The organism is Campylobacter sp. CCUG 57310 (genome assembly GCF_013201975.1).
Lineage (GTDB): Bacteria > Campylobacterota > Campylobacteria > Campylobacterales > Campylobacteraceae > Campylobacter_A > Campylobacter_A canis.
In genome coordinates, this window is the sequence record NZ_CP053845.1 from 1 (window position 1) to 54171 (window position 54171).

Consider the following 54171-nt stretch of genomic DNA (forward strand, 5'->3'; position numbering starts at 1 on the left):
TTGCTTGCAAACGAGGTTTTAGAGCTACTTGGACACGAAATTTTAAAATCCGAATACGAGTGTTATATAAAGCAGCTTAAATTTAACGAAAAAGCTTCAAACTCCGAAGTTATGGTATTTAACGCTCCAAATGAACTAATAGCTAAATTTATCCAGACAAAATACTCAGACAAAATAGCTCATCTTTTTGAAGTAAAAACAGGTGCAAAACCGCATATAAACATCACTTCTCAAAAGAGTAAAACCCAAAGCAGAGTTGCTAAAGTAGATGTAAATCAGATAAAAGCTCAAAGCAGTCTGTTAAATCCAAGCTATACATTTGAAAATTTCGTCGTGGGCGACTCAAATCAATACGCCTACATCACGTCAAAAACCGCAGCCGAGCAACTTGGAAAAGCTTATAATCCGCTATTTATCTACGGTCCGACAGGTCTTGGTAAAACACACCTGCTTCAATCTGTAGGAAATTTTTGTTTAAATAACGGAAAAGTGGTGATTTGTATCACAAGTGAGCAGTTTATCACGGATTTTACATACCATATCAACAACCACTCAATGCAAAGATTTCGTGAAAAATACCGAAACTGCGATGTTTTACTTATCGATGATGTGCAGTTTTTAGGTAAAACGGATAAAATTCAAGAAGAGTTTTTTCACACTTTTAACGAACTTCACTCAAAAAACGGTCAGATCGTCATGACTTCAGACCGCCAGCCAAAACACCTAAAAGGCTTTGAAGATAGACTTAGAACCCGCTTTGAATGGGGAATAATAGCCGATATCACTCCGCCTGAACTTGATACTAAGATAGCCATTATTAAGAAAAAATGCGAATTTGATAAAATTTATCTGACTAAAGACGTGATCGAATATATCGCAACAAATATGGGCGATAATATTCGTGAAATCGAAAGTGCAATCATAAATTTAAACGCTTATGCCACACTTATGAGACAGGAAATAAGCCTTGAATTTGCTAAAAATATCTTAAGAGATCAGATAAAAGAGAAGCGTGAAAATATAAATTTAGAAAGCATAATCGAAATAGTAAGCAAAGAGCTAAATATAAAACCAAGCGAGATAAAGAGTAAATCACGAGTTAAAAACATCGTTGAAGCAAGGCGAATCGTAATATATCTAGCTAAAAATTTAACTCCAAATTCGATGCCTCAAATAGCAAGTTATTTTAACATGAAAGATCACTCGGCAGTTAGTCACAATATCAAAAAGATAAATGAAATGATAAATGAAGATGAGTATTTTAAGATAAAAGTTGAAGAGATTAAAAACAAAATTTTGACAAAGGGATAAAAATTTAAGATGAATTATGTGAATAAATGTGAAAAATCAAATTTAGTTTTTAACTATCTAAAAGCTGAAATTTCAAGATTTAAAAACGTTTTTCACATATTCATGATACCTACTACTGATACTAAAAGAAATTTAAAAAATAAAGGAAGAAAACTATGAAGGCGATAATTAACAAAAATGCTCTTGAAAGCATAGTTACAAACACAAATCCTTACTTGGAAAAAAAGGATTTAAGTGCTATAACATCTCACATATATATCTGCGCTAAAGATGGTATTTTAAACATCAAAGCAACAGATCACGAGATAGGACTTGCATACAAACTTACAAATGTTAAAATTTTAGATGAAGGAAATGCTACCGCAAACGGAAAAAAACTGCTTGACATAATAAGAAGCCTAAAAGACGAAGAAGTAACTCTTGAAACGGTAAATAACTACCTTTATATAAAACAAAAAAACTCAAAATACAAACTTCCTATGTATAAATTTGAAGATTTTCCTAAATTCCCAACTATAGATGGTAAAAATAGATTTGATATAGACGCTATAATGCTTGGAAGAAGCCTTAAAAAGATATTTCCTAGTATAGATACGAATAATCCGAAATTCGAGCTAAACGGAGCTCTTATAGACATTAAGCAAAACTACATAAATATCGTAGGAACAGATACTAAAAGACTAAGTGTATTTAAATTTGAAACTCCGACTCAAAGTGAATTTTCGCTTATAATTCCAAAAAAAGCAATAAGCGAAATTCAAAAACTTTTTTACGATAAGATAGAGATTTATTACGATGAAAACATTTTGATAGCTCAAAGTGCAAATTTTGAGTTTTTCACAAAACTTATAAACGGAAAATTCCCTGATTACGATAGGGTAATTCCAAAAGAAATTAAAAAAAGACTAAAACTAAGCAGAGATAAGATGATAGAGGGGATTAAAACTATATCAATTTTATCAGATAGTATGAAGATAATTTTCGCTCCTCAAACTATAACTTTTGAAAGTATTATCGAAGATAATTCAGAGGCTAGAACTGTGATTGATTTTCAAACAGGACTTGACGAGGAATTTTTCGTAGGCGTTAGAAATAGATACCTGATAGACTTTTTAACAAATATCGAAGAAGATAGCTTTGAGCTTGGTTTTAACGACTCAAATTTGGCATTTACTGTTAGTTCAAATGAGCTAAAAACGATAATAATGCCAATAAATTTATAATTAAGGTTATTTTATGGAAAAAAATTACGGCGCAGAAAATATTAAAGTTTTAAAGGGTTTAGAAGCCGTTAGAAAACGCCCGGGAATGTATATCGGAGATACTCATATAAACGGACTTCATCATATGATTTATGAAGTTGTGGATAACTCTATCGATGAGGCGATGGCAGGGTATTGTGATACGATAAATATTGAAATTACAAACGAAGGCTCGGCTATAATTAGCGATAACGGTCGTGGAATTCCTGTAGATATGCACCCTACCGAGAAAATTTCGGCTGCGACTGTTGTACTAACCGTGCTTCACGCAGGTGGTAAATTTGATAAAGACACTTATAAAGTTTCAGGCGGTCTTCACGGTGTCGGTGTATCTGTAGTAAATGCGCTTTCAAAAAAATTGGTTGTAAATATTAAGCGTGACGGAAATCTTCATAGACAAGAATTTGCAAAAGGAATTCCAACAAGCGAAATGGAGATCATAAAAACTACAAATAGAACCGGAACTATGGTTGAATTTTGGCCTGATGACAGTATATTTGAAGTAACGGAATTTGACGATGAAATTTTGACTAAGAGATTTCGCGAACTTGCATACTTAAATCCAAAAATAACTATAAATTTTAAAGATCAACGAACCGGAAGAAGCGAAAGCTATCACTTTGAAGGCGGACTTGAAAGCTTCGTAACCGATATGAACAGATCAAATCCGGTTAGCAAAGCCGTATCATTTAGCGGTGGTGAAGAGGATGTGATAGTTGATTTTGCTTTGATGTATAACGAAACATATAGCGAAAATTTACTAAGTTTCGTAAATAATATCAAAACTCCTGACGGCGGAACTCACGAAGCCGGTTTTCGTGCGGGTCTAACTAGAGCGATAACAAACTACATCGCAGCAAACGCTTCCGTGCGTGAAAAAGATACAAAAATAACGGGCGATGACATCAGAGAAGGACTTATCGCAGTTGTAAGCGTTAAAGTTCCTGAGCCGCAATTTGAGGGTCAAACTAAGGGAAAACTTGGTTCAAACTATGTAAAACCTATCGTTCAAAAGATGACTTTTGAAGTTTTGGTTAAGTATTTTGAAGAAAATCCTATCGAAGCAAAAGCCATAATGAATAAGGCTTTAATGGCGGCTCGAGGAAGAGAGGCCGCAAAAAAAGCAAGAGATTTAACTCGTAAAAAAGAAGGACTTAGCGTAGGAACTTTGCCGGGAAAATTGTCTGACTGTCAAAGTAAGGATGCAAGTATAAGTGAGCTTTACTTAGTTGAGGGCGACTCTGCGGGAGGCTCTGCAAAACAGGGTCGCGATAGAGTTTTTCAGGCGATTTTACCTCTTAAAGGTAAAATTTTAAACGTTGAAAAATCAAGACTTGATAAAATTTTAAAATCAGACGAAATTAAAAATATGATAACGGCTTTGGGATGCGGTATCGGAGATGAATTTGATGCCGAAAAACTTCGCTATCATAAGATAATCATAATGACTGATGCCGATGTTGACGGAAGCCATATCCAAACTCTACTTTTAACATTTTTCTTTAGATTTTTAAATCCTGTAGTTGAAAACGGCTACATCTATTTGGCTCAACCACCACTTTACCGATATAAAAAAGGTAAAAAGGAAATTTATCTTAAAGATGAAAAGGCTTTGAATGAATTTTTGATCGAAACGGGAATTGAAGGGGTGGAATTTGAAGGAATCGGAAATAAGGATTTGATTGATTTTCTTAAAATAGTAGCCGCTTATAGAAGCGTGTTAAAAGAGCTTGAGAAGCGATTTAACGTGTTAAGTGCGATTAGATATATGATAGAAAATCCTGATATAGTTTCTAAAAATTACAATGAAATTTTTGAAATTTTAAAAATATACCTTGAAAATGAAGGATACAATATCCTAAATTCATACATAAATGAAGATGAAATTCGCATCTATGTCCAGACTGAAAGCGGTCTTGAAGAGCTTGTCGTAAATGAAAATTTATTTACAAATCCACTTTACGAAGAGGCACTTTATATAAATCAAAAGATAAAAGATCGCGAATTCAGCTTTAGTAAAGATGTGATTGAAATTCTTGATGAAGTCGAGAAAAACGCTAAAAAAGGTGCTTATATACAGCGTTATAAAGGTCTTGGTGAGATGAATCCCGATCAGCTTTGGGAGACTACGATGAATCCTGAAAATCGCCGCTTGTTACAAATAAACATAAATGATGCGATGAGTGCCAGCGATACATTTAATCTCTTTATGGGCGATGAGGTAGAGCCAAGAAGAAATTATATACAAGAGCACGCAAAAGACGTTAAACACCTGGATGTGTGATGTTAAGATCTGAACTTAGTGAGAGATCAAGGCGGTTTTCATTAGCTCTTGAGATCTCATTTCCTTTTATTATTACTACCGGTGTTTTTTTATTTATTTTTATAAGAAATGACAATATTAAATTAGACAATGATGAGATAATTCTGCTTGCAATTTTAAGCTTGTGTTTGGTTTATTATACGGTTTATATGATATATAAAAGCTTTAAAGTAAGCGTGCTTGATAGCGTTACGGGCTCTTTTAACAGGGCTGAAATTTTAAATTTGCTTTCAAAAAAAATGAGTAAATTTAAACACAGACAAGACGGTAATATCGTAATGCTTAAAATTAGGAATTTAGATGATCTAAATGAAAGATATAGTTTTGAAAGTAGTGATTTGTTGCTTAAAAAACTGATTAAAAAGCTTGAAATTTTTTTAGAAAAAAACATATCCAAAGAGATTTTAATAGGTAGATACTCAAATGATAGCTTTTTGATATTTTGCATCGCTAGAAGCTCGCAATTGCTTCATTTTTTAAACGTTTTTGAAAAGAGCATCTTAGCTGACGGAATCGATGATATAGAGTTAAAAATCAAATTTGAGCTTGTTAATATAAATTATTCTAAAAGTTTAGATAAGTCAATTTCGGTTTTAACCGAAAAATTAAGCTCCGAAGAAAATGCTAAATTTGCCATAACAGATGAATTTGAAAGCTCGGTTTGTAAATCTATATTAGATAGGAATTTTACCTTTCAAACTCAGCTTGTAAAAGATTTAAAAGATAGTAAAAATTTAAAGAGTCTTTTGGTTAAAATTTATACCGAGGAATTTGCCCTTATATCAAAGCAAAAAGCCCAAAATATAGCAAATAAAAACGGTTATGAAGTTTTATTTGATATAAATTCTATTAAGAAATTTAGCGAGATAAAAGTAACGGATGAAGATGCCTGTATCATCGAAGTTTCGGTAGTTTCGCTTAGAAATTTACAATTTAATAAATTTATAAAAGATTTTATAGATCAAGGAAAGATAGATCCTAAAAATATCATATTTGAATTTAGCGAAAAGCTTGTTTATGATGAGATAAACAGATTTAAAGAGATCATAAACGAGTATAAAAACCTCGGCTTTAGATTTGCTTTAAATAAATTTGGCGGTAACAACGCAGGTTTTGAATACCTAAAATATCTTCCGATTGATTTTATAATCTATGACATCGAATTTAATAAAAATTTAGATGATGATAAATTTAAAAATATCTTTAGAAATTTAAACGCTACGGTGGAGGATTTAGGTATCAAATCAATTATTAGATTTGTGGATAAGGCTGAATTTTTAGACATTGTTAAGCTTTATGATACAGATTATGCGCAGGGTTTTTATATAGAAAAACCGAAAGAAATTTAAAGGAAAAGTATGCAAGAAGTTAATGAAGTTAATTTGCAAGAGCAGATGAAATACGGTGAGAAAATTTTAAAGGAATTTGATGTCGAGCGTGATCTTGAAATTTGGGAAAATAAACAAAACAGAGATTATAAGATTAAGATTACTTTACCTGAGTTTTGTTGTCTTTGCCCAAGGAGCGGTTATCCTGATTTTGCGACGATTTATCTTGAGTATATTCCGGGAAAATTTGTTGTCGAATTAAAGGCGATCAAGCTTTATATAAATAGCTTTATGAACAGAAATATAAGCCACGAAGACAGCATAAATGAAATTTATTCCGTTCTTGAAAGAAAGCTTGAGCCAAAATGGATGAAGATTATAGGCGACTTTAACCCTCGCGGCAACGTTCATACCGTTATTGAAATTTGCTCCGAAAGTGTTTTAAAAGAGGCTATACCTGAGCCTGTAAAGACTGCCGAAGTTGCTTTTGAAAGAGAAAAAAGATCTGATTTTAAGGATTTTTCTAAACGAGATAGCAAAAGAGACGGTAGTCGCGATAGAAACAAAGATGATAAAAGCTCAAGAGCTAAAAGCGCTTCAAGAAGTAGCGATAAGCGAGGAGCTAAAAAAGAAGGTTTTAAAAAGCCTGAATTTCTAGGCGAAAAACGTGCAAGAGTGGTTAAAAAAGATAAATGATGATAAATGCAAATTTGATCGAGCATATCTTTAAAGCCGCCTCCATATCGCGCTGGAACGACTATCCGAAGATGACGAATTTAGTTGAGCTTGATAAGCAGGCTCATAAATTCATAATCGCTTATTTCATAGCAAAACTAGAACGTGACGTCGATATGAACTATACCATTGAAGCGGGAATTTTCGAGTTTTTTGCGCGAGTAGTGGTTACCGATATCCGCCCTGACGTATTTCATCAGATACAAAAGCAAAAGAGCGAACAGATAAACGGCTGGGTTCTAAATATACTTGAAAATTTGGTTCGCGACATCGACGGAGGCAAATTTTTAGAACGCCTTAGAAATTATCTGCTTAAAAAAGATAAAAAGCATGCCAAAGAGCGCCTTATCTTAAAGGCGGCAAGCTATCTTGCAACTCGCTGGGAATTTTCTATCGTATATCAAACAAGTCAGTTTTTAAGCGATATAGAAGAGCTAAAAAGCAAGGTCGAAGAGGAGCTTGAGGACTATTACGAGCTAATCGGAGTGCGAAAAATAGTGATGAATCAAAAGCTAGCCAAGCTTGTGGATCTAAGCGGAAGGCTTCGCTTTCAAAAGCGCTGGGCTCAAACTCCGCGAATTCCCGAAACCGCCGTACTTGGGCATATGCTTGTGGTTGCGATTTTGAGTTATTTTTATTCTCTTGAAGTTAAAGCTTGTGCAAAAAGGCTTGAAAATAACTTCTTTTGCGCTCTTTTTCACGACCTTCCCGAAAGCCTTACAAGGGACATCATAAGCCCCGTGAAATACGGAGTTGAAGGACTAAATGAGATTATAACGGAGTATGAGATGAGGCTCATTGACGAGCGAATTTTGCCTTTCGTGCCTGATAGCTTTAGAGATGAGTTTAGCTACATTTTAGGTATTAGAGAGCAAAACGGAAAATTCGTAAAAAACGAGTTTGAGAATAGAATTTGCGAGAAAAAGCCAGCCTATCACGAAGGTACGATGGACAATGTAAATGAGGATAAATTTAACGCAATCGACGGTAAGGCGCTTAAGCACTGCGATAAGCTTGCGGCATTTATCGAGGCGGGGATTTCTATAAGCTACGGCGTGAAGTCAAAAGAGCTGATTGACGGCTTTAACAATATGGATAGTTTTTTTAAGAATAAGCCAAGCGTGGATGGTGTGAATTTCGCTAAAATTTGCGAGGAATTTAAAGAGCATTTTTCTCTTTTGCAAGTAAAAATTTAAAAATTTGTGCGATAATCTGAGGAGTGGAATTTTAAAACCCCTTCTCAGATGACTGCGGCACACACCAAATTCAAGTGCTCTGCTGTGTTCCCACCCTGAAGCGGTGCTCAAAAGAGGCATTGCACAGGTCTAAGAAGAGGCGAGTGCAATTTTACTAAAGTATAACTTAAAACTAATTGAGGCATTTTATGGGAGTTGGGATAAAATCTAAATTTTTGTCGTTTTTTAGAGAATTTTTTGTATATCATCATAGATCTTTAGAATTTCGTGCGAAAATTTTTGCCGCTATTATAGGTGCTAGACTTGATCCTGATGAAGACGATTTTGCGATTTTATATGAAATTTCAGGTGAAATTTACTGCGATGACGAAAATCGCCGAGCAGTTTTAATCCAAACTACCAAAGAGTACGTAGCCAAGGTCAAACGCAAAGATCATATGACGCTTGATGCGCTGCTTTTAAGCATAGATCAAGCCATTAAAACGCATAAAAGGTATGCTTCAAAGATAGATTTTGAGCACTTAAGACGGCTTATGACGGGAAATGAGGAAGAGACTTTGATACAGCAAAGAGTTTATGATTTCTTGCTTTACGAGGTTAAAAACTACTCGGTGAGTAAATAATAAAGAGGACATATGAAAAATTTAATTTTATCTTTTATGATCGCGGTATCTGTTTTGGCAAATGAAGTTGATGTTAAAGACCCAAAAAACGGCATTTATGAAGTAGTTGATATGTCGATGATAGGAAATTTTTTTGAAACTAAATTAACCGTAAGCGAGGAGAAATTTTATAGATTTGGCTTTGTGTATGCCCAAGACCGCGATATACAGGCAAAAGAGCATAAAGACGGCGAAGCTAATTTCCCCGGATATACAAGCGATAAATTTGATCAGTGGCTTTGCACAAAATACTCTATAGACAAGCTTGCGGGCATGTACGCAAGAAATATTGACGATAACTCTTATGTAGCAACCGGAAAAACAGATGAAGACAAAAAAGTTTGCACCGGCGCTAAAATAATGCTAAAGCTAGTTATAACGCCTATTAAAAAGCCTGCTAAAAATAGCGATACCGAGTGGGAGTATGCAAGAGGAGATGATGTGAATTTTGCAAATTATATCATCCAAAAAGCAAGCGATATAAATGAGGATTTTGATCTTTCTACTTATGGTAACGACTCGACTTTTCAGGCTCCAAACGGAAGTATGGCAAGAAGCAAAAGACTTATAACGATAAAACTTGCAAAAGGCGAATACAACGTCAAAATAGAAGCTTTGAACGACACACCCGAGCTTAAGGATATCATAACTTATCTTGAGATAAGAGAGCATATCGGCGGCAAATAAATCTTTTGGCGGAAATTTGCATATTTATCCATAGAGTTTATTTTATCAAGCGAAATTTCTAAGCTCTATCTTTATGTCTGAATCTATTTTTTTGATATCAAAATCATTTTTTGAAGCGGTTAAATTTCCGAAATTTTCACCTGTATTTAGAAATTTTTGCAGATAATAAACTCCATTGTATCCGTGATTATGCAGTGTTTTGCTCATATTTGTAATGTCATCTTCACAAAGCAAATCCGCATGCACGGTCGTGCGAACTTCGAATTTAAAATTTATCAGAATTAAAAAATCAAGCGTTTGGATGAAATTCTCATATAAATTTGACTTTGTAACCTCTTGAAATTTATCTCTAGGAGCTTTAAAATCAAGTGCGATATAATCGATCAAATTTTCGCTTAAAGCCACTTTTAAAGCTTTTAAATTCGAGCCGTTAGTATCAACTTTAAGTAAAAACCCGCGCTTTTTAACTTCTCTTGCAAGAGGCAAAAAGCTACCGTTTATAGTGCATTCTCCGCCGCTAAACACAACTCCGCTTAGTTTGCCGATGCGTTTATCTAAGAAATGCAAAAATTCATCTTCTCCGACAAACCCTTCGCCAAGCACTACGGTTGTATTGTAGCAGTAAGCACAGCGCATATTGCATCCTGTAAACCACGCTATGCAAGCGGTTTTGTCGGGAAAGTCAAGAGTAGTAAATGGGGTAATGGAGTGAAGCGGCTTACTCTGCACGCTCACAAAATTTCACTCGCTCTTTGTGTTCGCCTTTTTTGCCAAGATTAAAGCTCTCAACCGGTCTGTGATATCCCATAACGCGAGTATAAACCACGCATTTAGTGCGCTTTTCTTGCAGTTTTTCTAAGATCTCTTTTTCGCTCATATTTACTCCTTGTTTATTTATAATTGTAGCCGTTTGGGGTTAATTGTTTGTAAAAATATAGTAATATTTGCGTTATATTTCAGTTCAAAAGGATAAAAATGGCAAAAGTAAATTTCAAAGGTTCGCCTGTAAATTTAAGAGGTGATGAGGTATTTGTAGGACAAAGCGCTCCTGAAGTTACGCTTACGGGAAATGATTTAAGCGAGTTTAAAGTGGGAGGCAATAGCGGTAAAATCGAAATTTTAGTTACCGTTCCTTCGCTTGATACGGGAGTTTGCGCAACCGAAACTCGCAAATTTAACGAAAAAATGGCAGGCAAAAACGCTATAAAACTAAGCGTTATCTCACTTGACCTTCCGTTTGCTATGGGTAGATTTTGCTCTACTGAGGGCATAGAGAATTTACGCGTGGGAAGCGACTTTAGAGCTAAGGAATTTGGCGAAAAATACGGTGTTTTGATAGATGAAGGAGCGCTTAAAGGCTTGCTTGCTCGCGCGGTTTTTGTCGTGAAAGACGGAGTTATCATTCACAAGCAAATCGTACCTGAAATAGCAGATGAACCAAACTATGACGCTGTTTTTGAAGCTATCAAATCAAGCGGCGGTTGTGGCTGCGGTTGTGGACATTAATCCCGCTTAGGCTAAACAAATTTTGGCTTTGGGATAAAATTTCAAAGCCAAAATTCCCCTCTTTTAAATTTTAAGAAATTTTAGCTACACTTCTTAAAATTTCAAAAGGCAAAATTTGCAAATTATCGATTTAAGTCCTATTTTAAGCTCCAAAACTCAAATTTATCCGGGCGACGCTGCGTTTTTGGTAGAGCAAATTTTAGACAGCGGATTTTGCACAGGAAATTTGTCTATGTCTCTTCATACAGGCTCGCATACCGATTTTGCCATGCATTGCGGTATCAAAGGAGTAAAGAGCGAGCAAGCTTCTCTTGAGTGTTTTGTCGGCGAAGCCGTTTGCGTTGGAGTAAGGGCAAATTTAAACGAAGCTATCAAATTTAAAATACCGCCAAATCCGCATAACGCTAAAATTTTACTTTTAAACGTGCATTGTGAGTTTAAAAATGAGCAAGATTTTTTCATAAATTCGCCGTTTTTGGACGATGATTTTTTAAATTTAGCTCAACAAAACGGCTTTAAAACCGTTGCTACAAATTTATCCACAATCGATGCTCATGGAGCAAATTTAAGGCACAAAGAGGCTTTTGAAAGAGAAATTCAGATCATCGAATGCCTAATAAATTTACAAATTTTAGAAAACAAGAGTTTCTTCTTCTCTGCCGCTCCTTTAAAGATAGCAAATGCCGATGCGGCTCCTCTTAGAGCCTACGCGATTTTAAAAAGATAAATTCTGTTTTTTAATAAAATTTCATTGATTAAATTTTAAAAGCCGCAGGTAAATTCTCTTTAGCCGTTTTATAATCATTCATTAAAATCAGCTTTTTGGTTATAATCTCGCCATGGATAAAAATAGTCAAAATTTCGGCATAGCTTTAACTCTTCTTGGCGGGATTTTCTGGGGATTTTCAGGGGCTTGCGGACAGTATCTTTTCGAGCGAAAAGGCATAAGCGCAGAGTATCTTACATCACTTCGTTTGCTGCTTTCAGGCGTGATAATGCTTGTGATTTTATATGCAAAAAGCGGTAAATTTGTATTTAGTATTTTTAAGCAAAGGCGAAATATAACCGATCTGCTGTTTTACGCTCTATTTGGCATTATGGCGTGTCAATACACATATTTTGTTACTATCGAACTTTCAAATGCTGCAATTGCTACTATTTTGCAGTATCTTGCGCCTGTTTTGGTGTTATTTGTACTTTGTATGGAAGAAAAGAGATTTCCTTATAAAAAGGAAAGTATAAGCGTATTGTGTGCGATTTTCGGAGTGTTTTTGCTTGCCACTCATGGAAATTTTACAAGCCTCGTTATCCCGGTAAAGACACTTATCATAGGGATAATATCAGCTTGCACTATCGTCATCTACACTCTCTCGTCTCGGCGACTGATGAGAAGCTATCCTGTTACGCTTATACTCGCGTGGGCGATGGTTATAGGCGGCATTGTTTTAAGCTTATACGCTAAACCTTGGCAGCTTAAGGGCATAAACGACTTTAGCGGATTTTTGGCTCTTTGCGGTGTCGTGGTTTTTGGCACTATCTTTGCCTTTAGTCTTTATATGCAAGGGGTTAAAATTTTAGGCGGCGGCAAGGCTAGCGTGATATCTGCTATCGAGCCGGTTTCGGCAGCTTTGTTTGCGGCTTTTTGGCTTGGAAGCGAGTTTGTATTTATTGATATAGTCGGATTTGCGTTGATAATTGCAGCTATCATACTCTTACGGAAAGGCTAAATTTAGAGTCTTGCAAGCCAAAATGACAATAGTCAACTAGTAAATTTAAGCTTCGTTTTTACTCTTTGAGCTCCAAATTCCTGCCAAAATAGATCCCGATAAGTTATGCCATACGCTAAATAATGCGCCAGGAAGTGCGGCAAGAGAGCCAAAATACTTAACTGCAAGCGCGACGCTTAAGCCTGAATTTTGCATACCGACTTCGATAGCGACGGTTCTTGCCGTCTTTTCATCAAAGCCAAAGAGTTTCGATAAAAAGTATCCGCAAAATAGCCCCGAGCCGTTATGAAGGACTACGCCAAGCGCTACTAGTGCGCCTACGGTTTGGATATTTTTCACGTTTAGCGCCACTACGATTGCTATGATTGTGATGATGGCCGCCATGGATATGATAGGAAGCGCAGGAAGGATCTTTTTAACGAATTTATGGAAAAACGTATTTAAAAGCACGCCTACAACTATCGGCACAAGCATAATTTTAACCAAATTTAAAAGCATGCTCATAGCAGGCACCGGGACTTCTTGTCCGATGTAAAGCCACGTTAAAAACGGCATTAGTACTATTGAAAGCAGAGTCGAAAATAGCGTCATACTCACACTTAGTGCCACATCGCCCTTGGCTAAGTAGGTCATGACGTTTGACGCTGTTCCTCCTGCACTCGTGCCTACTAGCATCATTCCTGCAGTGATTTCGTTGCTAAATCCAAACGCTTTTGAGATCAAAAAAGCAGCAAGCGGCATGATGAGAAATTGGATAAAAATTCCAAGTCCCAGAGCTTTTTTCTTGTGCAAAATTTGTTTAAAATCATCAATGCTAAGCGTGATGCCCATGCCAAGCATGATAACAACAAGAAGCGGAACGATGTAGCCTTTGATAGCTACAAAACCGGCCGGAAAAGTATAAGCGATAAATGATAAAACTATCGCGGCTATAGGAAAAAGTAGTGCTTTCATGAGTTGATTGTATCTAAAAATTATGGTTTTTTATCAAAATCAAGTATCTTTGAACAAAATTTTATGAAAACTGTTAAATTTCTACAAGGTTATTATTAAAATGCTGAAAATTTATAGTATTTTTCAAAGTTTGGTCTTAAAAAAGTGTGGGCTGAAACGCCTTAATTATAAAGCTTTTTCGAGTTAGCTCACATTCGCCCAAATTTTTAATCGCCTCAAGGTGCGCCTTTGTGCCGTAACCCTTGTGAGAGGCATATCCGTAATCAGGATAAATTTTGCTCCATGCGCCCATTAGCTCATCTCTGCTTACTTTGGCTAAGATACTTGCCGCGCTTACTTCGGCGATTTTGCCATCAGCCTTTATCATAGTTTTAATGCCGGTGCCGTAGTTTGCGTTGCCGTCGTAAAGTAGCTCGTAGTTTGCAAAATGACTTTTAAAAAGATTTAAAGCCCGCCTTAAGCACTCGCTAAGCCCAAATTCATCTATTTGGCGATTTGAAAAATATGCGATTAAAAATTGCGAATTTAAGGCTATCTCATGAAAAAGCTCTTTGCGTCTTTTTGCGCTTAGTTTTTTAGAGTCGTTAAGCCCTGAAATTTCGCTATTTAGCACGCAAGCAGCTACGACTAAAGGACCCGCAAGCGCTCCTCTGCCGGCTTCATCAATACCGCAAATTTTATTCATCTTACTGATTAAAAAGCCCGAAACTATCCTTCATAAAAGGCTTTATCTCCTCAATTGAGATGATTTTATTTGAGCTTTCAAAAGTAATTCCGACAGGAGAAAGCATAAAATTTTCATCCATTTTTATCTCTTTACTTTCAAAAATAGCTTTTAAATTTTCATCATTTAAATTTATAAAAACATCTTGAGCTGAGATATTTTTGCCTGTTTTTAAAAATTTTGAGTTGCAAATTTTGCCTTCTTTACCAAGATTTCTGCAAGTGGTTTTAAAAATTTCGTTGATAAACTCGAGCGTTAAAATGTCGTTTTTAAATAAATTTTGCTCGCTGTCTTTAAATTCCTGTTTAAAATTTTCCAGTTTTTCTTTTAGATTGTTTTTGTTTTTTGTAACAAAATCGGCTGAAAAAAAATCACTAACTATCCCTTCAAGCCTTGTGTTTTGGTTATTTGTTATCTGTAAGCCGAGAGTTAAAATTTCATAGCTTAACTCCTTAGTTATATTGGCTTTGTGAGCTTTGCCTTTTATGGCTAACTTGCCGCTTAATTTACCATCTTCATCAAGTTTTACATCTAAATTTAGCCAGTCGGAGAGCGCGTTTAAAGCGGTTATATTATCATCCGTTTTTTCTATCTTGCCTTTTGAAAACTCAAATTTTTCTCCTTTAAAAAAGAGATGTCCGTAAATTTTAGTAGGGAGTTCAAAGCCTTTTTCGCCTTTAAAATTTTCAAATTCGCTATCAAACGAGTTTAGATAAAGCTCAAATTTTTCCTCATCCGCCATCCCTGTAAATTTATAAAATTTACCCCAATTTTCATGATTTATCTCATATCCAAAGCTAAGCAAACCGGCAACAAAAAACGTCAAAATTACTCTCATATACTCTCCTAAATTTTAGTTAAAAACTAAGCGCCCAACGCGAAAAAGGCAAAATTTCACATTTGATGCCTTCTATACTAAGATCTGCTTGATTTGCCACGCTGATAACTTGAAGTTTATTTACTCCAAGAGCTTTCAAACTTGCATGAAGTTTTTTGAATTTCAGAAATATCAGGTCACTATCGCTAAACGGTATGCAAAGTATGGCGAGTTTCCTTTTAGAAAGGAAAAAATCAAAATCTTTAGTATAAAAAATTTCCTCTTTAAATTTAAAAAGTTCGCAAAAGACCATATTTGAAAAAAGTTTTGCAAAATCTTTTTTCAAACTCAGCGCATTTCTCATTGCAAAATCACTAAAGTAAAGTTTTTTTGCCGCAGTCGGTTGGTCAAATTTGGCTATGAGGTTTATAAAACCCCTGTTTTCCAGATCTACAAGTCCTGCATAAACGCGATCTTTTGATATTTTAGAGCGTGTTTTTAGATTTTTATATAGCTCATAAGCGCTTAAATTCACTCCTTGAAAAGCAGCGCACTCTTTTAGTAAATTTATCTCTACTTCGCTCAGCTTGCTTTTAAGCCTACTTTGGAGATTTTCTACAACTTCACTTTGATCAAGAAAGACTGAATTTAGGTTATTGCCATGGGTTACGAAATGACTAAACAGCTGATCTTGATCTAAATTTTTAGGAAAAAATGCGATAAATTCTTCATAATCCAAAAGATTCAAATTTAGCGTCGTGAAATTCGGCAAATTTATATCTCTTTTTTGCGTAGCGAGAGTTATATTTTCTAAATTTTCTCTTAAAATTTCTGCCAATTTTCGAGCTTGTTCGTCTGAGCTTATATTGTCTATCGCTAAAGCTTTTATCTGCTTGTTCGCCGTCAAAAAATTCGGTAAATTCTCTAAAATTTCCGACGAATTTACTCTAATGTCGTATAAATTTATATACAGCCTCTCTTCGTTTTTAAAGCTTTTTAAGTAGTCGATCAAAAGCGAGGTTTTACCGCTTCCGCTAGCGCCGATGATTAGAGTTTTAGGCGAAGAGATGCTAAATTTTCTATCTATAAACTTAACGGACTTTATAGGCGCTTGATAGATGTTTTCTAGCATTTTATTCCTTTTGAAAAGGAAATTATAGCAAAATTTAAGCTCCTTTTACTATCTTTATCTCACTGCTATCAAGTCCGTAAAGTTTATCTATATTGCTTTGGGTGGTAAAAAATTTATGATATTTGGTATTGTGTTCAATAATAAATTTTTGATCTTTTAATACTTGGTTAATAATTTATTGAAAATTAAGTGTGAGGGGGGTAGAATAAAATCTACTTTATGAAAGGAGGATATGGTATGAAAGAGAAAAAAATAGTTGTAAAACTGCATGCAAAAGCTGATACAAAACCAACAGAAACTATCAAGCAAAGATCACAATGTAGAACAACACATAAGAGACAAGACTGCTAATATACAGCCCTCCTTCTTGGAGGGTTTAATAAAATTCAAGGCTTTTTATGGTTTTTACAGATGATAATGTCTCTCTTTTGGAGAGTGAAAAAATAGAATTTCCTAGTAAATATACTACTTATAAAATCTCATCAAAACACCTACTAATAGCTCCTGAATATCCAACTTGGATAGTACTAGATGATGATGAATACAATATGTTTTTGTGCTTAGAAAAAGTAGGCCTGGGCGATGCCTTAACTATATACAATGAGCGCTTTGATAAGGATGGTGCTTTTATAAGAGAAAGGTTACTTGAAAAAATTTTTAATCATAATTTTTACAAAGATGGGTATGAAAATAGTGAAAATGAAGAGGCGATAGAGACTATACAGAAAAATATACATATCAATTTAACAAATGATTGCAATATGCGGTGTAGGCACTGTTTTGTCAATGCCGGTAGAGTGGATAAAAAATATATAGACATAGATAAAATCATCCAAAAAATCGATGAAATAACAAAGATAAATGGTTATACATCTGTTGTGATTTCAGGTGGTGAGCCACTTTTGCACAAAGATATATTTGTGCTACTTAATGCTTTAAAAGGGCACAAAATAACACTTTTTACAAATGGGGTATTGATAAATGAAAATAATATAGATGAAATTTCTAGTTTAATTAATGAAATACAAATAAGCATGGAAGGAATTTCAAAAGAAGCTTACGAGAAAAATAGAGGCAGGGGTAATTACAAAAGACTTCTAAATACATTAAATTTAATAAAATCAAAAAATATTAGATTAATACTTGCTATTACGGTACTGCCAGATACTTTAATGGACATAAAGAGTAATTTGGTTGAGTTTATAAAAGCAGTGGATTATAAAAATTTGGAAATTCGTATCAATAATGAGATAGAAATGGCGGGTGCTGCACCAAAAGAGCTAAATTTTAAACATCACGATATGAAATTTTCAAACAAAATAGTTTTTGAGCTAATTAAAAAAATTCAAGAACTAGAAATTCCAAGCAAGACAACTAAACAACAAAATATAAAATTTAAAAATTGCGGCATAGGAACAAGTATTGTTATTGATGTTAGCGGTAAAATTTATCCTTGCTCTAAATTTGGTTCGTATAGCTTAGATATATCTCAAAGTGCTAGTGAAATATTTGTTGAGTTTGATAAAATAAATCGTGAAACTTCGATAGACGCTATCAAAAAATGTAAAGAGTGCGATTTAAAATACATCTGTTCTGGCGGCTGTAGGATTGATAATTTAAATTTAAAAAATAGTATGTTAAGTGTAATTTGCGATAAAGAATACAAAGAAAACTTGCTACAAAGATTAATGGATGAGTGGGAATTATGAAAAAGATAATATACAAGGGTATCAGGACTAATAATTTAAAGAATTTAGATATTAGTATTACTCCAAATTCTTTGGTTTGTATTTGTGGATGTAGCGGTTCAGGGAAATCAAGCCTAGCATTTGACACTATGTATGCCGTGAGCAAAAATGAGATAAATTCCTTAATGAATGATGATTATGAGGCTGGCGATTGTATTATTGATTTTTACGACAACATCCTGTTTTCCGTTGCCTTAAAGCAACTAAATTTTAATATCAATCCAAGATCAAGCATATTAAGTTATTTTCATTTGTCAAATGAATTAAATTTAATTTTGTCTAAATTATCAACAAAATATATAAAAAATGCAACGTTATTAAGTCCTAAAAATGTATGTTCTGAGTGCTATGGACTTGGTTTCAAAAAAGAGATCGATTTAGATAAAGTGATTGATAGAAATAGTAATCTTAAAGATAATCCGTTTTTGCCTTGGTTAAATTCATACAAGGATTTTTATACACAAATTCTGAATTTGTATATTCAAGATATAGGTTTAGATTGGAGTTTAAAATTTTATGAGCTAAGCAAGGAGTCACAACATGAGCTTTTATATAAAACATCTTCTAAAAAATACAAAATAAACTATAAAATAAGTGGAAAAACAAGAGTAAAAACAGCTTCTTATAGAGGTATAATGCTAGATGATCCAGTAGATATATCAGAACAATATACAAAAAATGCTTTGTGCCAAAAATGCGGTGGAGCAAGGCTAAATAGTGAGATTAATAGTATTGAAATTTTAGGCTATTCATTGCAAGATATTTTGCTGTGTAAATTTTGTGATTTGCCAGATATTTTTAAAATTTTTAAATCCAAAGACATCGGTATTGATTTAGCATTTGAGAAGTTGGATAACTTTGTGCAAAAATGTATAAACTTGGGACTAGGGCATTTAAATTTCAGCAGGTCAATACCGTCATTATCTGGCGGTGAGCTTCAAAGACTTAGAATAGCCAAAATTTTGCTTGGAAAGATAAATAATATAATGATTGTCTTGGATGAGCCGACTAGCTCATTGCATCCCAGTGAAGTGACAGGCCTAGTAAATGAGATAGAAAAATTAAAACGTAATAATACTGTTATCGTAATAGAGCATAACAAAGAGCTAATAAATAGAGCCGATAATGTTTTTTATATTGGACCAAAAAGTGGAAAACAAGGTGGAGAGTTTATAACTAAGCAAGAGTATGATGAGAGTCAAAAGTTTAAACTTAAAAAGATTGATTTTAAAAGTAGTGTCTGTCAAAAAATAAAACTACAAAATTTAGATTTTCTAAAATTTCAAGGAGAAATTACTATTGACTACAACAGGTTAATAGGCATTAGTTCTAAATCTGGCGTTGGAAAAACATCTTTGCTTAAACACATACTGCCACAATACATAGATTTGTATCAGTATATATCTCAAAAACCTATCAAGGCTAATATAAATTCAAATATCGCCACTTACACTGGCATTTTTGATGACATAAAACAGCTGTTTTCTGCTAATTTTTTAAATGACAATAGTTATTTTTCTAAAAATTCAAACACAATGTGTAAAAAATGTGGTGGTAGCGGTAGAATTTTAGTTTTAGAAAAATATAAGAGCAAATTTTATAATGAGTGTTGTAATTGTAATGGTAGTGGCTATAACAAAAACGCATTAAAATTTAAGGTTTTCGATATGAATATATGGGAGATTTTAAGTTGCAACATTGATGATTTGTGCAAGATAGAATTTCCCAAAAAAACTAGAGAAAAATTGCAATTATTAGATGAGCTAGGACTATCTCATCTGTCTTTAAACAGATTGACTTTAAATATGTCTGGCGGAGAACAACAAAGACTAAAACTATTTAAAGCATTCTTTGATAAAAAGAACAAAATTTTTGGGTTAGACGAGCCTACAAAAGGTTTGAGCGGCAAGGATACTTCAAAAATCATCTCGTTGCTTTATAAGTACATACAAGACAAAGATAAAACATTTATAGTGGCTGAGCATAATCCTTTGTTTTTAAGCCATTGTAATGATATTATAGAGTTGAAGCGAGATGGCGATGTTGTTAAGGTTGTCTTTAATTCTAGAATGGAAGAGATAAAAAATTGTAAAGAAAGTGAAATTTCTAATTTCCTTATTATTTAATATTTCCTTTTTAAAAGGAAATAAATTCATTAAATTTTACTGAATTTAGCTAAAAATATTGACTTTGGAAGGCTATTTTTATACAATCTCAATCTTTTATGTAAGTCATAAAAGGTCGTATGTTTGCGACAAGTTCTATTTTAAAGGAAATCAAATGGAAAGAATCAGGCTTAAGCTCAAAGCTTATGACCATAGAGTTCTAGACCGCACAGTTGCAGCAATCGTAGAAGCTGTCAAAAGAACTGGTGCTGACGTAAGAGGTCCAGTGCCAATGCCTACTAAAATCAAACGCTACACGGTCTTAAAATCACCACACGTCAACAAAGACTCACGCGAGCAGTTTGAGATGAGAATTCATGCACGTATGCTTGACATCGTAGCAGCTACACCTGACACAGTCGATTCGCTTACAAAACTTGACTTGGCTCCTGAAGTTAATGTCGAAGTTCGTGCGATGGGCAAGTAATCAGGCGAAAGGTTAGATAATGGAATATATCGTAGAAAAAATAGGCATGAGTAGGACGATTTCGGTTCCTAGTACGCCGGTTACACTTCTAAAACTTGTAGAAACTAAAGTTTGCGAAGTGGGTGAAAATAACCGCGCAATCGTTGCTTATGCAAAAGGCAAAGCGAAGAATAAAGCTATAGCAGGCCAACAAAAGAAATATAATCTTTCGGCTGAATATAATAAATTTGCTACTTTAACAGTTGCAAATAGCGAAGCAGGCGATCTTGACGTAAGTCCGTTAAGTTCAGCGGCAATCATAAAAGTTAGCTTTGATTCAAAGGGTAGAGGTTATCAAGGCGTTGTTAAAAGACACGGATTTGGTGGCGGACCTAAAAGTCACGGTTCACGTTTCCACAGACGCCACGGATCAATCGGTAACTGCGAATGGCCGGGACGTGTTCAGCCTGGTATGAAAATGGCAGGACATATGGGCGATGTGAAAGTAACTGTTAAAAACGAAGTTGTAAGTTTTGACAGCGAAAACGGAATTTTAGTTTTAAAAGGCTCAGTTCCTGGACACAACGGTGCAATGGGTAGAGTAAGGATAGTAAAATGAGTAAAGTTTGCGTATTAAACGAGAAATTTGAAAAGGCTGGAGATTTGGATCTTCCTGCAAACTATGCAGAGGTAAATCCACACAACCTTTATCTATATGTTAAATCTTACCTTGCAGGTATCCGCGCAAATACGGCTCACACTAAGACTCGTGCTTTTGTAAGCGGTGGAGGTAAGAAGCCTTGGAGACAAAAAGGTCGTGGCGGCGCTCGTGCAGGTTCAACCAGAACTAACGTATGGGTTGGCGGTGCAGTATCTTTTGGTCCATTAAACAATAGAAATTATTTCCAAAAAGTTAATAAAAAACAAAAGAGATTAGCTCTTGAGTGCGCATTGGCACAAAAGGCTAACGAGGGCAAAATTTTCGCAGTTGATAGCATCAGCATTGACAGCGGAAAGACAAAAGATGCGGCAAAAATTATCAATAGCCTAAATTTAAGAGATGCGTTGATAGTTAAAGATTTGCTTGATGATAACACGCTTTTGGCATTTAGAAATTTATCAAACTGCTATCTGGTAGATGCAAGCGAGATAAATGCGTATCTAGTATCGGTATTTAGTGCGGTTATCATTGAAAAAGCGGCACTTGAATCTATAACAAAAGAGGGCTAAAATGGCAGATATAACTGATATCAAAACAATTTTATATACAGAAAAAACTCTTGGCCTTCAAGAAGATGGTGTAGTAGTTATCCAAACTTCACCAAAAATGACTAAAAATAGGCTAAAAGAAATTTTAAAAGAGTATTTCGGAGTGATGCCGCTTCGCGTAAATTCACTTAGAATGGAAGGCAAAGTTAAGCGTTTTAAAGGACAAGCAGGACAACGCAGTGAAGTTAAAAAATTCTACGTTAAGTTGCCTGAAGGTTCAACTCTAGAAAGCATGGAGGCGTAAGATGGCGATTAAAACATATAAACCATATACACCGAGCCGTAGATTTATGACAGGTCTTAGCAGTGAAGATATCACAGCTAAACCAAGCGTTAGAAGCCTACTTGTAAAACTACCTGCAACAGGCGGTAGAAACAATAATGGTCGTATCACATCAAGACATAAACAAGCCGGCGCTAAAAAACTATATAGAATCATAGACTTTAAAAGACGCAAATTTGGCATCGAAGGCAAAGTTGAAGCGATCGAATACGATCCAAACAGAAACTGCCGCATAGCGCTTATCGCTTATAAAGACGGTGAGAAACGCTATATCATCAGACCAAACGGTCTAAATGTGGGTGACGTAGTTGCAGCTGCCGAGAGCGGTCTTGATATAAAACCTGGCAACGCTATGAAACTAAGAAATATCCCTGTGGGAACGATCGTTCATAATATCGAGCTTAAGCCTGGTAAAGGCGGACAGATAGCAAGATCTGCCGGCGGATATGCTCAGCTAATGGGTAAAGAGGAAAAATATGTCATCTTAAGACTTCCAAGTGGTGAGATGAGACAAATTTTAGCAGAGTGTATGGCAAGCGTTGGCGTTATCGGTAATGAGGACTGGGCTAACGTAACTATCGGTAAAGCAGGTAGAAATCGCCATAGAGGAATTCGCCCTCAAACTCGTGGTTCTGCGATGAACCCTGTTGATCACCCGCACGGTGGTGGTGAAGGCAAGAAAAATTCAGGCCGTCATCCGGTAACTCCATGGGGTAAACCGACAAAAGGTGCTAAGACTCGCCGCAAAAAAGCTAGCGACAAGCTAATTATCTCAAGAAGGAAAGGAAAATAGAGATGGCTAGATCACTCAAAAAAGGTCCTTTCGTAGACGGACATGTAATGAAAAAAGTTGTTGCTGCTAAAAAAGCAAACGACAACAAGCCGATCAAAACATGGTCAAGACGCAGTACGATTGTACCTGAAATGATTGGACTTACATTTAATGTCCATAACGGTAAAAGCTTTATCCCTGTGTATGTAACTGAAAACCACATCGGATATAAACTTGGCGAATTTGCTCCAACTAGAACGTTTAAGGGTCATAAAGGCTCTGTTCAGAAAAAAATCGGCAAATAAGGGGAGATAAATGAGTAAAGCTATTATTAAATTTATTAGACTATCTCCTACTAAAGCAAGACTTATAGCAAGAGAAGTTCAAGGCATGAATGCCGAACTAGCGCTTGCAAGCCTAAGCTTTATGCCAAACAAGGGAGCTAAATTTATAGCAAACGCGATCAGTTCTGCCGTTGCAAACGGTGGTTTTGAACCTGAGGAAGTTATCGTTAGCTCTTGTAGAGTTGACGCAGGTCCCGTACTTAAGAGATTTAGACCAAGAGCAAGAGGAAGTGCAAGCAGAATTCGCAAGCCAACTGCCCACATTTTGGTAGAAGTATCTAAACCTGAAAAGAAGGAAGCGTAATATGGGACAAAAAGTAAATCCGATCGGTTTAAGACTAGGAATTAACCGTAACTGGGAGTCAAGATGGTTTCCTGCTAAAGGAAATTTGGTAGAAAATATCGGCGAAGACTATAAAATTCGTGCGTTTTTAAAGAAAAAACTATATTATGCTGGGGTTTCTCAAATTCTTATCGAAAGAACGGCTAAGAAGATCAGAGTAACCGTTGTAGCTGCTCGCCCGGGCATAATAATAGGCAAAAAAGGCTCTGATGTAGAAAAGCTTAAAGAAGATATCCAAAAGCTAATCAACAAAGAGGTTAACGTAAATATTAAAGAAGAGAGAAAAGCTCAAGCTTCTGCTCAACTTGCCGCCGAAAACGTTGCAATGCAGCTTGAAAAACGTGTCGCATTTAGACGCGCTATGAAAAAGGTAATCCAAGGCGCTCAAAAATCAGGCGCTAAGGGTATTAAAATTTCAGTTGCAGGTCGTTTGGGTGGTGCCGAGATGGCAAGAACCGAATGGTATCTAGAGGGTCGCGTGCCGCTTCATACGCTAAGAGCAAAGATTGATTACGGTTTTGCAGAGGCGCATACAACTTATGGAAACATAGGTATAAAAGTGTGGATATTTAAAGGCGAAGTTCTTCAAAAAGGTGTTCAAGCTGAAAAAACCGAAGAGAACGAAGCTCCAAAAAAACCACGCAGAGCAAGAAGAGGTAAATAATCATGTTGATGCCAAAAAGAACGAAATTTCGTAAACAGATGAAAGGTCGTAACCGCGGTAAAGCTACTCGTGGAACAGATCTTGCAATGGGAGAATTCGGCATAAAGGCTATTGAGGCCGGAAGAATAAATTCTCGCCAAATCGAAGCGGCTCGTGTTGCTTTGACTCGTCATGTTAAAAGACAAGCGAAAACTTGGATTAGGGTTTTCCCTGATAAGCCACTAACTAAAAAGCCTCTACAAACTCGTATGGGTAAAGGTAAAGCAGGTGTTGAAGAGTGGGTTATGAACATTAAACCTGGCAGAATCATTTATGAGATGGCTGGAGTTAATGAAGAGTTAGCACGTGAGGCACTTACGCTTGCTATGCATAAGTTGCCGTTTAAAACTAAAATTGTAACGCGAGAGAGTGAAAATGAAATATACTGAGTTAAAAGAAAAAAGCGTTGCAGAATTAAACGCGTTATTGAAAGAGAAAAAGGTGCTTTTGTTTACATTAAGACGAAAGCTAAAAATTATGCAGCTAAGCAACCCTAACGAGATTCGTGCAGTTAAAAAAGAGATTGCACAAATCAATACTGCAATTAGCGCTTCAAAGTAAGGGGGTGAGAAATGGCATTTAAAAGAGAAATTCAAGGTGTAGTTTTGCAAAAAGCTGGAGATAAAACAGCCACAATCTTGGTTGAAAGACGTGTTATGCACCCAAGATATCATAAATTTGTAAAACGTTTTAAGAAATATATGATTCATGATGAAAAAAATGAGACAAAAGCCGGAGATACTGTTATAGCAGTTGAGTGCAGACCACTTTCTGCACGCAAAAGCTTTCGCTTAAAAGCTGTATTGGCAAAGGGAGTTGAGTAATGATACAATCTTTTACAAGACTTGCAGTGGCTGATAATAGCGGTGCAAAAGAGTTAATGTGTATAAAAGTATTAGGCGGTAGCAAAAGAAGATATGCAACGCTTGGCGATGTTATCGTGTGCTCTGTTAAAAAGGCGCTTCCAAACGGCAAAATTAAAAAAGGTCAAGTCGTAAAAGCAGTAGTCGTAAGAACTAAAAAAGAGGTTCAAAGAGAAAACGGCTCGCTTATTAGATTTGACGAAAATGCAGCCGTAATACTTGATAACAAAAGAGAGCCTATCGGAACTCGTATCTTCGGACCGGTCGGTCGTGAAGTTAGATATGCAAACTTCATGAAAATTGTTTCGCTTGCTCCGGAGGTTTTATAATGGCTAATATTAAATTTAAGATTAAAAAAGGCGATACCGTAAAGATTATTGCCGGTGATGATAAAGGCAAAACAGGAAAAGTTTTATCTGTATTAGCAAAAAAAGGACAAGTTATCGTTGAGGGTTGCAAAGTAGCTAAAAAGGCTATCAAGCCAAGTGAAAAGACTCCAAACGGTGGCTTTATAAATAAAGAGATGCCAATTGATATTTCAAATGTGGCGAAGGTTGAGGCTTAATTATGAGTAGATTGAAAGTTAAATATAATGAAGTTGTTAAACCGGCTTTAGCAAAAGAATTTGACATCAAAAACCCTATGCTTATACCTACAATTGAAAAAATTGTAATTAGCGTAGGTGCCGGCGAAGGTGCAAAAGATCAAAAGCTTCTTCAAAATATGGCAGATACTATCTCGCTTATAGCAGGACAAAAAGCTGTTGTAACCGATGCTAAAAAATCAGTTGCGGGCTTTAAGGTTCGCGAAGGCTTTCCTGTGGGCATCAAAGTAACTCTTAGAAAAGAGCAGATGTATGCGTTTTTAGACAAATTAATAAGCGTTGCTCTTCCGAGAGTTAAAGACTTCAGAGGCTTACCGAGAGATGGTTTTGACGGAAGAGGAAATTTTAACTTTGGTCTTGATGAGCAGCTAATGTTTCCTGAGGTTGAGTATGATAAGATTATGCGCACTCACGGTATGAATATCGTAATTGTTACGACAACAGATAGCGACAAAGAGGCATTCAAATTGCTTGAGCTTTTTGGTTTGCCGTTTGCAAAAGGAAAGTAATATGGCAAAAAAATCAATGATAGCAAAGGCAGCTCGCACTCCTAAATTTAAGGTTCGCGGCTATACAAGATGCCAAATTTGCGGACGCCCGCACTCTGTTTATAAAGATTTTGGAATTTGCCGAGTATGCCTAAGAAAAATGGCTAACGAAGGACTAATCCCTGGTCTTAAAAAAGCAAGCTGGTAAGGAAGAAAAATGTTGAATGATTTAATATCGGATGGACTAACACGCATCAGAAACGCCTCTATGAGAAAGCTTGAGACTACAAAGCTACTTCACTCAAACGTTGTTGAAGCTACTTTGGCGATCTTGGCCGCAAAAGGCTACATAGAAAGCTACAATGTAGTTGAAGAGGATAAGAAGAAATTTATAAACGTTGTTTTAAAGTATAATGAGCGTGGAAATAGCGTTATAAACGAACTTAAAAGAGTTTCAAAGCCTGGTCGCCGTGTCTATAAAGGCAAAGACGAGATCAAAAGATTTAAAAACGGTTACGGAACAATTATCGTTAGCACCAGCAAAGGCGTTTTAAGCAACGAAGACGCTCATAAAGCGGGTGTTGGCGGCGAAATTCTTTGTACCGTGTGGTAATGAATATAAACGATGTTAAAACATCGTTTATAACACTTTGTAATGGAGTTTATATAATAGGCTAAGTTTATTGCCTGCTTTGAAAAACTCCAAAATTTAGCTTTAAATTTGCTAAATTTACAATACAAATCTCAAATTTGAGATGGCAAAGAATTTAAAAAGGTTTAAAAGAGTTTCGACTCTTTTAATAGTCCAAATTTGAAATTTGGACGAGGTGGAATTTAGTTTCTGCTTTTTATGGTATTGTGGTATCCATTCGTATAAAGTAGACATACCCTAGACAAGTAAAAAGGAAAAAAATGTCACGTATAGGTAAGCAGCCGATAGCTATTCCAAGCGGATTAGATGTCAGCATAGAAGGAAATTTGCTTAAATTTAAAAAAGGCAATAATACAAAAGAACTTGACACAAAAGGTCATGTTGATGTTAAGGTAGAAAACGGCTCAATCGTATTTTCTCCTAAAGGCGAAGATAGACAAAGTAGAGCATACTGGGGCACATACAGGGCGCTAGCTAACAATATCGTTACAGGTCTTACGGACGGATTTATTCGTAAGCTTGAGATAAACGGTGTTGGATATAAGGCAGCGGCAAAAGGCAACGTGCTTGAGCTAAGTTTAGGATTTTCTCACCCGATAAATCATGAAGTACCAAAAGGTGTCGAGATAAGCGTAGAGAAAAACGTCATCACTATAAAAGGCGATGATAAGCAAGTTGTAGGACAAATAGCAGCTCAAGTTAGAGGATATCGCCCGCCTGAGCCATACAAAGGCAAGGGTATAAAATATGCTGAAGAGCGCATTATCCGCAAAGCCGGTAAAACATCTAAGAAGTAAGGGATAGGTAATGACAGCAAATGTATTAAAAAGAAAACTCGCTCTTAGAATAAAGAGAAAGAGAAGAATCAGAGCTAAAATTTCCGGCACTGCATCAAAACCTAGAGTTTCTATTTTTAAATCAAATAGAACGCTTTATGTTCAGGCTATCGAAGATGTTACGGCAACTACTATTGCAGCGGCTGACGGAAGAAAGCTAGGCATTAAAGCTAACAAAGATGGTGCTGTAGTTTTGGCAAAAGAATTTGCAAAAGCTCTTAAAGCAAAAGGCGTAGAAGAGGCTTTATTTGATAGAAACGGCTATTTGTATCACGGCGTTGTAGCGGCTTTTGCGGACGCTTTAAGAGAAAATGGCATTAAGCTATAACCCAAAGGAAAATCGATGGAAAAATATAATAGAGAAGAATTTGAAGAAGTAATCGTCGATATCGGTCGGGTTACAAAGGTTGTTAAAGGCGGTCGTAGATTTAGATTTACGGCTCTTATAGTAGTCGGAAATAGAAACGGACTAGTCGGTTTTGGCTTCGGTAAAGCTAAAGAGGTTCCTGATGCGATCAGAAAAGCCGTTGATGATGCTTTCAAAAACATTATCAATGTTAAGCTTAAAGGCTCGACAATTCCTCACGATATAGAGGTAAAATATAACGCAAGTAGAATTTTACTTCGTCCGGCAAGCGAAGGTACGGGTGTTATCGCAGGCGGTTCAACTCGCCCTATTCTAGAGCTTGCAGGTATCAAGGATATCTTGACAAAATCACTTGGCTCAAACAACTCTGCAAACGTTGTTCGCGCTACAATCAAAGCATTAAGTATGCTTAAAAGCTAAGGAGAGGGAATATGGGACTTGAAAAATTAACTCCGGCTGCCGGTTCAACTCGCGAAACTAAGAGATTGGGACGCGGTCAAGGTAGCGGTCAAGGTAAAACCGCAGGCAAAGGACATAAAGGTCAAAGAGCTAGAAAAGGCTATAACGAAAAAAGAGGTTTTGAGGGTGGACAACAACCGCTTCAAAGACGTCTTCCAAAAGTTGGATTTACATCTAGAGTAGTAAAGCCTTATGTAATCAACGTAGATAAGATAACAGCCGTAAAAGAGCTAAGCGAGATCACTGTCGCTAGCATAGCAACCGTTCATAAAATTTCAAGCAGCGTTTTGAAAATTAAATTGATCGGAACAGGAGCTAAAGGGCTTGTTGCAAAAATCAAAGACGAGAACGTAACCGTTAGCGGACGTGCATAATGAATAAGACATTGACCAACAAGATACTCATCACGTTGGCATTTTTATTTGCTTACAGGATACTGGCATACGTGCCGGTTCCTGGTGTTAATGTCGACGTCATTAAAGAATTTTTTGATTCAAACAGTTCTAATGCACTAGGATTATTTAATATGTTCAGCGGTAATGCCGCAGAAAGATTAAGTATCATCTCGCTTGGAATTATGCCTTACATTACATCTTCTATTATTATGGAGCTACTCGCAGCCACATTCCCGACACTTGGAAAAATGAAAAAAGATCGCGACGGTATGCAAAAATATATGCAGATTATCCGTTATGCAACTATCGTCATTACTATCGTTCAGGCAATCGGTGTTAGTATAGGCTTGCAAGGTCTGAGCGGAAGAGGCGGTGAGCAAGCTATCATGATAGATATGAGTCTGTTTATAGCTATTTCGGCAGCTTCAATGCTGGCTGGAACGATGCTTCTTATGTGGATAGGCGAGCAAATAACTCAAAGAGGTATAGGTAACGGAATCAGTCTTATTATCTTTGCGGGTATCGTTAGCGGAATCCCTGCAGCGATCGGTGGAACTATAAATTTAGTAAATACTGGCGAAATGAATTTCTTGGTAGTTATCGGAATTTTGCTTGTTATACTCATAACCGTAGGCGTTGTTATATTTGTCGAAATGGGCGAGAGAAGAATCCCTGTCTCTTACTCAAGAAAAGTAGTTATGGAAAATCAAAATAAGCGCATAATGAACTATATACCTATTAAAGTAAATTTAAGCGGTGTTATCCCGCCTATCTTTGCTAGCGCTATATTGATGTTTCCAAGCACCATCTTTCAAGCAAGTACAAATAAATATATCCAAGCGATTAACGACTTTTTAAACCCGAACAGCTATATGTTTAACTTCTTAACTTTCTTGCTTGTCGTGTTTTTTGCATATTTTTACGCGTCAATCGTATTTAACGCAAAAGATATTAGCGAGAATTTAAAAAGACAAGGCGGATTTATACCTGGAATTAGACCGGGCGAAGGCACTGCGGGATATCTAAACGAGATCGCTTCAAGACTAACTTTTAGCGGTTCTATATATCTTGGTCTTATCTCAACCCTGCCTTGGGTTTTGGTTAAATTTATGGGCGTGCCGTTTTATTTTGGCGGAACATCTGTTTTGATCGTTGTTTCGGTTGCTCTTGATACTATGAGAAGGATCGAGGCTCAAATTTATATGAACAAATACCAAACTTTAAGTGCGGTAGGTTTATAAAATGGCGATTTCGCTTAAAAAACCGGCTGAAATTGAAAAACTTAGAGCGGCAAATCAAATTGTCGCTCGCACTCTTGATTATGTTGAAAGTATTATAAAGCCTGGAATTTCACTTCTTGAGATTGATAAGATTTGTGAGGATATGATAATAAAAGCCGGTGCAAAGCCTGCTTTCAAAGGACTTTACGGCTTTCCTAATGCAGCTTGTATAAGTCTAAATGAAGTTGTAATCCACGGAATTCCTGATAAAACAATCCTGCAAGAGGGCGATATAGTCGGGGTTGATATAGGCACGAATTTAAACGGTTTTTTCGGTGATTCTGCTCGTACATTCGGAGTGGGTCAAATTTCAAAAGAGGATGAAGCTTTAATAGCTTGCTCTAAAGATGCGCTTTATTTTGCCATTGATATCATAAGAGAGGGAATGCATTTTAAAGAGCTTAGTTATGAGCTTGAGAAATTTATCCTTGCAAGAGGGTTTGTACCGCTAAGAGGATTTTGCGGACACGGCATAGGCAAGCGCCCACACGAAGAGCCTGAAGTGCCAAACTACTTAGAGGGAAACAACCCAAAAGCCGGTCCAAAGATCAAAAACGGAATGGTTTTTTGCATAGAGCCAATGATTTGTCAAAAAGAAGGCATTCCTATAGTCGGCGATGATAAGTGGAAAGTAACCAGCAAGGACGGTTTAAGAACTAGCCATTATGAACACTGTGTTGCCATTATAAACGGAAGAGCTGAAATTTTAAGCAAAGTGTAAAATTTATATCAAATTTATCGCCTAAGTTTTTGCAGTTTACAAATTTGATTTGTGAATTGTAAAATTTTAATTTGTGGTGAGTTAAAATTTAAAATTAAATTTATGAAAGGGGGAAAATAGTGGCAAAAGACGACGTCATAGAGATTGACGGTAACGTTATAGAGGCTCTACCTAATGCAACTTTTAAAGTTGAACTTGATAATAAGCATGTCATTTTGTGCCATATCGCAGGCAAGATGAGAATGCATTATATCAAGATAATGCCAGGAGACAGGGTAAAGGTAGAACTCACGCCGTATAGTCTTGACAAGGGCAGGATAATTTATCGTCATAAGTAAAATAAAAGCTAAATTTGGCTAAAATCAGCCCTTTGCAACAAATGCTGTATGAAGAATTGTTTTCAAAGCCTACCACTTGTTTTGAAAATAGTTGGTTTAACAATTTCTTTAAACCTGATGCAGCCCTAAAAAAGTGGAATAAATTTTTAGGAGACTAAGATGAAAGTTCGTCCTTCTGTAAAGAAGATGTGTGACAAATGTAAAGTTGTCAAACGTAAAGGCATAGTTCACGTAATTTGTGAAAATCCAAAACATAAACAAAGACAAGGATAAAAGAATGGCTCGTATTGCAGGTGTAGATTTACCGAAAAAAAAGAGAATTGAGTATGGTCTAACTTACATTTATGGTATCGGCCTTCATAAATCAAGAGAGATTCTTACGGCTACCGGAATTTCTTATGATAAGAGAGTTCATGAGCTAACTGAAGATGAGGCTGCTGCTATTCGTAAAGAGATCCAAGAGAAACATGTGGTTGAAGGTGATCTTAGAAAGAGCGTTGCTATGGATATAAAAGCGCTTATGGATCTTGGAAGCTATAGAGGTCTTCGCCATAGAAAGGGTCTTCCGGTGCGCGGTCAAAAGACTAAAACAAACGCTAGAACCAGAAAAGGTAAGCGAAAAACTGTTGGCTCTGCAACAAAATAAGGATAGATGATGGCAAAAAGAAAGATAACTAAAAAGAAAGTAGTAAGAAAAAGTATTGCCAAAGGTGTTGTTTATATAAGTGCGACTTTTAACAACACTATGGTTACGGTTACCGATGAGATGGGCAATGCCATAGCCTGGAGCAGTGCAGGCGCACTTGGCTTTAAAGGTAGTAAAAAATCAACTCCATATGCAGCTCAGCAAGCGGTAGAAGATGCTATGAGTAAAGCTAAAGAGCATGGAATTAAAGAGGTGGGCATAAAAGTTCAAGGTCCCGGAAGCGGTAGAGAAACAGCCGTGAAAAGCGTAGGTACAATTGAAGGTATTAAAGTTGTATTCCTTAAAGATATAACTCCGCTTGCTCACAATGGTTGCAGACCACCAAAACGCCGCCGCGTGTAATTAGAAATTTAGGAGAATTATTATGGCAAGATATAGAGGACCTGTTGAAAAATTAGAAAGACGTTTGGGTGTAAGTTTGGCTCTTAAGGGCGAGAGAAGATTGGCGGGTAAATCAGCGCTTGATAAACGCCCTTATGCACCGGGACAGCACGGACAAAGAAGAGCTAAGATCAGCGAATACGGATTACAGCTTCGCGAAAAACAAAAAGCTAAATTTATGTATGGAATTTCTGAAAAGCAGTTTAGAAGATTGTTTCAAGAAGCGGCTAGAAGAGAGGGCAATACGGGTGCACTTTTGGTTCAACTTTTAGAGCAAAGACTTGATAACGTAGTTTATAGAATGGGCTTTGCGACAACTAGAAGATTTGCTCGCCAACTTGTTACTCACGGACATATATTGGTAAATGGTAAAAAAGTAGATATTCCGTCATATAGAGTTGATGCTGGATCCAAGATAGAAATAGTAGAGAAGTCAAAAAACAATCCTCAAATCGTTCGAGCGATTGATCTTACTGCTCAAACTGGAATTGTTTCTTGGGTTGATGTTGAAAAAGATAAAAAATTTGGAATTTTTACAAGAACACCGGAAAGAGAAGAGGTTGTCATTCCTGTAGAGGAAAGATTTATAGTAGAGCTTTATTCTAAATAATAAGAGGTGTAATAATGAGAAAGATTACTACATCAGCTTATATGCCTACAGAGATTGAGGTTCAAAGTATAAGCGAGAATGTTGCTAAAATAACGACCTATCCTTTTGAAGCAGGATATGCCGTAACATTAGCTCATCCGTTGCGCCGTCTGCTTTATAGCAGCACCGTTGGATTTGCTCCTACGGGCGTTAAGATCGAAGGTGTTTCTCATGAGTTTGACTCTATGAGAGGCATGCTTGAAGATGTCGCGCAGTTTATTATAAATTTGAAAAATTTAAGATTTAAGCTTAAAACCGATTCTGAGCGCGAAGTTATAGAGTATTCCTTTAAAGGACCAAGAGAGATAAGGGGAAAAGATTTAGCCAATGATATGGTTGAGATAGTAAATCCTGAAGATTATCTTTCTACTATTAATGAAGATGCCGACTTAAAGTTTTCTGTTATTATCCAAAAAGGCATAGGATATGTGCCAAGCGAAGAAATTCGTGATGCAATGGAAGAGGATTATATAGCTCTTGATGCTTTCTTTACTCCTGTGAAAAAAGCAGTATATGATATTGAAAATGTTTTGGTTGAAGATAATCCTGACTATGAAAAGATAGTCTTTACTGTCACAACTGACGGTCAAGTGGGTGCGATTGAGGCATTTAAGAATGCTGTTGATGCCATGTATCAGCAGATGTCTGTATTTAAAAGTATTTTAGAGATTGATATAACTTCTCAAGTAGGTAGCAATTCATCCTTAGGAAGTGACCATGCAAAACTACTTCAAAGCGTTGAAGAACTAAATTTAAGCGCTAGAAGCTTTAATTGTCTTGATAGAGCTGAAGTTAGATTTATCGGTGAGCTTGCTTTAATGGATGAGAATGAGTTAAAAGAGCTTAAAAATTTAGGTAAAAAATCTCTTGAAGAGATAAAAGCCGTCATGCAAGAGATCGGTTATCCTGTAGGTAGCGACGTTCTAAAAGATGGCAAAGACCAGCTCAAAAAGAAGATTGCTGAGCTGAAATCACAAATGAGTGCAAACGAGTAAAGGAAAATAAATGAGACATAGACATGGTTATAGAAAATTAGGCAGAACATCATCTCATCGCTCGGCATTGCTTAAAAATTTAGCAATCGCGATTATAAAAAGCGAAAAAATTGAGACTACTCTGCCAAAAGCAAAAGAGCTTAGAAGCTATATAGAAAAGCTTATAACAAGAGCTAGAAAAGGCGATAGTAACGCTCATAGAGCCGTTTTTGCAAGTCTTCAAGATAAAGAGACTACAAATAAGCTAGTTACCGAGATTGCTCCTAAATTCGTAGGACGCAACGGTGGTTATACAAGAATAATCAAAACTTGCTTAAGACGCGGCGATGCTGCGGAAATGGCTTATATAGAGCTAGTAAGCGAATAATTTTAGAGAGCTTCTGCTCTCTAAAATTTTAATCCACACAATCTGTATAAAATATATTTTCAAATCCGATTTTTACTTCATTTTAAATTTTCAAAAGATACAATTTTAAGTTTAATTATCAAGTTTATTCATAAATTTAACGAAAGAGCTTATGAAAAAATTAGTTTGGCTAAATCCCGTCGTAAAAAGTATGTATCAAGTAAAAAATTTGCAAAAGCTACTTGCGGACAAAGGATTTGAGATTGTAGAGTGCAAGGTAAATCATATCTTAAATGTTAAAAATTCATATAAAGCGGAATTAAAATCCAAACAGTTCATATTAGACTCCAGATGTCCAAGAGCCGTAAATTTTATAAGTTCGAATTTTAAAGATAAAACAGCTGAATTTTCAACCTCAAATCCTATTTTGATAGAGAGCGCACTTGAGCTTAGTGCAAATTTAAAAGATGACGAACACCTTTTTATAACTACTCCTTGCGAGGATCTAGCCGAGCTTGGCAGAGGGTTAAATTTGGCTCGAATCACATTTTTGACATGGAAAGAATTTAGAGAGCTAAATGAGATAAATTTGCCTGCCACAAAGATAAATTCAAGTCCTATTCCGGTTGGATTTTTTGAAAATTTAGGCGTTAAAGCCATAAGCTTAAAAAGCAAAGACGAGATAGAAAATGCTTTTGCTTATAGATTTCACGAGCTTAAGAGCTATCAGATCGTAGAGCTTTTACACTGCGAAAACGGCTGTCACAACGGAGACGGTCTATGAGGCAAATTTTTAAAAAGAGCATCTTGATTTTTATTATATTTGCAGCTTGGCATATAGTTTGCGAGCTTGAAATTTTTACCGCCTATATCCTGCCAAGTCCTGCTACAACTTTTAAAACAATGTTTAACATGATTTTAAGCGGCGAGCTTGCGACTCACACTCTCATTAGCTTTAAGCGCATTTTTATAGGTTATGCTTTTGCTTTCGCGCTTGCTTTACTTCTTGGCGGACTTGCGTCGCTCAAGCCTAAAATCACCTCTTATTACGAGTGGATTTTGGAGTTTTTTAGAAATATCCCGCCTCTTAGCCTGATTGCGATTTTGGTGCTTTGGTTTGGCATAAACGAGACTCCAAAAGTTATCATCATCGTTCTTGCTTCGTTTTTTCCGATGTTTTTAAGTATCTCCAAGGGGCTAACGAGTTGCGATATTAAGCTTATTGAAGTAGGTAAAATTTTCGGTTTTAGCAAATTTGAAATTTTTTACAAAATCATCTTAAAAAGCGCGCTTAAAGATATCTTTGTCGGTATGCGTATCGGCTTTGGATATGCGATGAGGGCTATCATAGGAGCTGAGATGATCGCGGCGTCAAGCGGACTTGGCTATCTTATCCTTGATGCAGAGGAACTTTCGCGCGCGGATAGGATATTTGTGGGTATCTTTACGATCGGAGTTTGCGGGGTGCTGATTGATCGTATATTTTTAAAGCTCATATCCAAATTTGAGCCTTTAAAGGCGGGCAGATGATACAAATATCAAATTTATCCAAGAGCTTTGTTATCCAAGATAAGAGCTTTGAAATTTTAAAAAATTTAAATTTGGCTATAAAAAAAGACAAAATTACCGTGGTTCTTGGTAGAAGCGGATGCGGTAAAACCACTCTTTTGCGTCTTATCTCGGGGCTTGAAAATCCAACCGCAGGCGAGATTGATATCAAGCAAGGCGCTAAAATCGGATTTGTTTTTCAAGAGGCTAGGCTCATGCCTTTTTTAAACGTATATGAAAATATCGTTTTTTCGCTTAAAAAGCATGAGATAAACGAGGTCAAAATCGATAAACTGATCGACACGATAGGGCTTAGCGAGTTTAAATTCGCTGCGCCTTCTCAGCTTTCAGGCGGCATGGCTTCTCGCGTGGCGCTTGCAAGAGTGCTTGCGTATGAGGCGAATTTGATCCTCATGGATGAGCCTTTTGCGGCGCTTGACGCCTTTACGAGAGCTAATATGCAGGCTGAAATTTTAAAGATTCAAACGGATAAAACCATCCTTTTTGTAACGCACAACATCGATGAAGCGCTGTTTTTAGCCGATGAGATAATCCTGCTTGAAAACGGCGCTATCAAAGCAAGCTATGATCTGTCAAATTTAGCTAAGCCCAGAGATCTGCTTGAGGGCGATCTCATAAGGCTAAAGCGCGAAATTTTAGCTCACATTTAGCGGTCTATCTCGCATTCTAGTGCAAACGGCAAAATTTGCCGAGTTATCCTTAAAGCCGAATTTCTCTAAAAAAGCGATCGCATCCTTGCCTTTGCTAATCGGCGTTACGACCCAAGTCGTAGTATGCTTAAATTTCTTGTTGAAAGCCTCCATAAGTGCAGTTCCAACGCCTTTGTGTTGATAGTCTTTATGCACCATGATCGAGTAAAGATATGAAGTTGCAAAATTATCCCTGTCGCAAAACGCTTCAAGTGTGCCGATCGTCTTATCTCCAAGCTTGGCCATAGCGACATAGTCATACGTCCTAAACATATCATAATGTGCCCACTGCATATCTTTTCTAGTGTGCTCTTTGCTCGCCCAACCGATACTTAGCATTATCTCATCGATATCTGCGGGATTGAAATTTCCGGAATTTTCCAAAACAACTAAATCTTTCATCTTTACTCCTTTGAATGATTTGAAATTCGCAAAAAGTATTATAGTAATTGATAATTAAAACCAAGATAAAGTTAAGTTTTTATATAATTTTATTTTAAAATATCAAAAAGGAGAAAAGATGAGAAAAATTTTTAAAATTTTATGTGCGTTTTCTTTGCTTTGCTCTATTGCAAACGCTAAAGAAGGCTTAGACAAAATCGGCATAACTTACGTCAAATCGCCGCTAAACGTCCCGTCAATCGTCGATAAATTCAAAGGCTTTTACGCCAAATCATTTGGCGTGCCAGTTGAATACTTTGAGATAACCTCAGGAGCCAAGCAGACTCAAGCGCTTGCGTCAAATTCGCTTCAGTTTCTTAACTGCGTGGGTGGCACTTCGGTTATTTTGGCGGCTGCAAACAAGGCTGACATCAAGATCATAAGCGCGTATTCAAGAGCGCCTGAAGCTTTTGTGATATTTGCAAAAGATAAAAGCATAAAATCGCCAAAAGATCTAAAAGACAAAAAGATCGCAGGACCAAAAGGCACGATATTAAACGAGCTTTTGGTTAGATACCTTGCGCTTGGAGGACTTAGTATAAACGACGTTGAGTTTATATCTATGGGTATCCCGCCTGCGCAAGCCGCACTTGAAAACGGAAGCGTTGATATGGCGCTTTTAGCGGGACCTGCCGCCCATAACGCACAAAAATCTGGACTTCACATCGTAACTACGGGCAAAGGCGTGATAAGCCCCGTGATAGTAACTGCGACAAGCGGAGAGTTTTATAAGAAGCACAAAGATTTAGTTGAAAAATTTAAAAAGACTCAAGATGAAATTTTAGATTTTATAAAAGCAAACGAAGAAGAGGCCCTTAAATTTACCGCCGAAGAGACAGGACTTAGCATAGAGGCCGTTAAAAGCATGTATCCTCAGTATGATTTTAGCTCAAAGATCACGGCTGAAGATATAAAAGCGCTTGAGGCTACTCAGGAATTTATGCTTGAAAGCAAGATGATAGAGCAAAAAATAGACATAAAATCACTTCTGTTAAACTAAAATTTTAAGGGCGGATTCGCCCTTAAACCTTAAAAACTCCCGAAACTTCTAAAATTTAAAATTTATTTTGCCAAAGTAGGTGTATAATTCAAGCAAAAACAAAGGGCAAGAGATGATCCCATTTACAGATGAAGAGCTTTTAAAGCCTGTTAGCGCAAGCTTACAAAAAGTAATGCCTATGCTTGAGCGAGACGGCGGCGGCATGGAGCTTTTGGGTATAAAAAACGGCAAAGTTTATGTTCGCTTAACGGGGCATTGCCACGGTTGTGCAGCCAGCGGAACTACTCTTAAATATGGTATCGAAAGACAGCTTAGAATGGATATTCACCCCGAACTTGAGGTAATAAATATCCCTATCGGAGAAGAGGTAAGATTAGATTGATTGATTATAAAAAACTTGGTATCAAGGCCTTTTATAAAGGCAGCTTTGACGAGGCTATAAATTATTTTTCTTTGGCTTACGATAAAAAAAAGGATAAAAGGCTTTTGTTTTTTATCATGATTTGCTCGCTTGCTAAAACCAGACACGATGAAGCCATGATGCTGTTTGAAATTTTTAAAGTTAAAGAAAAAGTCGGCATGAGCGCTGAAGATTTGGACGAAATTTTAGCCACTTTGGAGTCTAAATTTGACGAAAAAGACGAGCTTGAAGCTCAAAACGCCATAAGTTATGATGATTTTATGGATGCGGTTAAAAAAGAGGGAAATTTCAAAAGCGTTTTTGAAGATATAATGTTCTCAACTCGAGTTATGATAAACAATCGCGATGATTTTTTGGACTTTTTAGAAAATTTAATTAAAAATGATTTTATAGAGATGGGATTAAACTACCTTGAAAGCGCGGCTGTGTTATTTGCTGGCGACGAGAGGTTAAACTCTTTGATTTGCGAGATAAACAAAAGGCGCAAAAGTGAAAATTTACATTGAAAATTCATTTATCACGGACAATTCAAACGAATGCGAAGAGGGGTGTTTGTTTGTCCAAACTCACACAAACTCGAAATTTACTCAAAACGCTATAGACAAAGGCGCTAAAATCATCAGCCTAAAGGAGTGTAAAAAGCTCTTAAACATAGATGAAAATATCAAGATAATAGGCATAACAGGCACAAACGGCAAGACGACAACGGCTGCGGCGATTTATTCTATCTTGCTTGATTTGGGTTATAAGTGCGGACTTTGCGGAACTCGCGGAGCTTTTATAAATGATGAGCGAATAGATCAAAAGGCGCTTACCACAAGCGAAATTTTACGCACGCTTAGTTATTTAAAATCCGCCGGTGAGCAAAAATGCGAGTATTTCGTGATGGAGGTAAGCTCTCACGCGATAGATCAAAATCGCATAGAAGAGCTTAAATTTGCAGCTAAAATTTTTACGAATTTAACCCAAGATCATCTTGATTATCACAAAACATTTGAAGAGTATGCGCGCGTCAAAAGCAGCTTTTTTGAAGATGACAGCTTAAAAATCATAAACATAGATGACGGAAATTTGAAATTTAACGCTAAAAATGCGCTTACTTACTCTCTTAGAAAGCACGCATCATTTTCGCCTCTCGCTTACGGGCTAAAAAACGGCATAAACGCTATTATTAAAACCCCAAAAGGCGATCTTGAGATAGCTTCGAATTTGCAGGGCGAATTTAACCTCTATAACCTTATCGCCGCTACCGCTTGCGTTGTGAGCTTAACGGATAAGAGTTGCGAGGAGATTTCATCTGCGGTTAGTAATTTTGGCGGCGTTGAGGGCAGGATGGAGGTTGTTAGCCAAGATCCTCTTGTCATCGTTGATTTTGCTCATACGCCCGATGGGATCGAGAAAGTTTTGAGCGCACTTTGCCACTATGAGCAAGTTGTCGTTTTTGGAGCCGGAGGCGATAGGGATAACACCAAGCGCCCTAAGATGGGCTCTATCGTGCAGCATTTTGCAAAGCTTTGCATAGTAACAAGCGATAATCCAAGAAGCGAAGAGCCGATGTCAATCATCCAGCAGATATATAACGGCATGCAAATGAACGATACCGTTATCTGCGAGCCTGATCGCAAAAAAGCGATTGAAATCGGGCTAAAAAGCCTAAAAGAAGGGCAAATTTTAGTGATTTTGGGCAAAGGAGATGAGCCTTATCAGGAGATAAAAGGGGTTAAATATCCTTTTAGCGATAAGGAGGTCGTTTTGGAATTTTTGGGAAGAAAAGATAGATAATTGCCTGCGAAATTTGACCTAATTTTTGGCGTGAGATAAATAAGGAGTTTTTTTGAGAGTAGAAGTTTTAGCAAGTAAAATCCACAGAGCCGTTGTAACGGATGCGAATTTAAACTACGTAGGCTCTATAACCATCGATGAAGAGCTTATAAATGCTGCAAATTTAACGGAATTTCAAAAGGTCGAAATTCTAAACGTAAATAACGGCGAGAGATTTTCCACATATGTCATAAAAGGCGATAAAAAAGGCGAAATTTGCTTAAACGGCGCTGCTGCAAGAAAAGTTTGTATCGGTGATGTAGTTATAATCGTAGCTTACGCAACTATGAAATTTAAAAAAGCTAAAAAATTTGAGCCCACGATAGTTCATGTAAATGAAAAAAACGAGATAGTTTGATTAAACAAATTTGCTTAAAATTTTATTTTTTATTCCGCTTAAAAAGCTCATAAATTTTGATTTTACGCTTAGCTTGCAAGCTGTTTGAAAAAAATATATAAGCTCAAATTTGTTATAATCAAGCAAAATTGAAAAGGATTTTTTATGTTTGAAGGACTTGATTTATCGAAAATGAACCATATGCTTGAAGAGGTTCAAAAAAAGGCGCGCGAGCTTGAAAATGAGACTTCAAGCAGAGAATTTAGCGTAAAAAGCGGTGGCGGACTTATCAGTGTCAAAGCAAACGGCAAGGGCGAACTGCTTGACATCACGATAGACGATAGTCTGCTTGAAGATAAGGAGAGTTTGCAGATTTTACTGATTAGCGCGGTAAATGACGTGATGAAAATGGTCGAGGATGATAAAAGGCATCTTGCCGCAAAGATGCTTGGCGGATTTGCGGGAATGGGCGGCAAATGAGAAAAATTTTATTTCTCATATCTTTATGTGCATTGGCTTTTAGCGCACCGCGCCCGACTCAAGATGATTTTAACGCCTGCTACGAAAAAAACCTCCCAAGTATAGTAAACGTCGCAGGTCATGAAGGCATCGCACTTAGCCCTAATCTAATCGCGGTTGTAAAAAAAGATGAGATGCCGCTTAGAAACTACATAAAATTTGATCCTTTTTTAGGGCTTTATCTGGTCGCTTCGGATGTGAGCCTTGATCCTATCAAGATGAGCGAGGATAATAGAACTAAAAAAAGCGATTGGGTGAGTGTTACAAAGGATATCAACTCAACCGTTTACGGGCACGTCAAATCTCTTGGAGAAAGGCTTGGCGAGCTTGATACGCTTACTTTTGACGTAAATGATACTACAGCCGTGCTATCGGCATGCTGCAACCTAAGAGGCATTAGCGTGGGCGGAAACAAATTTATCCCGAATAGATACTTAAGACACTTTATAGCTTATCCAGATGTTTATTACGGCGACGTCGGGGCTATATTCGAGGCAATGGACGGCAAATTTTACGTAAAAAGCGTAGAGCAGCTCGGGCGAGGTCAAGCTCTCATGGCAAAAGATGAAATTTTATCTATAAATAAAGAGAAATTTAAAACCTTAAGAGAGCTAAATGAGAGAATTTTATTTGCTAAAAAGGGCGAAATTTTAACTTTTGAGATTATGCGCGACGGAGTTGTCGAAAGATTTAACATAGCCGTTTCGGACTCGGCTAGCCCAAAAGATAAAAAATCCAAAGATGAGATGAAGCCTGATGTTAAGAGCCAAGAGACAAAAGAGATAAAGCAGGCAAATACGACTAATGATTTTTTCAAAACGCAAGGCATAACTCTTGACACACAGCTAAACGTTAATAAGGTAGATGAAGGCTCAAAAGCGGCAAATTTCGGCATCAAAACAGGCGATAAGCTGATACAGGTTGGTAAAAATCAAGTGAAAAATCGCAACGACGCCATCAAGCTAACATCAAAAAACAGCGCCGAGCATATCTTGCTGTTTAGGCGAAACGGATTTGATTTTTTCTATAAAGCAAGATGATGAGAAGCGAAAATTTACTAGAGGAATTTAAGTCTTTTTTACGAGAAAATTTGCCAAGCGCGCCTAGTTTTCATCCAAATTTCGATGAAGCTTTAAAATACATGCTTCTTGCGGGAGGCAAGCATTTTCGAGCTATGCTTGTGCTTGGCGTAGTAAATGCACTAAAGCCTGAGATGCTAAAGAGCGCTTTTGACGTGGCTTTGGGATTTGAGCTTATGCATACATATTCGCTTGTGCATGATGATCTACCTTTGATGGATGATTCAGACCTTAGACGCGGAAAGCCTACATTGCATGTTAAATACGACGACGTAACGGCGATTTTGGTTGGAGACGGCTTAAATACTCACGCTTTTTATCAAATTTCAAAGGCGAATTTAGATCCTAAAACAGCTTTAAAATGCGTTGAAATTTTATCGCTAAACGCAGGCGTATCGGGCATGGTTTTGGGGCAAGCGATTGATTGCTTTTTTGAAACGAGCCAAAAAGCAAAAGCCGTGAGAGAGAAATTTAAAGTGGCGGAAAGGCGGCTAAATTTAGAGGAGCTTACCTTCTTGCATATCCATAAAACCGCAAAGCTAATCGCCGCTAGCTTAAAAGCAGGCTGCGTAATAGCTCAGATGAGCGATGAGGTGTGCGAGAAAATTTATCAAATCGGACTTGACCTGGGTCTTGCATTTCAAATTCAAGATGACATCATCGATGCCACTACGAGTGCAAATGAAGCGGGCAAGCCTACCGGAAACGACGGCATGAAAAACTCATTTACAAATTTACTCGGCGTCAAAGAAGCCATAGAGACAAAAAACAAAATGATAGATAAAATTCAAGACGATTTAAGGGAATTTGAGCCTAAATTGGGCGAGATGATCTTAAATTTGATAGATAAGCATTTGCGTTAATTTTAAGAAGGGAATGAAGATGTTAAAAAAACAAGCGGACACTATAAGATTTTTATGTGCGGATATGGTTCAAAAGGCAAATAGCGGCCACCCGGGAGCACCGATGGGGTTAGCGGATATCATGGTCGTGCTTATGAAATTTTTAAATCACAATCCAAAAAATCCAAACTGGCTTAATCGCGATAGGCTTGTTTTTAGCGGCGGGCATGCAAGCAGTTTGGTTTATAGCTTTTTACATCTAAGCGGATATGATCTAAGCCTTGACGAGCTTAAAAATTTCCGTCAGCTCGGCTCTCTTACGCCGGGACACCCTGAAATTCACACAAAAGGCGTTGAAGTGGCAACCGGTCCTCTTGGACAAGGGATCGCTAATGCGGTTGGGTTTGCTATGGCCGCAAAATATGCTGCGAATTTGTTAAATTTGCCTGATAACGAGGTAATAAATCATAAGGTGTATTGTCTTTGCGGTGACGGGGATTTACAAGAGGGTATAAGCTATGAAGCGTGTGCGATAGCCGGAAATTTAAAGCTTGATAATTTAGTCGTGATTTATGACTCAAACAATATAACTATCGAAGGCGACACTTCTATAGCGTGGAGCGAGGACGTAAAGGCGCGCTTTGAAGCCCAAGGCTGGGACGTGGCTCGTATCAACGGGCATGATTACGATGAGATAGAGTTCGCGCTCGAGCAGGCAAAGGAGAAGGAGTGTCCTTATCTCATTATCGCAAACACTCGCATCGCAAAGGGTGCGGGCGAGCTTGAAGGAAGTCATCATAGTCACGGCGCACCGCTTGGTGAAGATGTGATCAAGGCGGCAAAAACGGCTGCGGGATTTGACCCGGAGGCAAAATTTGCCATAGATGAAGACGTGCTTTTTAGATTTAGAGCCGCTGTGGAAAAAGGCGATTTGGCAGAGGCTTTATGGAATAAACAGATAGAAAAATTAAGCGCGGATAGCAAGAAAATTTTAAATTCGCTTTTAAATCCTGATTTTTCAAAGATAAATTTCCCTGATTTTACCGATAAAAAAGTAGCCACAAGGGATAGCAACGGCGTAATCATGAACGAGATCGCCAAAGTCTTACCCGGATTTATCGGCGGAAGCGCTGATTTAGCACCTTCAAACAAGACCGAATTAAAAGGCATGGGCGATTTTCCAAACGGTCGCAATATCCACTACGGAATTCGTGAGCATGCAATGGCTGCGATAAATAACGCCTTTGCCAGATACGGACTATTTTTGCCGTTTTCGGCGACATTTTTTATATTTAGCGACTATCTCAAGCCAAGTGCTAGGATAGCCGCACTTATGGGCATTAAACACTTTTTCGTTTTCACTCACGATAGTATCGGTGTGGGTGAAGACGGACCTACTCATCAGCCTATAGAGCAACTAAGTCAGTTTAGAGCTATGCCGAATTTTTACACATTCCGTCCTGCCGATGGTAATGAAAACGCCAAATGCTGGCAAGTCGCTTTAAATTTAAGCGCTCCTTGCGCGTTTGTGTGTTCTCGTCAAGGACTTGATCCTCTGCAAAGCGGAGAATTCGGTAGCGTTGAAAACGGAGCTTATCTTCTTAAATCTCAGCCAAATGCAAAAATCACATTTGTATCAAGCGGTAGCGAAGTGAGCTTGTGTGTAAAAGCTGCAAATTTACTCAAAGAAAACGACGTAGGCGCAAACGTGGTCTCTGCGCCTTGTTTTGACTTGCTTTGCAAGCAGCCTAAAGAGTATGTGGATAAAATTTTAGATCCAAACACCAAAATCATAGCCGTTGAGGCTGCAACCGCGATGGAGTGGTATAAGTTCGCCGATATCGTCTATGGAATGCAAAGTTTTGGCGAAAGCGGCAAGGCTGAAATGCTGTTTGATCATTTTGGATTTAGCCCTGAAAAGCTTTGTAAATTTGCTATGCAAGCCGTTAAGTGAAATTTGAAGTTAAAGTGTTCGGTGAAATTTTAGAAAAGAGAGGCCTTTAATGGAAATTTCACATATCATCTTGCTTGCACTCATTCAAGGCATAAGCGAGTTTTTGCCCATATCAAGCTCCGCTCACCTCGTGCTGGTACCAAAACTCCTAGGCTGGAGCGATCAGGGGCTTGCCTTTGACGTGGCGGTGCATGTAGGCACTCTTGCGGCGATTTTGTTTTATTTTAAAGATAGGATATTGCCGCTTTTAAGCGACTTTTTTGCTTCTATTAAGGCGCGCAAAAAAGTTGGCGATAGTGCGCTTGCCTGGTCGGTCGGATTTGCGACGATCCCTGTGGGGCTTGCGGGCTTACTCTTGAATGACTTTATCGAAAATTACGCAAGAAGCGGCATTGTTATAGCATTTACGACTATAATTTTTGGTGTCGTGCTTTATTTTGCAGATAAAAATCACGGCTTAAAAAGCGAATATGATATGACGATTAAACTTGCTCTTATCATCGGTACGGCTCAAATTTTAGCTCTTATTCCGGGTGTTTCTCGCTCGGGCATTACTATGAGTGCGGCACTATTTTTAGGATTTAGCAGAACAGGAAGCGCAAATTTCTCTTTTCTTATGTCCATACCCGTTATTTTGCTTGCGGGCGGGCTTGAAGCGGTTAAGCTTGTAAGGCTTAAAGAGGCGGTCGCTTGGGGAGATCTTGCTATAGCTATGGCTGTAAGTGCAGTGAGTGCTTATCTGTGCGTGAAGCTGTTTATGGTGGTTATCTCTAAGATGAGTATGCTTCCTTTTGTTGTTTACAGACTTGTTTTAGGTGTGTTTTTGTTTTTGATGTTTGTATAAGTTGATTTGCCTGGCTTTGTACTTATAGCTTCTTAAAACTCTTTTTGTGCTTTTTTATCTTCTTTATTGCCCAATCATAGTGTGAAGAGGTGGCTGATATACAGTAACTTCCAAGCGTAGAGCCAAGAGTATAGGCAAATTTGCCTTTAGTAAAAGCTCTTCATCGCTGAATTTATCAACTGCTTTCATAGCCTCTTTGTGGCTATTTTTTAGCAAAATTTTAGCTGTATCAAGTGGTGTGTTTTGGTGTTTTTGCTAAATTTCAATATTCATCTTCGGATATGTTCGCCAGTTGTAAGGATGTGGTAAAAACGGCTTTATCTCTTTTGAATTTTGATTTGATCTGATGAAATTTAAAAGCAAAATATGCCACTCGTAAAGATGTATAAGCACATCTTTTATATTTTTATCTCTATCTTCAAAGTTAAATTTCATCTCCTGCTCTTCTGCGCTCATAGATTCGATAAGATCAAAAAGCTTAATAAAATTTCCATTCGCAAGCGAGATCAGATCGTCTTTTGTGGTAGGTCTTGGCACAGCTCATCCTTTACCTAAAATTTTAAGTGTAAATTGACTGTAGTTTTTTTGGAGTTAAATTTACGAATTCGCTTTCATGTCGCGCGGGCTTGACAGGTCTAAATCAATTAAGCCGATGAAGCCTCTCTTCAAGCATTCTATCAAATAAGCTAAATAGAGTTTGCGACGCTTCTTCTGCTTTTTGGAAATTTTGTGCGATCAGACTCTCGTCGCTATCTATAGCTAACGAATCGTTGATGAGCTTATGAACTTTGGAGTGAGGCTTATCAAGTTGCTTAAATATCTCGTTTGAGCCAAAAATTTCCCTGCCGTCGCCTTGATACCATTTGCCAAGTCTGCAGCTATGATGATCGCTCATTTTTTCCTGATCTCGTTTTGAAATTTTTCATAGCCGTTTACTTTAAACATGACGTGGTCGTTCTTTGCGAGTGCGATAAAAAGCTCGTAATATAAATTTTCAGTCTCTTTTTGAATTTTGTTTAACTCCTCTTTAAGCTCGCCAAAGGAGCCTTGGAAGCGGTATATACTCTCGTTTGAGTCAAGTGAAATTTTTTCCACTTCTTCGCTCTGAGTAAACATATCATTTGCATTTTGCTTAAGCAAATTTACGTTCATTTCAACTTCTGCCGTGGCCTTTTGAGTGCGTTCGGCAAGCTTTCTTACCTCATCGGCAACTACCGCAAATCCTCGTCCATGCTCTCCTGCACGAGCTGCTTCTATGGCGGCATTTAGAGCTAGCAAATTCGTCTGATCCGAGATATCCTTAATTAAATTTATAACATTTGTGATCTCATCGACACTTTTATGAAGAGCCTCGGCTGTTGCTCGAGATCTGTTTGAAGACTCGGCTATGTGCGAAATCGAGTTTATTATATTAGTCGAATCTGCTTGCAACTTGTCGATTAGTTGGGTATTTTTGACATTGTTTTTTGAAATATCCTTGATGCGAGTAAGCTCGTCGATATCTTTTTGGATAGATAACATGCTTGTTTTTGTACCCTGAATCATTGTTTTAGCCAGCAAATTTTTATTAGTCGAGCTTTGTGTGCTTTTTGCTATTAAAATTTGCTCTTTTAGGGCGTTAATCTCGCTTGTTAGTTTGTTATTTTCAATCTCTAATTTGTTAATTTTATCTTGTAAAATTTGATTTTCTTTTATGTTTTTGCTTTTAAAAAACATCCGAGTGCCTTTATGAGTTTTGATTATGTAACTCGCTTTATCAATAAAGCTGATTTTTGATTTTAGTAAATTTTTTCTTATAAAAAATTAAATATTTAATAAACAGAAGTTTTATAATAATTATAAAATAGCATATATTATTAGTTTTTAGTTATAAAATTTGATTTGTTTAAGTTGTTCGTAACTCAATCAAGAGCGATTATATTAATTGTGAGATGTTTTAAGTTAGTATTATTTTGGCATTTATTTTTTGACTTTAAAAATCGGGAATTTGTTGTTTTGTGGATGCTTAAAAATAATGGCAGACAGGATGGGATTTGAACCCACGAAGGCTATTAACCTTACACGCGTTCCAGGCGTGCTCCTTCAACCACTCGGACACCTGTCTATTTGAAAATGTGATTTTAGCAAAAAATTTATAAATTTAAAATGTATTTAAATAAAATAGCTGTATTTTGCTTAAATCGTGTGGCTAATATAGACTTAAAATACTATAGTTGTTTTTTAGAAACCAAGGGCAAATTTTGACTTCTTGTTTTATATCAAAGTGTGGTCTTGTAAATTTATCTATATATAAGCAACGGTGTAATATAATTCGCAATTCTTCTATGTGTCAAGGTAGCTCAGCTGGTTAGAGCGCTGGTCTCATAAGCCGGAGGTCGAGAGTTCAAGTCTCTCTCTTGACACCAATGAAATTCTGCATAATGAAATCTTTAAAATTTATTCTACAATTACAAAATACTACTTTAAAAAAATATCGTGCCGAAGTTCTACGGAAAGAGTATTCGCGTATCGAAAAAAATATTTTTAACATTTCAATTCTGGAAATATAAGATACAGAGCGTTTTAAATATTTAAAATTTATTGTTTGTGACTCGTTTTATCCTGATAAGCCACTTAATTTAAATTTGCAATGAGTCAATTTTCATCTAAATAGATAGAAATTATCAAAATTTAAATATCTTTTTGTTACAAATTTACACATTTATGTGAAGTAAATTTATAATCTTAATAACTCGGCTTAAATTTGCTTTTTGGCTTTAAATATTAGAAATTTGCTTTAAAAATAGGGCTTAGAAAAAATATAAGCGTATATATTTGAATATAATATTTAATTTTACATTTAAAGTTTAAGTTAAAATTTAGAATATCTTTTAAATGGCTATTAAGCTTATATCGACTATTATGGAAAAGCTTGATTTTAAGTCAAGTTGATAATTAAATTTAAAGGAGCTTATCGGTATGAAAAAAGCATTTTTACTTTCGGCGATTTTAAGCGGCTGTTTATTTGCTCAAACGGCCTATATTAAAAATAGCGAAGAGATCGCCAAAGACGGCAAGCATATAGGTTTTGCTAGGATATTAACGCCTGTCGAGATTATAAAAGCAAACGGCGATAAGACCGAAGTTTCGGTAACTGGTTTTGTTCAAGAGGGCTATCAAGAAAAGCTTGTTAAAAGTCCGGCGCTTGGCGAAGAATTCGTAGTGTTTGAGACATATGTGGGAAATGCAAGCTATGAAGGCGGCAGCAACCCTTATGTCAAAATTTTAGAAAAGACAGAGGATGACTACGGTGAAGTTTGGCTTAAGGCCGAGTTTAAATTTGAGATCTCAAGCGAAAATTTAACCACCGATCCTGAGCCGCTTTACAACAATGCCAAAAATTTATTTGAGCAAAGTTGCTCTGCGTGCCATATCTTGCACGAACCAAATTCTTATACTGTCAATCAATGGCCATCTCAAATAGAAAGTATGATAAGCTCGGGCTTTGTCGGTCTTGAAGATGCCGATAAGAGTGCGATTATAAAATATTTGCAGCACAATGCAAAAGATGTTCAATAACGGTCAAATTTTAAATTTAGATAATTAAGCAACCACAAATTTCTTAAAAGGGAGAAAATATGAAGAGAAGAAGTTTTTTAAAACTAAGCGCTTTAGCCGGCGTAAGCCTTCAGGCAAATAGCATGGCAAATGCCTCAAAAACGCTTTTTGATCAAAGAAAAGTGTTTTGTGCAAATAGATTCGGACCATTTTACGCAAACGTAGTAAGCGGTAAAATAACAAGTATAGAGCCATTTGAGGGCGATAGATTTTCAACTACTTTAAATAACGCGATCCCTGATGCCATCCAAAACGAAAGCCGCGTGCTTTACCCTTGCGTAAGAAAGAGCTATCTTGAGAAAAAGGGTCCAAATAAGCCTGAGCTTAGAGGTGAAGAGGAATTTGTAAGAGTTGACTGGGATACGGCTCTTGACCTTGCCGCGAAAGCTTTAAAAGAAAATTTCGATAAATACGGTCCTGAGAGTATTTACGGCGAGTGCTACTGGTGGGGCGGTAGCGGTAAGGTAAGCTGGGGTAGAGCCACAGCTAGAAGGATGCTAACTATCCTTGGCGGATTTGTTTCAGAAGACGGCAACTACTCTTATGGTGCAGGCCACGTCGTAATGCCTCACGTTATCGGTACTATCGAGCCAAACGAAGCTCCAACTCGCTGGGAAGCCATACTAAAATCAGCCAAAACTCTAGTATTTTGGGGAACCGACCCGCTTGTAACAAACGAGATCGGCGTAGGCGTTCCGACACACGAGACATACCGCTACTATACAGCCCTAAAAGAGGCAAACGCAAGCGGCGCTAAGAAAATTTACGCCGTAGATACATACAAAAACAACACTATCAGATATCTAAACTCAGACTTTATCGGCGTAGTTCCAGGCACTGATACAGCGATGATGATAGGCATGTGCCACTATCTATACACAAACAACCTTTATGACGCGGAATTTATCAAAAAATACACAGTCGGCTTTAATAAATTTAAAGATTACTTCATGGGAACAACCGACGGCGTAGTAAAAGATCTTGCTTGGGCAAGCAAAATTTCACGCGTTCCTGTTAAAAAGCTGGAAGAGCTTTGCGTATCTTTAGCTAAAAACGAATCAATCATCCTAAGCGGTTTTGCTATCCAAAGACAAGATCACGGCGAGCAATCATACTGGGCGCTTATCACTCTAGCTTCAATGCTTGGACATATCGGAAAAGAGGGTTGCGGATTTATGGCATGCGACCAAGGACACAAGACAAGTGATGAAACTTACATAGCTCCTGTTCTTAAGGGCTTAAGCTCATTCCCAAGCGAAAAATACACTAAAGCCGATAGCCCATGGGTAAAAAACAAAAACTACATCATGCCAAACAGCCGTATGACAGACGCTCTTTTAAATCCGGGCATGGAGATGGAGAGAAACGGAGCAAAATGGAAGCTTCCTCACATGAGAGTTGCGTTTAGCGCGAGCGGATCGATCTTTACAAGACATCAAGAGATCAACCGCATGGTTGAAGCGTGGAAGAAATTTGACACCGTTATCACCGCAGAGCCTTACTGGACGGGTGGGGCTAAGATGTCGGATATCGTATTCCCGGTGGCGATCGAGCCTGAGAGAAACGATATAGACCAAAGCAACGGCACGGGCGAGTATCTATTTGCTATCAAAAAAGCTGTTGAACCTGCCGGCGAATCAAGAACAGACTTTGAAATTTGTAAAGGAATTTGCAAACGCTGGGGCATGGAAGAGGTCTTTACCGAGGGCAAAACCGAGATGGAATGGGTAAAAGAAATTTATGCCGACGCGATGAGTCAAGCAAAAGGCCTTGGATATGACAAGATGCCTAGCTTTGATGAGTTCTGGGAGAAGGGCTACGTCAAATTTGATAAAAAAGACGACGAGAAAAAATACTTCACCAGATTTGCAAACTTTAGAGAAAATCCAAACAAATTTAGACTCGGCACTCCATCGGGCAAGATCGAAATTTACTCACCTGTTATCGCGAAAATGGGGTATGATGACTGCATGGGACACCCTGCTTGGTTTGAGCCGTTTGAGTGGCTAGGAAACGAAAAAATAGCTAAAAAGTATCCTTTAGCGCTTAACACCCCACACTCACGCTTCCGCCTTCACTCGCAGCTAAACAACTCGGTTGTTAGACACTATACATCCGTAAACGGCAGAGAGCCGATGTATATAAGTAAAAGTGCAGCTGAAAAAAGAGGCATTAAAGACGGCGATATCGTAAGAGTATTTAACGATCGCGGCGAAATTCTAGCGGGTGCAATCGTAAGCGATATAGCGCAAGACGATGTTATCATCATCTGCGAAGGCGCTTGGTACGATCCTGAGGTTTGGGGCAAAAAGAGCCTTTGCCAACACGGTTGTGTAAACGTACTTACAAAAGATAAAGGCACAAGCAAGCTTGCTCAAAGCAACGTCGCTCATACGAACCTAGTTCAAGTTGAGAAGTACAAAGGCGCTATCAGACCTATTAGAGCATTCTCTAAACCAAAAATTCTAAACGCTTAGTTGATTTTAGCGGGGAGGCAACTCCTCGCTTTTATCTTTAATATATACATTTGCATTTCTTTTTGTAAAGTTGATAATAGAAATAGATTTTTAATTAAGAAAAATTAATATATGAGATTAATAAACTATTTTTTATCATGATTAATAAATATAAATTATAAATATCTTGGATGTTTTAATAATAAGCAATGCTAAATATAACTTATATTATATGATAATTATAAATATTAATAAAAAATAATGATTAAAATATAATGTTTTTATCATTTTTAATTTTTAAAATATCGATTTTAACGTATTTTGATACAAATATCACAAAATCATAAGAAATATTAATTTAAATTTGAGTTTTAAAAAAGTATAATTCCGAAATTTTTAACTAAAATTCATAAGGAAGGAGTATGCCGAATTTTATCACTAAAAATTTTTCAAAGCCTCAAGGGGTGTTTGGAGTATTGCTTTTAAACTTTATGAATAGGATGCACAAAAAATCTGAAGCATGGGCGCTATCAAAGATTCAGATTAAAGAGGATATGTGTATTCTTGACGTTGGATGTGGAGGCGGAGCTAATGTGTATAAAATTGCCGATAGATTAAAAGATGGCTGTATATTTGGAGTGGATTACTCTAAAGATTGCGTTTTATGCAGCAAAAAGCTCAATCAAAAAGCTATCAATAAAGGAAAAGTGCGGATCATAGAGGCCTGTGCATCAAATTTACCTTTTGAGGACGAGAAATTTGATATTATAACCGCTTTTGAAACCATATATTTCTGGCCTGATTTAAAGAAGGACTTCAAAGAGATAAGAAGGGTTTTAAAAACCGGCGGGATATTTTGCATACTTACTAAAGCGAGTTTAAAAAGGTCCGGGTGCAAGTGGGAGAAAGCTATGCTAAATAAGCACGTTTATCTATTTGATGAGGTGCTGGATATGTTAAGAGAGGCTAAATTTAGCAGCTATGAGCATATTTTACACGAAAACGGCAAATGGAATTTGTATATAGGCGTTAAGTAGTTTTCTTGCTAACCGCAGCTGAATTTGTAAGAATATCGTGCAAATTTAGCCTATCTTTTCTGAAAAAACACAGGCAAATTCCAATCAAACTAAAACCCGCTAAAACAAAGCATACATAGCGAACAAACGCGTGAAATAATCCTAACTTTTGCCCGTTTTTCAAATTCACAAGATAGATGCCTTGGCTTTTATAGCCCGGGGTTTGCGCTTTGATGCTTTGAAAAAGGCAGATGATAACTCCAAATAAAAAATTCGTGATAAATATCGCTAGCTGGTTGTTTTGAAACTCGTTTTTGCCGTCTAAAACAGCATAAGTCGTGATATAAAGAATTGGCATAAGTATGAAAAAAACATCGGTTATAAAGGCCTTTATCCGCGAAGGCACACTTGCGATGATTGCTTTTTGCTTTGCCAAATTTACTCCTGTTTTGATATTAAATTTGCTCTACTAGGAGCAGGATAAATTTAAATTATCCCTGCTTAAATCCGCTAAAATTTGTTAATTTCCTCTGCTGCCCGGCTTTATGGCTATGCTGCCATCCTTGCATAGTGGGCAGTTTTGCGGTTCGTAAATTTCAAATTCAAAATTTCCAAGCGCAAAGATCGGAAGATCACTTGGCAGCTTGCAGCTTGGTTTACGCTCGTTTTTTAAATTTGTTAGCGGACAAAAGCCTCTGTTTGCAATTGCAGCAAAGGCAACCACCTCTCCGCCAAGATCCCTGATAATATTTGCCGCCTCAAGCGCAGAGCCGCCGGTAGTGATGATATCTTCGCAGATGATGAATTTCTCGCCCTCATGCACTTCAAAGCCGCGGCGCAGAGTCATCACTCTATCAACTCTTTCGGTAAATATAAACCTCTTTTTTGCCGCGCGAGCAAGCTCATATCCTGCTAAAATTCCACCTATTGCAGGCGAGCATACGGTGTCAAACTTAACCCCCGCTTCAGATATAACGCGAGCTAGTTCATCGGCTAGTTTGCCTGCTATCATTGGATTTTCAAGCACTTTGGCACTTTGAAGATAAAACTGTGAGTGGTTACCGCTAGTTAGTAGAAAATGCCCCTTAAGATAAGCACCCGCCTCTTTG

The 54171-nt window shown here is 37.1% G+C and carries 73 protein-coding genes, 2 tRNA genes and 1 other RNA gene (1 of these 76 only partly in view); 60 read left to right on the forward strand and 16 right to left on the reverse strand.

The window, feature by feature from the left end; genetic code table 11:
* The 7 genes from dnaA to CORI_RS00035 all read left to right on the forward strand — a co-directional run bounded on the left by dnaA (position 1) and on the right by CORI_RS00035 (position 8155).
* On the forward strand, positions 1–1311 hold the full coding sequence (gene dnaA / locus CORI_RS00005; protein WP_173030304.1) for a chromosomal replication initiator protein DnaA: 1311 nt from the start codon (positions 1–3) through the stop codon (positions 1309–1311).
* Between the two features lie 9 nt (positions 1312–1320).
* Positions 1321–1470 (forward strand): hypothetical protein, encoded by a 150-nt coding sequence (locus CORI_RS00010; RefSeq protein ID WP_173030305.1) that lies wholly within the window; start codon positions 1321–1323, stop codon positions 1468–1470.
* Positions 1467–2534 carry a DNA polymerase III subunit beta gene (dnaN, locus tag CORI_RS00015; protein WP_173030306.1) on the forward strand — a complete coding sequence of 356 codons (1068 nt, stop codon included), beginning with the start codon at positions 1467–1469 and terminating at the stop codon, positions 2532–2534. Before CORI_RS00010 ends, dnaN begins: the two co-directional genes overlap by 4 nt.
* 13 nt (positions 2535–2547) lie before the next feature.
* On the forward strand, positions 2548–4857 hold the full coding sequence (gene gyrB / locus CORI_RS00020; protein WP_173030307.1) for a DNA topoisomerase (ATP-hydrolyzing) subunit B: 2310 nt from the start codon (positions 2548–2550) through the stop codon (positions 4855–4857).
* Positions 4858–5045: 188 nt separating this feature from the next.
* Positions 5046–6245, forward strand: a complete 1200-nt coding sequence (locus CORI_RS00025) for an EAL domain-containing protein (protein ID WP_173030308.1) — start codon at positions 5046–5048, stop codon at positions 6243–6245.
* 9 nt (positions 6246–6254) lie between these two features.
* The gene (gene queF / locus CORI_RS00030) at positions 6255–6920 is read left to right on the forward strand and encodes a preQ(1) synthase (RefSeq protein WP_254064932.1); all 666 of its coding nucleotides are present in this window, start codon (positions 6255–6257) and stop codon (positions 6918–6920) included.
* Entirely contained in the window at positions 6920–8155 is a 1236-nt protein-coding gene (locus tag CORI_RS00035; RefSeq protein ID WP_173031887.1) for an HD domain-containing protein, read from the forward strand. The genes queF and CORI_RS00035 overlap by 1 nt, the downstream gene beginning before the upstream one ends.
* Before the next feature lie 38 nt (positions 8156–8193).
* Here CORI_RS00035 and ffs read toward each other — a convergent pair.
* Positions 8194–8291, reverse strand: an RNA gene (gene ffs, locus CORI_RS00040) — signal recognition particle sRNA small type.
* A gap of 52 nt (positions 8292–8343) precedes the next feature.
* Between ffs and CORI_RS00045 the strand changes: the two genes are divergently transcribed.
* Together CORI_RS00045 and CORI_RS00050 are read left to right on the forward strand one after the other, a co-directional pair.
* Entirely contained in the window at positions 8344–8778 is a 435-nt protein-coding gene (locus tag CORI_RS00045) for a hypothetical protein (RefSeq protein ID WP_173030309.1), read from the forward strand.
* 12 nt (positions 8779–8790) lie between these two features.
* Complete coding sequence (locus tag CORI_RS00050) at positions 8791–9504, forward strand: hypothetical protein (RefSeq protein WP_173030310.1); 714 nt, start codon at positions 8791–8793, stop codon at positions 9502–9504.
* A 45-nt stretch (positions 9505–9549) separates the two neighbouring features.
* Here CORI_RS00050 and CORI_RS00055 read toward each other — a convergent pair whose 3' ends face one another.
* Both CORI_RS00055 and nrdD read right to left on the reverse strand, forming a co-directional pair.
* Positions 9550–10239 carry an anaerobic ribonucleoside-triphosphate reductase activating protein gene (locus CORI_RS00055; RefSeq protein WP_173030311.1) on the reverse strand — a complete coding sequence of 230 codons (690 nt, stop codon included), beginning with the start codon at positions 10237–10239 and terminating at the stop codon, positions 9550–9552.
* A complete protein-coding gene (gene nrdD / locus CORI_RS00060; RefSeq protein ID WP_169941782.1) occupies positions 10223–10381 on the reverse strand; it encodes an anaerobic ribonucleoside-triphosphate reductase in 159 nt (52 codons plus the stop codon). The genes CORI_RS00055 and nrdD overlap by 17 nt, the downstream gene beginning before the upstream one ends.
* A 98-nt stretch (positions 10382–10479) precedes the next feature.
* Here nrdD and tpx point away from each other — a divergent pair, with 98 nt between their 5' ends.
* From tpx to CORI_RS00075, 3 genes are all read left to right on the forward strand, one after another.
* Entirely contained in the window at positions 10480–11010 is a 531-nt protein-coding gene (tpx, locus tag CORI_RS00065; RefSeq protein WP_170019551.1) for a thiol peroxidase, read from the forward strand.
* Positions 11011–11125: 115 nt separating this feature from the next.
* Positions 11126–11737 carry a cyclase family protein gene (locus CORI_RS00070; protein ID WP_173030312.1) on the forward strand — a complete coding sequence of 204 codons (612 nt, stop codon included), beginning with the start codon at positions 11126–11128 and terminating at the stop codon, positions 11735–11737.
* A gap of 112 nt (positions 11738–11849) precedes the next feature.
* Complete coding sequence (locus CORI_RS00075) at positions 11850–12737, forward strand: DMT family transporter (protein ID WP_173030313.1); 888 nt, start codon at positions 11850–11852, stop codon at positions 12735–12737.
* 45 nt (positions 12738–12782) lie between these two features.
* On the opposite strand, the gene CORI_RS00080 is transcribed toward CORI_RS00075, so the two are convergent.
* The 4 genes from CORI_RS00080 to CORI_RS00095 all read right to left on the reverse strand — a co-directional run bounded on the left by CORI_RS00080 (position 12783) and on the right by CORI_RS00095 (position 16364).
* Positions 12783–13691, reverse strand: a complete 909-nt coding sequence (locus CORI_RS00080; RefSeq protein WP_173030314.1) for a bile acid:sodium symporter family protein — start codon at positions 13689–13691, stop codon at positions 12783–12785.
* Positions 13692–13827: 136 nt separating this feature from the next.
* Entirely contained in the window at positions 13828–14376 is a 549-nt protein-coding gene (locus tag CORI_RS00085; protein ID WP_173030315.1) for a ribonuclease HII, read from the reverse strand.
* Between the two features lies 1 nt (position 14377).
* The gene (locus CORI_RS00090) at positions 14378–15253 is read right to left on the reverse strand and encodes a hypothetical protein (protein ID WP_173030316.1); all 876 of its coding nucleotides are present in this window, start codon (positions 15251–15253) and stop codon (positions 14378–14380) included.
* 19 nt (positions 15254–15272) lie between these two features.
* Positions 15273–16364 (reverse strand): ATP-binding protein, encoded by a 1092-nt coding sequence (locus CORI_RS00095; protein ID WP_173030317.1) that lies wholly within the window; start codon positions 16362–16364, stop codon positions 15273–15275.
* Positions 16365–16762: 398 nt separating this feature from the next.
* Between CORI_RS00095 and CORI_RS00100 the strand changes: the two genes are divergently transcribed.
* The 34 genes from CORI_RS00100 (at position 16763) to CORI_RS00265 (ending at position 36696) form a co-directional block, all read left to right on the forward strand.
* A complete protein-coding gene (locus tag CORI_RS00100) occupies positions 16763–18073 on the forward strand; it encodes a radical SAM protein (protein ID WP_173030318.1) in 1311 nt (436 codons plus the stop codon).
* On the forward strand, positions 18070–20238 hold the full coding sequence (locus CORI_RS00105) for an ATP-binding cassette domain-containing protein (RefSeq protein WP_173030319.1): 2169 nt from the start codon (positions 18070–18072) through the stop codon (positions 20236–20238). The genes CORI_RS00100 and CORI_RS00105 overlap by 4 nt, the downstream gene beginning before the upstream one ends.
* A gap of 154 nt (positions 20239–20392) precedes the next feature.
* A complete protein-coding gene (rpsJ, locus tag CORI_RS00110) occupies positions 20393–20704 on the forward strand; it encodes a 30S ribosomal protein S10 (RefSeq protein WP_002847957.1) in 312 nt (103 codons plus the stop codon).
* A 19-nt stretch (positions 20705–20723) separates the two neighbouring features.
* Positions 20724–21302: a 50S ribosomal protein L3 gene (rplC, locus tag CORI_RS00115; protein WP_169941768.1), complete on the forward strand. Its 579-nt coding sequence runs from the start codon at positions 20724–20726 to the stop codon at positions 21300–21302.
* Positions 21299–21913 carry a 50S ribosomal protein L4 gene (rplD, locus tag CORI_RS00120; RefSeq protein ID WP_169941766.1) on the forward strand — a complete coding sequence of 205 codons (615 nt, stop codon included), beginning with the start codon at positions 21299–21301 and terminating at the stop codon, positions 21911–21913. The genes rplC and rplD overlap by 4 nt, the downstream gene beginning before the upstream one ends.
* Before the next feature lies 1 nt (position 21914).
* A complete protein-coding gene (locus tag CORI_RS00125; RefSeq protein WP_170019537.1) occupies positions 21915–22196 on the forward strand; it encodes a 50S ribosomal protein L23 in 282 nt (93 codons plus the stop codon).
* 1 nt (position 22197) lies between these two features.
* On the forward strand, positions 22198–23028 hold the full coding sequence (gene rplB, locus CORI_RS00130) for a 50S ribosomal protein L2 (protein WP_169941762.1): 831 nt from the start codon (positions 22198–22200) through the stop codon (positions 23026–23028).
* Positions 23029–23030: 2 nt separating this feature from the next.
* Complete coding sequence (rpsS, locus tag CORI_RS00135; RefSeq protein ID WP_169941760.1) at positions 23031–23312, forward strand: 30S ribosomal protein S19; 282 nt, start codon at positions 23031–23033, stop codon at positions 23310–23312.
* Between the two features lie 10 nt (positions 23313–23322).
* On the forward strand, positions 23323–23655 hold the full coding sequence (gene rplV, locus CORI_RS00140; protein ID WP_169941758.1) for a 50S ribosomal protein L22: 333 nt from the start codon (positions 23323–23325) through the stop codon (positions 23653–23655).
* A gap of 1 nt (position 23656) precedes the next feature.
* A complete protein-coding gene (gene rpsC, locus CORI_RS00145) occupies positions 23657–24358 on the forward strand; it encodes a 30S ribosomal protein S3 (protein ID WP_172201819.1) in 702 nt (233 codons plus the stop codon).
* Between the two features lie 2 nt (positions 24359–24360).
* Entirely contained in the window at positions 24361–24786 is a 426-nt protein-coding gene (gene rplP / locus CORI_RS00150; protein ID WP_169941754.1) for a 50S ribosomal protein L16, read from the forward strand.
* The gene (gene rpmC / locus CORI_RS00155) at positions 24773–24958 is read left to right on the forward strand and encodes a 50S ribosomal protein L29 (RefSeq protein ID WP_173030320.1); all 186 of its coding nucleotides are present in this window, start codon (positions 24773–24775) and stop codon (positions 24956–24958) included. The genes rplP and rpmC overlap by 14 nt, the downstream gene beginning before the upstream one ends.
* An 11-nt stretch (positions 24959–24969) precedes the next feature.
* Complete coding sequence (gene rpsQ, locus CORI_RS00160; protein ID WP_169941750.1) at positions 24970–25221, forward strand: 30S ribosomal protein S17; 252 nt, start codon at positions 24970–24972, stop codon at positions 25219–25221.
* Positions 25221–25589: a 50S ribosomal protein L14 gene (rplN, locus tag CORI_RS00165; protein WP_169941748.1), complete on the forward strand. Its 369-nt coding sequence runs from the start codon at positions 25221–25223 to the stop codon at positions 25587–25589. Before rpsQ ends, rplN begins: the two co-directional genes overlap by 1 nt.
* The gene (rplX, locus tag CORI_RS00170) at positions 25589–25825 is read left to right on the forward strand and encodes a 50S ribosomal protein L24 (protein WP_169941746.1); all 237 of its coding nucleotides are present in this window, start codon (positions 25589–25591) and stop codon (positions 25823–25825) included. Before rplN ends, rplX begins: the two co-directional genes overlap by 1 nt.
* Positions 25826–25827: 2 nt before the next feature.
* Positions 25828–26373, forward strand: coding sequence for a 50S ribosomal protein L5 (rplE, locus tag CORI_RS00175; protein WP_173030321.1), 546 nt, complete (start codon positions 25828–25830; stop codon positions 26371–26373).
* A gap of 1 nt (position 26374) precedes the next feature.
* Positions 26375–26560 (forward strand): type Z 30S ribosomal protein S14, encoded by a 186-nt coding sequence (locus CORI_RS00180; protein WP_169941742.1) that lies wholly within the window; start codon positions 26375–26377, stop codon positions 26558–26560.
* 9 nt (positions 26561–26569) lie between these two features.
* Entirely contained in the window at positions 26570–26965 is a 396-nt protein-coding gene (gene rpsH, locus CORI_RS00185; protein WP_173030322.1) for a 30S ribosomal protein S8, read from the forward strand.
* A gap of 299 nt (positions 26966–27264) precedes the next feature.
* The gene (gene rplF / locus CORI_RS00190; protein WP_173030323.1) at positions 27265–27801 is read left to right on the forward strand and encodes a 50S ribosomal protein L6; all 537 of its coding nucleotides are present in this window, start codon (positions 27265–27267) and stop codon (positions 27799–27801) included.
* Between the two features lie 10 nt (positions 27802–27811).
* Positions 27812–28168, forward strand: coding sequence for a 50S ribosomal protein L18 (gene rplR, locus CORI_RS00195; protein ID WP_173030324.1), 357 nt, complete (start codon positions 27812–27814; stop codon positions 28166–28168).
* 15 nt (positions 28169–28183) lie between these two features.
* Entirely contained in the window at positions 28184–28627 is a 444-nt protein-coding gene (gene rpsE, locus CORI_RS00200; RefSeq protein ID WP_169941734.1) for a 30S ribosomal protein S5, read from the forward strand.
* An 11-nt stretch (positions 28628–28638) separates the two neighbouring features.
* Positions 28639–29040 (forward strand): 50S ribosomal protein L15, encoded by a 402-nt coding sequence (gene rplO, locus CORI_RS00205; protein WP_169941732.1) that lies wholly within the window; start codon positions 28639–28641, stop codon positions 29038–29040.
* Positions 29040–30302, forward strand: coding sequence for a preprotein translocase subunit SecY (gene secY, locus CORI_RS00210; protein ID WP_173030325.1), 1263 nt, complete (start codon positions 29040–29042; stop codon positions 30300–30302). Before rplO ends, secY begins: the two co-directional genes overlap by 1 nt.
* Position 30303: 1 nt before the next feature.
* On the forward strand, positions 30304–31062 hold the full coding sequence (map, locus tag CORI_RS00215) for a type I methionyl aminopeptidase (RefSeq protein ID WP_173030326.1): 759 nt from the start codon (positions 30304–30306) through the stop codon (positions 31060–31062).
* Positions 31063–31181: 119 nt separating this feature from the next.
* Positions 31182–31400 carry a translation initiation factor IF-1 gene (infA, locus tag CORI_RS00220; RefSeq protein WP_002943098.1) on the forward strand — a complete coding sequence of 73 codons (219 nt, stop codon included), beginning with the start codon at positions 31182–31184 and terminating at the stop codon, positions 31398–31400.
* Between the two features lie 159 nt (positions 31401–31559).
* On the forward strand, positions 31560–31673 hold the full coding sequence (gene rpmJ / locus CORI_RS00225) for a 50S ribosomal protein L36 (protein ID WP_169941726.1): 114 nt from the start codon (positions 31560–31562) through the stop codon (positions 31671–31673).
* A gap of 4 nt (positions 31674–31677) precedes the next feature.
* Positions 31678–32046: a 30S ribosomal protein S13 gene (rpsM, locus tag CORI_RS00230; RefSeq protein ID WP_169941724.1), complete on the forward strand. Its 369-nt coding sequence runs from the start codon at positions 31678–31680 to the stop codon at positions 32044–32046.
* Between the two features lie 9 nt (positions 32047–32055).
* Positions 32056–32448 carry a 30S ribosomal protein S11 gene (rpsK, locus tag CORI_RS00235; RefSeq protein WP_173030327.1) on the forward strand — a complete coding sequence of 131 codons (393 nt, stop codon included), beginning with the start codon at positions 32056–32058 and terminating at the stop codon, positions 32446–32448.
* 22 nt (positions 32449–32470) lie between these two features.
* On the forward strand, positions 32471–33097 hold the full coding sequence (gene rpsD, locus CORI_RS00240) for a 30S ribosomal protein S4 (protein WP_169941720.1): 627 nt from the start codon (positions 32471–32473) through the stop codon (positions 33095–33097).
* Positions 33098–33111: 14 nt separating this feature from the next.
* The gene (locus CORI_RS00245) at positions 33112–34131 is read left to right on the forward strand and encodes a DNA-directed RNA polymerase subunit alpha (protein WP_173030328.1); all 1020 of its coding nucleotides are present in this window, start codon (positions 33112–33114) and stop codon (positions 34129–34131) included.
* 10 nt (positions 34132–34141) lie between these two features.
* Positions 34142–34498 carry a 50S ribosomal protein L17 gene (gene rplQ / locus CORI_RS00250; RefSeq protein WP_173030329.1) on the forward strand — a complete coding sequence of 119 codons (357 nt, stop codon included), beginning with the start codon at positions 34142–34144 and terminating at the stop codon, positions 34496–34498.
* 151 nt (positions 34499–34649) lie between these two features.
* Entirely contained in the window at positions 34650–35261 is a 612-nt protein-coding gene (locus tag CORI_RS00255) for a hypothetical protein (protein ID WP_173030330.1), read from the forward strand.
* Entirely contained in the window at positions 35258–36007 is a 750-nt protein-coding gene (locus CORI_RS00260; protein ID WP_173030331.1) for an ABC transporter permease, read from the forward strand. Before CORI_RS00255 ends, CORI_RS00260 begins: the two co-directional genes overlap by 4 nt.
* Positions 36004–36696, forward strand: a complete 693-nt coding sequence (locus CORI_RS00265) for an ABC transporter ATP-binding protein (RefSeq protein WP_173030332.1) — start codon at positions 36004–36006, stop codon at positions 36694–36696. Before CORI_RS00260 ends, CORI_RS00265 begins: the two co-directional genes overlap by 4 nt.
* Here CORI_RS00265 and CORI_RS00270 read toward each other — a convergent pair.
* Positions 36682–37137, reverse strand: coding sequence for a GNAT family N-acetyltransferase (locus CORI_RS00270; RefSeq protein ID WP_173030333.1), 456 nt, complete (start codon positions 37135–37137; stop codon positions 36682–36684). The genes CORI_RS00265 and CORI_RS00270 overlap by 15 nt on opposite strands.
* A 118-nt stretch (positions 37138–37255) precedes the next feature.
* Here CORI_RS00270 and CORI_RS00275 point away from each other — a divergent pair, with 118 nt between their 5' ends.
* The 10 genes from CORI_RS00275 to CORI_RS00320 all read left to right on the forward strand — a co-directional run bounded on the left by CORI_RS00275 (position 37256) and on the right by CORI_RS00320 (position 45993).
* Positions 37256–38176, forward strand: coding sequence for an ABC transporter substrate-binding protein (locus CORI_RS00275; protein WP_173030334.1), 921 nt, complete (start codon positions 37256–37258; stop codon positions 38174–38176).
* Positions 38177–38288: 112 nt separating this feature from the next.
* Complete coding sequence (locus CORI_RS00280; protein ID WP_169941705.1) at positions 38289–38558, forward strand: NifU family protein; 270 nt, start codon at positions 38289–38291, stop codon at positions 38556–38558.
* Complete coding sequence (locus CORI_RS00285) at positions 38555–39103, forward strand: histidine kinase (protein ID WP_173030335.1); 549 nt, start codon at positions 38555–38557, stop codon at positions 39101–39103. The genes CORI_RS00280 and CORI_RS00285 overlap by 4 nt, the downstream gene beginning before the upstream one ends.
* The gene (locus tag CORI_RS00290; protein ID WP_173030336.1) at positions 39087–40379 is read left to right on the forward strand and encodes a UDP-N-acetylmuramoyl-L-alanyl-D-glutamate--2,6-diaminopimelate ligase; all 1293 of its coding nucleotides are present in this window, start codon (positions 39087–39089) and stop codon (positions 40377–40379) included. Before CORI_RS00285 ends, CORI_RS00290 begins: the two co-directional genes overlap by 17 nt.
* 52 nt (positions 40380–40431) lie before the next feature.
* Positions 40432–40776: an aspartate 1-decarboxylase gene (gene panD / locus CORI_RS00295; protein WP_169941699.1), complete on the forward strand. Its 345-nt coding sequence runs from the start codon at positions 40432–40434 to the stop codon at positions 40774–40776.
* A gap of 144 nt (positions 40777–40920) precedes the next feature.
* Entirely contained in the window at positions 40921–41235 is a 315-nt protein-coding gene (locus tag CORI_RS00300) for a YbaB/EbfC family nucleoid-associated protein (protein ID WP_169941697.1), read from the forward strand.
* Positions 41232–42314: a PDZ domain-containing protein gene (locus CORI_RS00305; RefSeq protein WP_173030337.1), complete on the forward strand. Its 1083-nt coding sequence runs from the start codon at positions 41232–41234 to the stop codon at positions 42312–42314. The genes CORI_RS00300 and CORI_RS00305 overlap by 4 nt, the downstream gene beginning before the upstream one ends.
* Complete coding sequence (locus CORI_RS00310) at positions 42314–43216, forward strand: polyprenyl synthetase family protein (RefSeq protein WP_173031888.1); 903 nt, start codon at positions 42314–42316, stop codon at positions 43214–43216. Before CORI_RS00305 ends, CORI_RS00310 begins: the two co-directional genes overlap by 1 nt.
* 19 nt (positions 43217–43235) lie before the next feature.
* The gene (gene tkt, locus CORI_RS00315; protein WP_173030338.1) at positions 43236–45149 is read left to right on the forward strand and encodes a transketolase; all 1914 of its coding nucleotides are present in this window, start codon (positions 43236–43238) and stop codon (positions 45147–45149) included.
* Between the two features lie 49 nt (positions 45150–45198).
* Positions 45199–45993 (forward strand): undecaprenyl-diphosphate phosphatase, encoded by a 795-nt coding sequence (locus tag CORI_RS00320; protein ID WP_173030339.1) that lies wholly within the window; start codon positions 45199–45201, stop codon positions 45991–45993.
* Positions 45994–46015: 22 nt separating this feature from the next.
* Here the strand turns inward: CORI_RS00320 and CORI_RS10620 are convergent, their stop codons facing one another.
* From CORI_RS10620 to CORI_RS00340, 6 genes are all read right to left on the reverse strand, one after another.
* Positions 46016–46093 carry a hypothetical protein gene (locus CORI_RS10620; protein ID WP_254064966.1) on the reverse strand — a complete coding sequence of 26 codons (78 nt, stop codon included), beginning with the start codon at positions 46091–46093 and terminating at the stop codon, positions 46016–46018.
* The gene (locus CORI_RS10625; RefSeq protein ID WP_254064933.1) at positions 46057–46209 is read right to left on the reverse strand and encodes a ClbS/DfsB family four-helix bundle protein; all 153 of its coding nucleotides are present in this window, start codon (positions 46207–46209) and stop codon (positions 46057–46059) included. The genes CORI_RS10620 and CORI_RS10625 overlap by 37 nt, the downstream gene beginning before the upstream one ends.
* 39 nt (positions 46210–46248) lie before the next feature.
* Entirely contained in the window at positions 46249–46530 is a 282-nt protein-coding gene (locus CORI_RS10630; protein WP_254064934.1) for a ClbS/DfsB family four-helix bundle protein, read from the reverse strand.
* Between the two features lie 103 nt (positions 46531–46633).
* Positions 46634–46888, reverse strand: a complete 255-nt coding sequence (locus CORI_RS00330; protein WP_173030340.1) for a CZB domain-containing protein — start codon at positions 46886–46888, stop codon at positions 46634–46636.
* A complete protein-coding gene (locus tag CORI_RS10770) occupies positions 46885–47709 on the reverse strand; it encodes a methyl-accepting chemotaxis protein (protein ID WP_173030341.1) in 825 nt (274 codons plus the stop codon). The genes CORI_RS00330 and CORI_RS10770 overlap by 4 nt, the downstream gene beginning before the upstream one ends.
* Positions 47710–48008: 299 nt before the next feature.
* A tRNA-Ser gene (locus CORI_RS00340) sits at positions 48009–48097 on the reverse strand.
* A gap of 224 nt (positions 48098–48321) precedes the next feature.
* Between CORI_RS00340 and CORI_RS00345 the strand changes: the two genes are divergently transcribed.
* From CORI_RS00345 to CORI_RS00360, 4 genes are all read left to right on the forward strand, one after another.
* A tRNA-Met gene (locus CORI_RS00345) sits at positions 48322–48398 on the forward strand.
* Positions 48399–48951: 553 nt separating this feature from the next.
* A complete protein-coding gene (locus tag CORI_RS00350; protein ID WP_173030342.1) occupies positions 48952–49551 on the forward strand; it encodes a hypothetical protein in 600 nt (199 codons plus the stop codon).
* Between the two features lie 59 nt (positions 49552–49610).
* On the forward strand, positions 49611–52067 hold the full coding sequence (locus tag CORI_RS00355; protein WP_173030343.1) for a molybdopterin-dependent oxidoreductase: 2457 nt from the start codon (positions 49611–49613) through the stop codon (positions 52065–52067).
* A gap of 401 nt (positions 52068–52468) precedes the next feature.
* Positions 52469–53083, forward strand: coding sequence for a class I SAM-dependent methyltransferase (locus CORI_RS00360; RefSeq protein WP_173030344.1), 615 nt, complete (start codon positions 52469–52471; stop codon positions 53081–53083).
* Here CORI_RS00360 and CORI_RS00365 read toward each other — a convergent pair.
* Positions 53076–53498, reverse strand: a complete 423-nt coding sequence (locus CORI_RS00365; RefSeq protein ID WP_173030345.1) for an RDD family protein — start codon at positions 53496–53498, stop codon at positions 53076–53078. The genes CORI_RS00360 and CORI_RS00365 overlap by 8 nt on opposite strands.
* Before the next feature lie 84 nt (positions 53499–53582).
* Positions 53583–54171, reverse strand: partial view of an orotate phosphoribosyltransferase gene (pyrE, locus tag CORI_RS00370; RefSeq protein WP_173030346.1) — the 3' portion only. Its footprint extends 20 nt past the window's final position; 589 of the gene's 609 nt are visible here — the last part of the coding sequence; its start codon lies off the right edge, out of view; the stop codon is at positions 53583–53585.

What these genes read in the sequence shown, in the direction of transcription:
- CORI_RS00010 (WP_173030305.1), top strand. Translation starts at nt 1,321, where the DNA reads ATGAATTATGTGAATAAATGTGAAAAATCAAATTTAGTTTTTAACTAT.
- dnaN (WP_173030306.1), top strand. Translation starts at nt 1,467, where the DNA reads ATGAAGGCGATAATTAACAAAAATGCTCTTGAAAGCATAGTTACAAAC.
- gyrB (WP_173030307.1), top strand. Translation starts at nt 2,548, where the DNA reads ATGGAAAAAAATTACGGCGCAGAAAATATTAAAGTTTTAAAGGGTTTA.
- CORI_RS00025 (WP_173030308.1), top strand. Translation starts at nt 5,046, where the DNA reads ATGATATATAAAAGCTTTAAAGTAAGCGTGCTTGATAGCGTTACGGGC.
- queF (WP_254064932.1), top strand. Translation starts at nt 6,255, where the DNA reads ATGCAAGAAGTTAATGAAGTTAATTTGCAAGAGCAGATGAAATACGGT.
- CORI_RS00035 (WP_173031887.1), top strand. Translation starts at nt 6,920, where the DNA reads ATGATAAATGCAAATTTGATCGAGCATATCTTTAAAGCCGCCTCCATA.
- CORI_RS00045 (WP_173030309.1), top strand. Translation starts at nt 8,344, where the DNA reads ATGGGAGTTGGGATAAAATCTAAATTTTTGTCGTTTTTTAGAGAATTT.
- CORI_RS00050 (WP_173030310.1), top strand. Translation starts at nt 8,791, where the DNA reads ATGAAAAATTTAATTTTATCTTTTATGATCGCGGTATCTGTTTTGGCA.
- nrdD (WP_169941782.1), bottom strand. Translation starts at nt 10,381, where the DNA reads ATGAGCGAAAAAGAGATCTTAGAAAAACTGCAAGAAAAGCGCACTAAA.
- tpx (WP_170019551.1), top strand. Translation starts at nt 10,480, where the DNA reads ATGGCAAAAGTAAATTTCAAAGGTTCGCCTGTAAATTTAAGAGGTGAT.
- CORI_RS00075 (WP_173030313.1), top strand. Translation starts at nt 11,850, where the DNA reads ATGGATAAAAATAGTCAAAATTTCGGCATAGCTTTAACTCTTCTTGGC.
- CORI_RS00080 (WP_173030314.1), bottom strand. Translation starts at nt 13,691, where the DNA reads ATGAAAGCACTACTTTTTCCTATAGCCGCGATAGTTTTATCATTTATC.
- CORI_RS00085 (WP_173030315.1), bottom strand. Translation starts at nt 14,376, where the DNA reads ATGAATAAAATTTGCGGTATTGATGAAGCCGGCAGAGGAGCGCTTGCG.
- CORI_RS00090 (WP_173030316.1), bottom strand. Translation starts at nt 15,253, where the DNA reads ATGAGAGTAATTTTGACGTTTTTTGTTGCCGGTTTGCTTAGCTTTGGA.
- CORI_RS00095 (WP_173030317.1), bottom strand. Translation starts at nt 16,364, where the DNA reads ATGCTAGAAAACATCTATCAAGCGCCTATAAAGTCCGTTAAGTTTATA.
- CORI_RS00100 (WP_173030318.1), top strand. Translation starts at nt 16,763, where the DNA reads ATGGTTTTTACAGATGATAATGTCTCTCTTTTGGAGAGTGAAAAAATA.
- CORI_RS00105 (WP_173030319.1), top strand. Translation starts at nt 18,070, where the DNA reads ATGAAAAAGATAATATACAAGGGTATCAGGACTAATAATTTAAAGAAT.
- rpsJ (WP_002847957.1), top strand. Translation starts at nt 20,393, where the DNA reads ATGGAAAGAATCAGGCTTAAGCTCAAAGCTTATGACCATAGAGTTCTA.
- rplC (WP_169941768.1), top strand. Translation starts at nt 20,724, where the DNA reads ATGGAATATATCGTAGAAAAAATAGGCATGAGTAGGACGATTTCGGTT.
- rplD (WP_169941766.1), top strand. Translation starts at nt 21,299, where the DNA reads ATGAGTAAAGTTTGCGTATTAAACGAGAAATTTGAAAAGGCTGGAGAT.
- CORI_RS00125 (WP_170019537.1), top strand. Translation starts at nt 21,915, where the DNA reads ATGGCAGATATAACTGATATCAAAACAATTTTATATACAGAAAAAACT.
- rplB (WP_169941762.1), top strand. Translation starts at nt 22,198, where the DNA reads ATGGCGATTAAAACATATAAACCATATACACCGAGCCGTAGATTTATG.
- rpsS (WP_169941760.1), top strand. Translation starts at nt 23,031, where the DNA reads ATGGCTAGATCACTCAAAAAAGGTCCTTTCGTAGACGGACATGTAATG.
- rplV (WP_169941758.1), top strand. Translation starts at nt 23,323, where the DNA reads ATGAGTAAAGCTATTATTAAATTTATTAGACTATCTCCTACTAAAGCA.
- rpsC (WP_172201819.1), top strand. Translation starts at nt 23,657, where the DNA reads ATGGGACAAAAAGTAAATCCGATCGGTTTAAGACTAGGAATTAACCGT.
- rplP (WP_169941754.1), top strand. Translation starts at nt 24,361, where the DNA reads ATGTTGATGCCAAAAAGAACGAAATTTCGTAAACAGATGAAAGGTCGT.
- rpmC (WP_173030320.1), top strand. Translation starts at nt 24,773, where the DNA reads ATGAAATATACTGAGTTAAAAGAAAAAAGCGTTGCAGAATTAAACGCG.
- rpsQ (WP_169941750.1), top strand. Translation starts at nt 24,970, where the DNA reads ATGGCATTTAAAAGAGAAATTCAAGGTGTAGTTTTGCAAAAAGCTGGA.
- rplN (WP_169941748.1), top strand. Translation starts at nt 25,221, where the DNA reads ATGATACAATCTTTTACAAGACTTGCAGTGGCTGATAATAGCGGTGCA.
- rplX (WP_169941746.1), top strand. Translation starts at nt 25,589, where the DNA reads ATGGCTAATATTAAATTTAAGATTAAAAAAGGCGATACCGTAAAGATT.
- rplE (WP_173030321.1), top strand. Translation starts at nt 25,828, where the DNA reads ATGAGTAGATTGAAAGTTAAATATAATGAAGTTGTTAAACCGGCTTTA.
- CORI_RS00180 (WP_169941742.1), top strand. Translation starts at nt 26,375, where the DNA reads ATGGCAAAAAAATCAATGATAGCAAAGGCAGCTCGCACTCCTAAATTT.
- rpsH (WP_173030322.1), top strand. Translation starts at nt 26,570, where the DNA reads ATGTTGAATGATTTAATATCGGATGGACTAACACGCATCAGAAACGCC.
- rplF (WP_173030323.1), top strand. Translation starts at nt 27,265, where the DNA reads ATGTCACGTATAGGTAAGCAGCCGATAGCTATTCCAAGCGGATTAGAT.
- rplR (WP_173030324.1), top strand. Translation starts at nt 27,812, where the DNA reads ATGACAGCAAATGTATTAAAAAGAAAACTCGCTCTTAGAATAAAGAGA.
- rpsE (WP_169941734.1), top strand. Translation starts at nt 28,184, where the DNA reads ATGGAAAAATATAATAGAGAAGAATTTGAAGAAGTAATCGTCGATATC.
- rplO (WP_169941732.1), top strand. Translation starts at nt 28,639, where the DNA reads ATGGGACTTGAAAAATTAACTCCGGCTGCCGGTTCAACTCGCGAAACT.
- secY (WP_173030325.1), top strand. Translation starts at nt 29,040, where the DNA reads ATGAATAAGACATTGACCAACAAGATACTCATCACGTTGGCATTTTTA.
- map (WP_173030326.1), top strand. Translation starts at nt 30,304, where the DNA reads ATGGCGATTTCGCTTAAAAAACCGGCTGAAATTGAAAAACTTAGAGCG.
- rpmJ (WP_169941726.1), top strand. Translation starts at nt 31,560, where the DNA reads ATGAAAGTTCGTCCTTCTGTAAAGAAGATGTGTGACAAATGTAAAGTT.
- rpsM (WP_169941724.1), top strand. Translation starts at nt 31,678, where the DNA reads ATGGCTCGTATTGCAGGTGTAGATTTACCGAAAAAAAAGAGAATTGAG.
- rpsK (WP_173030327.1), top strand. Translation starts at nt 32,056, where the DNA reads ATGGCAAAAAGAAAGATAACTAAAAAGAAAGTAGTAAGAAAAAGTATT.
- rpsD (WP_169941720.1), top strand. Translation starts at nt 32,471, where the DNA reads ATGGCAAGATATAGAGGACCTGTTGAAAAATTAGAAAGACGTTTGGGT.
- CORI_RS00245 (WP_173030328.1), top strand. Translation starts at nt 33,112, where the DNA reads ATGAGAAAGATTACTACATCAGCTTATATGCCTACAGAGATTGAGGTT.
- rplQ (WP_173030329.1), top strand. Translation starts at nt 34,142, where the DNA reads ATGAGACATAGACATGGTTATAGAAAATTAGGCAGAACATCATCTCAT.
- CORI_RS00255 (WP_173030330.1), top strand. Translation starts at nt 34,650, where the DNA reads ATGAAAAAATTAGTTTGGCTAAATCCCGTCGTAAAAAGTATGTATCAA.
- CORI_RS00260 (WP_173030331.1), top strand. Translation starts at nt 35,258, where the DNA reads ATGAGGCAAATTTTTAAAAAGAGCATCTTGATTTTTATTATATTTGCA.
- CORI_RS00265 (WP_173030332.1), top strand. Translation starts at nt 36,004, where the DNA reads ATGATACAAATATCAAATTTATCCAAGAGCTTTGTTATCCAAGATAAG.
- CORI_RS00270 (WP_173030333.1), bottom strand. Translation starts at nt 37,137, where the DNA reads ATGAAAGATTTAGTTGTTTTGGAAAATTCCGGAAATTTCAATCCCGCA.
- CORI_RS00275 (WP_173030334.1), top strand. Translation starts at nt 37,256, where the DNA reads ATGAGAAAAATTTTTAAAATTTTATGTGCGTTTTCTTTGCTTTGCTCT.
- CORI_RS00280 (WP_169941705.1), top strand. Translation starts at nt 38,289, where the DNA reads ATGATCCCATTTACAGATGAAGAGCTTTTAAAGCCTGTTAGCGCAAGC.
- CORI_RS00300 (WP_169941697.1), top strand. Translation starts at nt 40,921, where the DNA reads ATGTTTGAAGGACTTGATTTATCGAAAATGAACCATATGCTTGAAGAG.
- CORI_RS00305 (WP_173030337.1), top strand. Translation starts at nt 41,232, where the DNA reads ATGAGAAAAATTTTATTTCTCATATCTTTATGTGCATTGGCTTTTAGC.
- CORI_RS00310 (WP_173031888.1), top strand. Translation starts at nt 42,314, where the DNA reads ATGAGAAGCGAAAATTTACTAGAGGAATTTAAGTCTTTTTTACGAGAA.
- tkt (WP_173030338.1), top strand. Translation starts at nt 43,236, where the DNA reads ATGTTAAAAAAACAAGCGGACACTATAAGATTTTTATGTGCGGATATG.
- CORI_RS00320 (WP_173030339.1), top strand. Translation starts at nt 45,199, where the DNA reads ATGGAAATTTCACATATCATCTTGCTTGCACTCATTCAAGGCATAAGC.
- CORI_RS00330 (WP_173030340.1), bottom strand. Translation starts at nt 46,888, where the DNA reads ATGAGCGATCATCATAGCTGCAGACTTGGCAAATGGTATCAAGGCGAC.
- CORI_RS10770 (WP_173030341.1), bottom strand. Translation starts at nt 47,709, where the DNA reads ATGTTTTTTAAAAGCAAAAACATAAAAGAAAATCAAATTTTACAAGAT.
- CORI_RS00350 (WP_173030342.1), top strand. Translation starts at nt 48,952, where the DNA reads ATGAAAAAAGCATTTTTACTTTCGGCGATTTTAAGCGGCTGTTTATTT.
- CORI_RS00355 (WP_173030343.1), top strand. Translation starts at nt 49,611, where the DNA reads ATGAAGAGAAGAAGTTTTTTAAAACTAAGCGCTTTAGCCGGCGTAAGC.
- CORI_RS00360 (WP_173030344.1), top strand. Translation starts at nt 52,469, where the DNA reads ATGCCGAATTTTATCACTAAAAATTTTTCAAAGCCTCAAGGGGTGTTT.